This is a genomic window from Paenibacillus xylanexedens, assembly GCF_017874615.1.
GTDB classification, from domain to species: Bacteria; Bacillota; Bacilli; order Paenibacillales; family Paenibacillaceae; genus Paenibacillus; species Paenibacillus xylanexedens.
Genome location: NZ_JAGIKV010000013.1, coordinates 115344 through 173014 on the forward strand (window position 1 = coordinate 115344; position 57671 = coordinate 173014).

Sequence of the window (57671 nt, forward strand, 5' to 3'; positions counted from 1 at the left end):
TGCACAGTGCAAGACATCACACATCGTGACTGTGCAGCAATACTCCTGCTGAATGCAAACCTGTTAGGTCTGCACCTCTCCTTCTCCCATCCAGACTATACTGTCGGTTCTGGAATTACACCAGATCAGCCATCTGCCAAGGGCAGACAGGTCACGGACTTTGCATCAAGTGCTGGACATATGTCCTTACACTTCCTGCATCACCGCCGGTAGGGAATTGCACCCTGCCCTGAAGGATTGCTTTCGTTATTACTTGGATGTTAGCACTTTAACGCCAAAAAATCAATTGTTTTTTGTTCCTTTTTGTCACATACTAACTTTTAATAAGCTAAGAAACAACAAAAAACCGCTTCCTCTCAAGGAGGCACGGTTTTGGTTTGGAGACACATTTCACATCCATCGTATCATTCTACATATCAGGAAAACACCAGCTCGCCATATGCTTTAATTCTTTGGCATTATGGAATGGAGTGCGGTCAGGTTCTTGCAGGGGCGAGGTTGGAAGCGGGAACTCTCTTGCCACCCTTCTGACCCAACTTGTGGAATCAATCGCAATAGCCGAGCATTTCCAGCGTCCATTCGCTCTCGGTCGAAACGTCCCATGCAAATCTGCTTTTCCCGGCATCTCTGGAAAGACACCATCCAGATATTCGACGATGACACGCTTGTCTCTGACTTCATGACAGTATACTGTCACCCATACACCTTCCCGGACCCGAACAGCATACACATCTCCAGACTGTACCTCCCCGGTACCTGCATCAGGAGATGCCTTTGGTACTTTTCCGCGAACACTTCTCTTCTTCTCCAATGCTCCTAAGATCGTGTCCTTTACAGCTGGATTCTCATCAGGCTTATCCGCAAGTGATATATTATTCAGATCAAAATCATGAAATATCTTTTTCAGGTTGTTCTCATTGATTCCGACAGATGAATCCCACCACGCCAGAGGGGCCTGCACTTCAACCCGCACATTGGGGCGTGCGTCACGTTGCATGTAAGTGGTGAATTCCGTGATCATTCCAGGATGTTCCGGCGTATCCAATATGCCAATCAGAGCTAACGTCTCAAGCAAATCACGGTAGGCATATTCCTTCTGTGTAGGCAAAAGACGTTCCTTCTTTAGCGCCACTGCTGCCTTGCTATAACGTGTTTTGGGAGGTAATTCACGCAGCACCGTTAACACCGCACGGAATGTCCAACGGTCGTAATCATTGGGTATTGGAAGCTCCTGCGCTGCAGCCAGCTCTCGAAGTGCCAGCACACATCCAAAAGGATCACCGTCCAACGGGGTACCATTGGTCATCCGCCAATACCATTGCAGCGTTGTGTCGGTTGCTTGATCTACACTTAATCCGCAGATCTTACAAGTGTTCGAAGATGGATATGGCGTATGTTCATGACTTGGCATACTGCTCGCAATAAGCTTGCCCGTAAGCAACGAGCGCCAGATCATGGGTGCTGACCACAAAGAGGATACAAAGGCCTGCGCTGCATCATTTAGCGTCCATTGATTCGCAACTTTTTTCAGCTCAGTAATCGTTTCATCATGTTGCGGACGTACAAATCGATTCGGTTCATGCCCGGCTGCCTCAAGCGCTTCTCGATCCTTTACGGATAGACTATCCGGAACGACATGGCGCGATGCCTGCAGTTCTTCATCCCACAACGTGCGCTCACTATAAATTTGTTTTAACAAGCTTAGCTGAGTAACCATATCCAAGGTTTTATTCATCCTTTCTAATTATCGATTTCAAGTATGTAAAAAAAAGAAAAAAAGTGCTTCTATAAAAGAAGCACTTCATGTTTGGATCCAGTTAAGGTGAAGGTATTAAGCTTCTACAACTTCAACAGTTTCCATTTTGTCTCTACCTTCTAAAGCGTCCACGAACTCCATACCTTTAGTTACTTTACCAAATACAGTATGTTGTCCATCCAAATGTGGTTGCGGTTGATAGCAGATGTAGAACTGGCTTCCACCTGTGTTACGGCCAGCATGTGCCATAGCAAGTGTTCCGCGCTCATGTTTGTTCGGGTTAATTTCACAGTTGATTGTGTAACCTGGGCCACCTGCACCGGAACCGTTAGGGCATCCGCCTTGAGCTACAAAGCCCGGGATAACGCGGTGGAATGTAAGACCATTGTAGAAACCGGAGTTAGCCAGTTTCTCAAAGTTTGCTACTGTGTTTGGAGCTTCTTGATCGAACAGATCGATCAGAACTTCTCCGCCGTTTGCCAATTTAATTTTCGCTTGTTTCGCCATATGTAAATGACTCCTTTCGTATTGACCATCGTTAATGGTGCCAGAACGCATGACCCTGGGCCAAGCATTACAGCACTTTTATTAGTGTACACCGAAAATGTCTGGATCGCAAAAAAAACGGCAACTTTTTTCATGATTTAGCTCAAATACGCAAAAAGCAGACGAAAAAGGAAGTTCCCTTTTCATCTGCTTCAACTGCAAAATCCCTATATCTTGAATAATGCAGAAACGCATTATCTTTTGACGAATTAGCGAGTTACTGGCTGTTTTCCAATGCGCGCAGGTACCAGGTCATTCTGGATGATATCTTGATACGTCTCACGGCGTACCACGACATCGCCTTGACCGTCTTTGACAAATACAACGGCCGGACGACGAATCCGGTTGTAGTTGCTCGCCATGGAGTAGTTATACGCGCCTGTGCAAGCTACAGCGAGCAGATCGCCACTTTCCACTTTTGGCAGGTCCAGATCCCAGATCAACATATCGCCACTCTCGCAGCATTTACCTGCAACAGATACTGTTTCCTGAGCAGCCTCATTCGCACGGTTGGCAAGCACAGCTTCATATTTGGATTCATACAAAGCAGGACGTGGGTTATCGGTCATACCACCATCCACGGCAACGTATTTACGCACGCCTGGAATGTCTTTGCTTGTTCCAACGGTATACAGCGTTGTTCCCGCTTCACCCACGATGCTACGGCCTGGCTCAACCCAGATCTCAGGTACGGCATAGCCGATTTGAGCAAAATGATTTTTAACGGCATCTGTAATAGCCTTCACGTATTGTGCAACTTCAAGTGGCGTATCTCCATCGATATAACGGATTCCGAATCCACCACCAAGGTTAACCACTTTGAAAGCAACATTAAGACGCTCATATACACTTGCTGCAAATTCAGCAACACGTTGAACAGCCATCTGGAAGCCTTCAACTTCGAAGATCTGGGAACCGATGTGGGAATGCACACCGAGCAATACCAGGTTAGACTGCTTGGAAGCCAAGTCAATCGCTTCAAATGCTGTACCATTGCCGATATCAAATCCAAATTTCGAATCTGTTTGACCTGTGGAAATATATTCATGCGTATGTGCCTCAACACCAGGCGTCACACGAAGCAAAATGTTTACTTTACGATTTTTGTCCGCTGCTACAGCCTGCAACAGATGCAATTCGTTGAAGTTATCAACAACAAAACATCCAATCTCCGCATCAAGAGCCATTTCGATCTCTTCCAGCGTTTTGTTGTTACCATGGAAGTGAATGCGCTCAGCCGGGAATCCTGCTTGCAGTGCAGTAAACAGTTCACCGTCAGATACGACATCCAGGGAAAGTCCTTCTTCAGCTGCAAGGGCACACATCGCCATTACACAGAATGCTTTACTTGCGTATGCAACTTGGAAGCCCAATCCGGAAGCACGGAATGCTTCCATGTACTCTCTGCAACGCTCGCGAACCAATTGCTCGTCCACAACGTACAGTGGAGTTCCAAATTGTTCTTTCAGATCTGTTGCATCAACTCCGCCAATCTCCAGATGTCCTTGCGCATTTATTTTACTTGTACCATGTAAATACATAATCTGCATTCCTCACTTTTTATATACTGGAACAATTGATATTCCAATGATTTTACACCAGTATATCAAATTAGGCAGCGAGATGAATGGATTTTTCGGAAGATCATTTGTGTTTTTTACTTTTTTGCAGTTCCCCGTCCGGATCATCGGACATTTTGGTGTTGTCACGGGTTTTATTGAATGATGGACGTTTTTTATTTTCCAGCAGCGGAAGCCGGAATAAAAAGTTGCCCAAGGCCTTTGCATTAAACGGTATAAAAGGCCAGAGATACGAAGAATTATACGACCGGTGAACGGTGAGCGCCAATATGAGTAATGTACAGCCCACGACCAACCCCGGAACCTTGAATATCGCAACAGCGACTAGCAGAACCAGCCTGACCAGCCTATTGGCGAGACCCAACTCGTAACTCGGCGTGGCAAACATACCGATGGCTGCGATGGCCATATAGAGCACAACCTCATTAACAAAGTATCCTGTTTTCACCGCGATATCCCCGACTAGAATGGCCGCGATTAAGCCCATGGCCGATGCCAGAGGTGTAGGCGTATGAACAGCTGCCATCCGTAATAAATCGACGCCTAGTTCGATCAGGAGAAACTGTAGAATCAGCGGTAACTTTACATTTTCCTGCGGACCAATGAAGTCAAGTCCCATCGGTTTAATCGAAGGGTCAATAACCATGAGAAGCCATAATGGTAGCAAAAACAATGAGATGAGAATCCCTGCAAAACGCACCCATCGTAAATACGTCCCCATCAATGCCGTCTGTCTGTTCTCCTCCGCATGTTCACACAGATCGAAGAAGGTCGTAGGCAAAATCATCACACTCGGGGAAGTATCTACAAAAATGACAACTCGTCCTTCCAGCAAATGGGAAGCTGTAACATCCGGTCGCTCGGAATATCGAACGAGTGGGAACGGATTCCATCCCTTGTTGATAATCGCTTCCTCCAACTGCTTGTCGGCGGCCGGAATACCATCGATATCCACTCGCTGAATTTTTTCCCGGACTGAATCCACCTGCACTTTATCCACAATATCATCAATGTATACTACGCAGACATCCGTTTGTGTTCTCCGACCCACCTGCATGATCTCAAACTTCAGGCCAGGGTCGCGTATTCTGCGACGCACTAATGTTACGTTGGTCAGGAGCGTTTCGGTAAAGCCGTCTCTGGAACCTCGGACTACCCTTTCCAATGAAGGTTCTTCCGGTGAACGTACCGGGTAACTCCGGGTATCCATAATTAGGACCGAGCGATCCCCTTCAACGAACATTGCACTCATACCAGTAAGAACCTTGTTGATGACCGCACTCATCTTGTCGACTTTTTCCACCTGAATATGTGGAATGTAACATTCGAAATAGGATTTGAGCGCGTGTCCGGATACGTCATCCGGCGTGAGATAGGTCAATCTTTTTAACACTTCCAGCAATATCTCATCCTTCGCAAAACCGGTGATCATTAGCAATCCAACGTGCTTGCCACCCAGGACCATTTCCCTCATATTAACATCGAACGATTCTCCAAGCCCCAGTACCTGTTGCAGTGTATATCTGTTCTCACTCATGCGTGGGGAGATATCATCGTTTTCCTGCCAATATTGTACGGATTCCTCAACGCTGTCGGACATCTCATTTTGTTTTTTCTTGTTGTACGCTTTCTCCTCTTCTTCCTTCTGAATCTCATAAGCAGACTTGTGTAACATCTCTTCCGTTATACCTTCACTATTTTCCTGGCCTGTGTGCTCCGTTCGTTCATCCATCTTCCATCCTCCTATGGCCACGAGTTACCGCTGATATATGAAAAAATCAAACAGGGAACCTGTCATTTTGCCCAAAATCATGGCGAGCAGTAATCCAAACAAATAAGGTTTCATGCCCAATCGTTTGGCTAGCACGGGCAGTACATTAAGCACCTCAGTGAGCGCCGCGGCGAGCAGACCGATGAACACGCCACAGAACAAACCAACAATCGGGCTGAGCAGCAGCACTCCATGCATTTTCCAGTGCCAGAAGTCCGCCACCGTCCCGAGCAGTGAACCACCAATTAGCGCCCCTTCGTACCAGTGAGTCTTGTCATACGATTGCGTAAGTTGAGCCAACCTGGGAATCATATCGAGCACCAGAATAAGCGCAATTACGCCGCTTCCTACGGCAATCCCCCCTGCAACACCCAATACAATGCTGATTGCTCCATTAAGAACGCTCATCCGCATTCATCTCCCTGCGTTCCTGCTCATGCATCCGTTCACTTTCTTCAATCACCACATATTTATCTACATTTTGCTGGTATAGGAACATCTCCACTTCCAGCGGGGTAGGCTCCTCATTCCACTTTTTCTTGAACAAATGATTAAAAAATACTGCCATTCCGAATCCAATGCCAATGGAATACGCCACTTGGAACAGATAGGGATGTTCGTCCCGATGCCCAGTAAGCATCTCCACAATTCGAATCTGTACTTCCTGCATGTTCACATCGGCATGAAAATTCATAATGGTTAAGGCTGATCCAAAGAACAGCAGCAGCCAAACCAATATGAACAGAGACTTGGAAGGTTGACTATTTCCCGCAATGACTTCAACCAACGTATGGCCTGATCCCATCAGTTCCACACTTACCTCGGGCAAGATGTTCCGAATCCGGGGAATAATCTGCAATATATCAATGAGGATCAGATTGCCATCCTCCGGTCCAGGGCGCAGCAGTTCAAGCTCCAGTAGCCTGCCCTCCTGGTCTTCAGAAGAGGTCAGTACATGTGCAATGTCTCCAAGCTTGACTGCTCTGCCCCTCTGGATGCGAATACGGCTGCGCAGACGAATATAGACCATTGGAGTGGGTGTCTGGGACATCCATAGCACTCCTTTACTGCGTAATTTAGGTTAGTATTTGAAGAATGTGCAAATTTATTACAAACGGGTTGGAAAAAGATCGGGAGGTGGGTGGGGGCGCTGCGGGATGGATCGGTCATTGGTCGCTGTTGCGGGGGGAGGATACACGCAGACACTCCGACGGCAGACCAACCTTCTGATCGCTGTTGTCTCCAAATTCTTTTGATTGATTTCTAAGTGTTAGAAATTTGGAGACAAAGGCGAACGCTTCGCTTCTTCAGGTCTAATCTGCCGCCTGCGTTGCTTATGTATCCTTAGATGAGCCCTCACGCTTCGCTCCTTTTGACCGATTCCATCCCTCCACTACCTACTGCCCTCCCGCTTCCAAACGTTTGAAATAAATATGCTGGGGAGTTGGCAGGAAGGGAATTGAAAGAAGAGGTTTTTGGGGTTATTTTATTCGCTCACCTTGTGACCGATTTGAGGTGTAAATAAGTGTGAAGCATTATTTTACATATCAAAAAAAGTCGCCGTATGGGCGACTCTTCGGTATTGGTAGATAGGTTCACGGATCATGAACAATAATTCAAGAATTATGTTCTTTTTCTCTTTTGTTCAATTCCCTTCTAAATCGTAAAGGGGTTGAATTCATTGTTTTGCGGAATTGGTTAATGTAATAACTCGTGCTGTTAAAACCGACCTCATAGGCAATTTCGGTGATGCTACGCTCGGAGAGTTGCAATAGTTCAATGCTTCTTTGGATGCGGTACTCTATCACATATTGCATGGGTGTAGTTTTCAGAATTTGCTTGAAATAACGGCATGTCTCCGATCGGCTTAACTGTCCGGACTTGGCAATATCTTCAAGCTTAATTGGATCGGCATAGTTGAGATGAATCCATTGCAACATGTCTTTCATTCGATTGTTTCTGCTCATCTCTGATGGATCATGTTCTAGAGAATATCCGTTCATAATCAGCAGTTTCCACATATTCAGCACCGCAGAAGCAACATTCACTTCGTAAAAAGGAACTTGGTGCACTAACTCCTTTCTAATCCGTACAATAGCATCCAGGATCTGTTCTCCCCAAGCGTTAGCTCTTTCGATATACAGAAAAGGCAAATTAGTTGCTGATACATATGGATGGATGTACGTACTTTATATACAAATCCGAAGGCATGATAACGTGTGGGGACAAATTCAGACATAAATAAATGCAGTTCTCGCTCACACCGTGATCTTCGGCCATATGCATTATTCCACTGTTGATAAAAATCCCGTCACCTTTGGACAAAATCATCTTTTGATCGTTGATATGAAACAACGCCGTACCCTGAAGAACGGCAACAAACTGCAATTCATCATGCCAGTGGAGAGGAATATGGCCGTGAACATTTTGGACAATGGTTGTCTCATAACAGGCTATAGATAAGGTATCAGTACGGTGTTGCGTCATTTCTTTCAAATGTTGATCAATGATAAATTCGATCTTCTTCATGGCCCTCATCTCAGTATATTTATATTTTTAAGTTCAATTTTGATATAAATGTACCGCATTTCTCCTTAATATAACACTATTCTTATATTTAAGGTGAGGCGAACAAGAATGACAACTTCTGCAAAATCCAAAATTTCAGGCATCATACTCGTTCTGACGGGAGCCATCTGTTGGGGCATTGGGGGGACGGTATCTCAAAAACTGTTTCAACTGGATGGCATTGAGGTCAATTGGTATGTCACTGTACGATTGTTGATTGCTGGGTTACTATTACTGGTTATTCAATCGTTTACTAATGGACGATTTCAGATTTTTGCTGTGTGGAGAAATAAAAAAACGGCTGGACAGCTGATCATTTTCGGATTGGTGGGCATGCTTGCCGTCCAGTATACGTACATGGCATCCATTAAACACGGCAATTCAGCGGTGGCTACACTCCTGCAGTACCTGTCCCCTGTCATGATCATGATTTACATCGCACTCCGTAAGCAGTCTGTCCTCACACGTAATGACCTTGCATGCGCCGTTCTGGCTCTCAGTGGGTGTTTTTTCCTGCTGACGAATGGCTCGCTTACGCAATTATCTGTCTCCTCGCTCGCAGTGATATGGGGGCTGTTATCTGGGGTTTCAGCTGCATTTTATACGCTGTATGCCGTGCAACTGATTAAAAAGTTCGATTCACTTGTTGTCGTCGGCTGGGCTATGATCATCGGTGGTTTGGGGATGAGTTTTATTCACCCGCCCTGGAAAATGAATTTTGCTAGTATCACGCTTGAAACCTACGGTTATTTGATATTTACGATCCTTTTTGGAACCATGATTGCTTTTTGGTTTTATATTGCGAGTCTCAAAAGTCTTACACCCAAGGAAACTAGCTTGCTCGGGAGCGCAGAGCCCCTTGCTGCTGTTGGAACAACCGTCATATGGCTCCATGAACCTTTTGGCTTCTATCAATGGATTGGTATGGCATGTATTCTTGGCATGATGCTGGTTATGCAGTCCAATCGTTCGGAATCTCCCCGTATTAACAACAAATAACCTCCCTCGCCATAATGCGCGATAGAAGGTTGTTAGTTGTCGTATATTGGTGCATATGCGCCAATATTGTTGTTGCAACCCACGAAATCACTGCGCGATCTGGTCGCGGATGGATTGCAGTATTTTTTTCTCCAGACGTGATACCTGTACCTGAGATATTCCCAGCCTGCTGGCAACCTCGGACTGGGTCTGATCCCGGTAATACCGAAGATAAACGATTAACCGCTCCCGCTCGCTGAGACCACCGATGGCTTCGTTTAGCGCCAGTTTGTCAAACCAACGTTCCTGAGACTCGTCGGCAATCTGATCCATTAACGTAATGGGATCACCGTCGTTCTCAAATACCGTCTCATGGATGGAGGTCGGTGGTTTGTTCGCTTCCTGGGCAAATACGACTTCCTCCGGGGTTACTCCCAGCTCTGCGGCAACTTCCTTAATCGTTGGTAAACGATCCAGATGTTTGGACAATTCGTCCTTTTTTTTGCGGACTTTATTCGCCATCTCTTTCAGTGAACGACTGACCTTCAGGGTACCGTCATCCCGCAGGAATCGCTGGATTTCTCCGATGATCATCGGTACCGCGTAGGTTGAGAACTTCACGTCATAACTGAGATCGAATTTGTCCACTGACTTGAGCAGACCGATACAACCAATCTGGAACAGATCTTCCGGATCATATCCCCTGTTCATAAAACGCTGTACGACGGACCAGACGAGTCTGATGTTGCAGTTCACCAGCGTATCCCGTGAGACATGGTCACCCGACTGACTGAGCGCAATCAGCCGTTTGACCTCGGCATCGTCCAAATAGGTCTGTGAAGATGGTTTCACTTCAGCATCCATAAGAACACCAACCCCTAATTATACAATGCTTTCTTGGATTCAATCCTTTTTTTCATCTTGATGGAGGTGCCTCTGCCGGGCTCACTGCTGACTTCGAATTCATCCATAAAGTTTTCCATAATGGTGAAGCCCATGCCCGACCGCTCAAGTTCGGGTTTGGACGTATATAGCGGCTGCTTGGCCAGTTCAAGATCTTCGATTCCTTCACCGCGGTCTTCCACGATGATAGTGATCATGTCTTCCCGAATCTCCGCCTGGATGGACACAACACCCTCGGAGTTGTTGTTGTATCCGTGGATGATGCTGTTGGTCACGGCTTCCGAAATGACCGTTTTCAGGTCACTGAGCTCGTCCATCGTTGGATCAAGCTGGGAGATAAACGCAGCAACGGTTACCCGTGCAAACGACTCATTCTCTGACTTGGCCGCGAATTGCAGATTCATGAAATTTGTCCCTGTTCCTTCATTCATGAGACGACCTCCAGACCTGAGAGAGCAGTTCCCTCATTTTCGTATATCGGCATAATCTTGAACAGACCCGACATTTCCAGCAAACGGTACACTGGCGAATTGACGTCACAGACCACCATCTTGCCACCTTTATTCTTAATGAGCTTGTATCTTCCCAAAATGACACCCAGACCTGAACTGTCCATAAATTGCAGATCTTTCAGGCTGAGTACGAGATGCTCGCTTTGTCTCCGCTGGATGGCTTCGTCCATTTGCATCCGTACCATGTCAGCTGTATGGTGATCCAGCTCCCCGGATAATCGTACAATCAGAATCCCGCGATGGTGTTCCATTTCCACATGCAAGTTCACGTTTGCTCACTCTCCTCCCTGTCTTAGAACAAGGATTTCTACGCTTCCGAAGGCTTTTCCTGCCCCCCGACAAAACTAGAAGAAAACCCCTATTTAACTACAAAATATGTTCGAAGGATACGTGCAACTCGCGGAAATCGCCGTTTAGTCAAACAGGTTGGACGTTGTCCGCTTGAACAGCTTCCACCAGCCAGCCTTATTCACATCCTGCGGAGCCTGAATGTCGAGCTCCTTAATGACGTCGTTGCCCTGGTAAACCACCAGTTTACCTATACTTTGCCCGGCTTTGATCGGAGCTTTCAATTCTTTGGCAACCAACAATTCATGGCGGATGTCATTGGATTTGGCTCCTTTGCGCATCAGCACACTATAATTTTGCGTGGCATTCAGAGGCAACTCGGCAACTTCACCTTTTTCGATCTTCAGACTGCCCAGCAGATCCCCTGCCTTGTAGAGCGCCTTCATCGTATATTGACTAAACGCATAGTCAAACATCGAAGATACTTCGCTATTCCGTGTTTTAGTATTTGGTTCACCGAGTACCACGGAAACGACACGCAGTCCATCCTTAGACGCTGTTGCAGACAAGCAGAATTTCGCTTCGGACGTGTAACCTGTTTTCAAACCATCTGCCCCTTCATAAAAACGAACCAGCTTGTTCGTGTTCACCAGCCAGAATGGCTTCTCCGAATCTTTGCGAAGGTAATCCTGATATGCACCGGTGTACTTCGTAATCCCGGAATGCTTCAGTAGTTCACGGCTCATGACGGCAATGTCATGGGCGGAAGAATAATGATTATCGACCGGCAGGCCGTTACAGTTGGCAAAATGAGTATCCTTCATGCCAAGCTCCTTCGCACGCTCATTCATCAGCTGTACAAAGGCTTCTTCCGAGCCAGCGATCTTCTCAGCCATCGCTACCGAGGCATCATTGCCCGAAGCCATCGCGATCCCTTTTAACATATCGTCTACCGTCATTTCTTCCCCAGGCTCCAGGAAGATCTGCGAACCGCCCATGGAAGCTGCGTATTCGCTCGTTCTTACCTTATCCGTCAGCTTCAGCTTGCCCGAGTCGATCGCTTCGATCGTAAGCAGCATGGTCATAATTTTCGTAATGCTCGCCGGAGGCAGCTGATCATGACTGTTTTTCTCATAAATGACCGTTCCCGTATCTGCATCCATTAAGATCGCAGAGCGCGCCGACGGGGCCAGGTCCGTTCCTCCCGCTGCCTTCGGTGTTTCTTCAGCTAATGCCGTTGATGCCAAAAGGGACAGCAGGATACAGAGGGTCATGAACGATGCCATTATTCTTTTCTTCACAAGGTTACCTCCTCAAATGACTTGCTTACTGCATGTTCCATGCATGTACTGCTAATCATTGTCGGCCCGTTTCCAGTAAATTATTCCATGTAAAGCATGATTTCCCGAACTTTTATTGAAAATGTGGTCATAGCCAAAAAAACGCACTGCACTAAAGGAATGATTAACCGTACATTTAACACAACAAAAAAAAAAGTTACCCCCCCGATGATTTCTCATCCAAAGAGGTAACCTTATCTACTCAAATCTTGCTTACATTTGTGGAATAACCGCCACTACCAGCGCCAGGAACGACTCACGCACACGTTCCGTCGTCTCCATCACCTCATCATGTGACAGCGGCTGATCCAGAATTCCGGCAGCCATGTTGCTGATACAGGAAATACCGAGCACTTCCAGGCCTGCATGGCGTGCCACAATTACTTCAGATACAGTGGACATGCCCACTGCGTCTGAGCCCAATGTACGCAGCATTCTGATCTCTGCCGGTGTCTCGTAGTTCGGACCGAGCATACCTGCGTATACCCCTTCACGTACGTTAAAACCTTGTGATGCAGCCGTATCCTTCGCCAGTGCGCGCAAACGGCGGCTATATGCTTCGGACAGATCCGGGAAACGCACGCCCAGTGCAGCGTCATTTGGTCCGATCAGTGGATTTTTGCCTGTGAGATTCAAGTGATCAGAGATCAGCATCAAGTCTCCAGCTTCATACGACGTATTCACACCACCCGCAGCATTGGTTACAAGCAGGCTACTTACACCCAGTTCTTTCATAACCCGTACCGGGAAAGCTGTCAATTCCGGACCATATCCTTCGTACATGTGGAAACGGCCTTTCATCATCACGACTGGACGACCTTTAATGGTTCCGACCAATAGTTCACCTTCATGTCCTTCTACTGTGGACACTGGAAAATGCGGAATATCCTGATAAGCGATACTTACGCCATCTTCAATCAGCTCTGCCAGTACGCCAAGACCTGAACCCAAAATCAAACCGACTTCCGGCTTGATGGAGCTTTTGCTTTGAATATAAGATGCTGCTTCCGAAATCATTTGTTGGTTTAATGCTGTCATGCGATATATGTTCCTCCTTGAGTTGAAACGATCCGTCTTATGTATAACGGCGTTTTGATGTATTCAATTTATTTTATCCTAAATCGGCCCAATGTTCCGCATTTATTTGTGAAGGCCATGCGTCAAAATCTATCTTGCCCTCGGATGATGGGTTTCATAGATTTCTTTCATGGTTTTGCGACCATGATTGCCATATTGTTGTCCAGGCTGCTCCACGTGACCCAGCATGTCTTGAACCGCACGTGTATCCGCCCCGTTGGCAATCAGGTGTGCCGCAAACGAATGACGCAGCGTATGCGGCGTAATTTCTTCCGAAATCCCCGCATCCACCGCCGCTTTTTTGAGCAGCTTCCAGAAGCCCTGCCGGGTTAAACGTCTACCAGATACATTCACGAATAGTGCCTGCTCGTCCGAATCGGTTTTGAGCAACTTATTGCGGAATTCCTCCACATACACACTTGCCCAATGTGCTGCTGGTGCACCGATGGGAAGGATGCGTTCCTTGCCCGCCCCACCGCATCGTATAAAGCGCATGCCTGGCTGAACATCCCGAATGTCAAGGGCAATCAGTTCCGATACCCGAATACCTGTAGCATATAATAGTTCAAGCATCGCTCGATCTCTCACACCCTGCGGTGAACGAATATCAGGCGCTGTCAGCAGTTGTTCGATCTCTTGGATACTTAACACCTGTGGTGGCGTCTTGTCCGCCTTGGGAGCTTCCACATCAAACGTAGGGTCCTGTATAATATCACCCCGCCGCATCAAAAAATGAAAGTAGGAGCGCAGAGATACGATGCTGCGGGCAATGGTTGCATTGGCACGTCCTGCCTGTTTGAGCTGACCTGCAAACAGGACGACATGTGTGCGTCTGACCTGATCGGCTTCGCGTATGCCATATTCCTTATCAGCAAATTCAATGAACTTGTCCACGTCTCGGAGATACGATTCAAGCGTGCTGCTCGACATCCCTTTATCATCTTCCAAGTATAAGGCATAGGCATGTATCGTCTGTTTCATGTACAACGCTCCTCAACTGACAGACCTGCCGCTATGGCAGACTGCTCCCGTATTTGCATCCCTGGCTGTTCCAAGCTACTCCCCGTACCAATAGAACAAACGGAGACGCTCTGCCATCGTAGGACGTCCTTCTCCATTACCCGGCCAATCCGTTTCCTGAAATACTTTGATTGCATTGCCAGTCGGCATCTGATACTGATCCACAGGTGAGATCCAGCCATTAAACAGATCCAGAACATGATAGAACAGATAAACTAATGCAGCAAAAAATATAATAAATCGAATAAAACGGAGCCCTCTCCGCACTGATATAATCATGGGCGCGTCCCCTCCTGATTCGAATCCGGTATTGTCCTTGAATCAGGGTATGTCCATAAACACAGGTTTATGCCATTCGGGGGAAACTCCAGATCATGTCCGGTGCCAAAAAAGCTCTCCCGTCAAAACCGCCGGTGAGAGCTTGAAGATATGCTATGTTATTCTTCATCTTTGGGTTTCTGTTCATTTTTAGCTTTGCAACGATAACAAATTCCATGAAAGTCCAGTCGGTGATCTACTACCGAAAAGTTGAATTCCCGCTCCAAACGCTCTTCAAGCGGTCCAAGCCAGTCCTCACGTATTTCATCCATACTTCCGCATTGAACACAGATTAAGTGATGATGGTGATGCTTGGATGTATCTCCGCGCAGATCATAACGCGCTACACCGTCGCCGAAGTTGATTTTCTCTACAACATGCAGCTCACTCAGCAGTTCGAGGGTACGGTACACGGTTGCCAGACCGATTTCGGGAGCCTTTTCTTTAACGAGCATGAATACGTCTTCTGCGCTCAGATGATCTTCTTCATTCTCAAGAAGTACTCTTAAGGTGGCTTCCCGCTGGGGCGTTAATTTATATCCTTGGGACTGTAGTTGCTGCTTAATTTTATCAATCCGTGCTTCCATTTTCTCCCTCCCCCTAGGAAATCACTGCACACTGCAACTTAACCCACTCTTTTCATTATAGGGGGAGTGCGTAATTAAAGTCAACATTTTACACTATACGGTACACGTTAGGCCGGTAGTAGCATTGGCGTGACCCAACGCATCATCGCAGGTGTAACCCATGTTTCAAAAGACGCCACGCCGAGCAGCAGTACAGCCATAACCAAAGTTAACACTATATATGAAGCAAAAGGCCTTTGTCGACCCGGTGTTCGCTGCATCAAAACACGATTGCGAATGATGTATAACGAGAACGTCATCGCCGCCACACTGCAGATCAGGAGGATCGGAATGACAAATAGATTATGTGGTGCCACGGACACCAGTGCAAACAGCAGCCCTTTCCAGGAATACTGCCCAACAAGGTACCCCACTGTGAATCCAATGAGCACACCTTTCAGAAAATCCAGAACCAGTATACCGGGTAGTCCAACAACGGATAAACCCAGAATAAAGATCAGACCCACCCATTTCAGATGGAGCATGGCAATGTCCCAATATGCCCCGGTCTCTGTTACCTGTGCACTGTGCTGCACGGTCATGAAGAAATTGCCGAGATAACCCTCCAGATCCTGACGTTGCTCAAGAGACAATGCGTTGACCATGAGCGCGCCAAAAATGACGCCGACCAGAAACAAGACGGCCACGAATACATATAACGAAGTCTGACCTTTAAATGTAAAGTAGGAAGAGCGCATACAGGTACGAGTCCCCTTTCCGGTATCATGCTGCAAGGATTCTCAGTTACATCCTCATAGTCATTCTTATGAACCGGAATGCACCTGTATGACTTCTTGTCCAGATTGGACCTCTGTAAAGCGAAAGCTATATGAGTTGAACTACAGAATATTTACACGGGTCACTCCGAAGCTCTTTCCTGAACAGCAACCTTTCCGTACGTGCCTCCACCTCCCGAGGATAGCTCCAGTTGTCCGTTCCGTGCAGCCACAATCAGGCCTGCCAGCACAGGTCCAACAACCGCAGCAAGTTCTTCCTCCCGCGTACGATGAAGTACGTTCATTTCCGTACCAAAATGGTCCAGTAGCTGGCGCAGTTTGGCTTTTCCAAGTCCTGGAATGAACTCCAGTGGCACCTGATAATGATAGGCTGGTCTGTTTGCAGGAACATGAGGACTCTCTCGATCAGAGATCGCCAGGATGCGATCCAGCACCCCCTGCACCAGCTTCAGACTGCCACAGTGAGGACAGCGCTCTGCTGAGATCGCTTGCCCGTCCATAATGCTGCCACATGCTGCACAGTAAGTACGGTGGTATTTGCCCAGCCTTGGATTCAGTCCATAATTGGCCGCAATTTTCCTACCGGCTTCTCCTTGAAGTGCCATACGGAATTCGTCAAAAGAAGGGGCGGCAACTTGCAGTTCGTTATACTCCCGTCCAATCTTACCGAGTGAATGAGCATCCGAATTGGTCAGAAACGGTACATGATCCAATTCCCGAATATAACTGGCCATGGATGAATCCGAGCTTAACCCCAGCTCTACCGCATCCACGAGACTAGTATCCAGCACATCGCTCATACGGGGCGCAGTACTGCCATAGATGCCTTTATGCGGTGTAAACACATGTGCAGGCACAATAAGTCCACCACGGGCCTTAATCTCCGCCTGCATCTCAAGAGCGGGCACGTAGACCCGCTGAGAACTGAGGTTTACATTTTTCATATAACGTTTCATCCAGTCCGTGAAGGACTTCATCGTTTTCAGATCACGGAAGTACGCCAGCATATGGAACTCACGCATTCCAGGCTCGCGCAGCTCAATCTCTGTACCCAACAAAATGGTGGTGTCCTGGTAGGCAATACCGCCGCCCTCAATCTCGGACATCGTGCCACTCTCCAGCAATTGCTCAATATCCATCTGTACAACCGGAGAATGACAATCAATAACACCAAGCAAATGAATTCCTTTGCGATCCGATGCTTCCAGGGCAATATTCTCAAATGTCAGATCACGACTGCCACTGATTTTAACAGCCTCACCCCGAGAGGTTCGTCCGATGTGGATATGCAGGTCTGTATAACAGGGCTCCCACATCGTGGACGTTTCCAGTTGGTCTTGCATGCCTAGAACCGTCCTGTCGTTCTGTAGAGGTCCCACGCGTACACGGCCATCATCGTTTTGGCATCGCTAATCCGGTTCTCGTCCATAAGCGCATAGGCTTCCTCCAGAGTTATTTCGGCAACTTCAAGGAATTCATCTTCGTCCAGCGCCATGTCTCCTGCTTCCAGCTCTTCAGCGATGTAAAGATGAATGATCTCATCTGCGAACCCCGGTGACGTGTAGAACGAACGCAAATGACGCAGTGACTTGGCCACATATCCTGTCTCTTCTCGCAATTCACGTGCGGCAGCAACTTCCGGCTCTTCTCCCGGGTCCAGTTTCCCCGCAGGAATCTCAACCTCAGTGCGTCCCATTGCCTGACGATACTGATCCACAACAAGCATGCGATCCCCATTCAAAGCGAGTACAGCTACCGCTCCAGGGTGCCGGATTATCTCACGTGTAGCCGTCTGGCCATTCGGTAGTTTAACGGTATCGACTTGAAGTGAAATCACTTTACCCTCGAAGATTGGCTTGGTGGATACGGTCACTTCATCTAGTTTTGGATTGGCAGGTTGCGCCGCGTGGATGGATTGGGCAGATTGGTTTGGTTTCATTGGTTCTTCAACTCCATATCGTAGGATTATATATTCGGTTAATGTATATATCTCTGATTTTGGGCATATGGTGAGCGTATAGAACTCTCACAGCAAATATAAACGAATCAGGGGGACTTTCAATGAATAGTTATATGACGCCTCAATCCTTACACGTGGTAGGACAAGCCCGGCAAGTACAGCTCATACTCAAACAATGGTTACGCGAGTGGGGCCCTGATGCCAAGTTAATCGATCTGCTCGCTGGACGCAAATGAATGGGTAATCGATCCATTGTTTCATTTTTGACCCAAAATTAACGAGTCTTCTCCCTTGAAATATAACATGAATTCACAAAAAGTCCGAATCCGTACAAACCGGGTTCGGACTTTTGTCTAACAACATGTGAGGTAACATGTGCTCTATATTATTTCTTATCAGCTGCCGTTTCCTGAATAATAGCCACGACCACCTGAGACAACTTCACAATGTCTTCCGCACGAATACGTTCTTTGGTTGTATGAATATCCTCATACCCTACCGCCAAGTTCACTGTCGGAAGGTCGAATCCGTTAAAGATATTGGCATCACTGCCACCACCGGAAGCAAACGTACTTGTCTCCAGCCCAATACTGCGGATGGCACGCTGTGCAAGTTGTACAACTTCATGTTCATCATGGAAACCAAATGCAGGATACAGGATCTCACTTCTGAATTCAGCTGTTGCACCGTATTTGCGACATGTCGTTTCCAACGCGTCACGCATCTGTGCAACCTGCAATTCAACTTTCTCCTGCACAATACTGCGAGCTTCCGCTTCAAGCTGTACAAAGTCACACACCACGTTGAGTGCTGATCCACCTTGGAATTTACCGATGTTCGCTGTCGTCTCATCATCAATTCTGCCCAGTGTCATCGCTGCAATCGCTTTGGCTGCTACCTGAATGGCGCTGATCCCGTCTTCCGGGTTCACACCCGCATGTGCGGACTTCCCATAGATGCTCATTTGAATTTCAGCTCTCGCTGGTGCAGCAACACAGATCGTGCCTACAGCTCCATTAGAATCCAGCGCATAACCGAACTCGGCATCGATATCCTTCGGATTCATCGCACGTGCGCCCACCAGGCCAGACTCTTCGCCGACCGTAATGACAAATTGAATTTTACCATGTGGAATCTTGTTTTCCTGGATCACACGAATCGCTTCGAACAATGCCGCAATCCCTGCTTTGTCATCTGCTCCCAGGATCGTTGTTCCATCACTGCGAATCCAGCCATCTTCACCCAGTTCAGGCTTGATTCCCTGTCCCGGCGTCACGGTGTCCATATGACATGTGAAAAAGATCGGTGCAACCCCTTCAGTTCCTTCAGCTTCCCAGGTAATGACGAGGTTTCCGGCGCCATGTCCGGTTTGCTCCATGGTATCATCCTCATAGACATGAAGACCGAGATCTGCAAACTGTTCTTTTAACACCTTCGAGATGTTCTGTTCATTTTTCGTTTCACTATCAATCTGCACCAGTTCCATGAACTGATCGATAACACGTTGTTGTTTAATCATAGGACTTTCCTCCCTCTCGTGGATACGGTACAATACAATTACTATGGCTTGTTTACTTTATGTTGAAAGGAGTTCTCTCATCAATGCAAAAAAAGAAATGGTTCAAAATCATCATCTATCTCATGCTGATCGCCATGATTGGGTCCACCCTTTTCATAGCTCTCGAACCGTTGCTGTTCGGATAGCAACCTAAAGCCTTTCGACGAACTGTTTACAGACGTTGAAGGGCTTCTTTTTCGGTGACCCAATTAATCTCATATGGAAAAATACGATTAAAGTATGGAACAATCTCCTGCGCTACCTGTTCCACTGCATAGGACTTACCCGTTATATCCTCCAATGAGGTAACGCCATACTGCTCAATCCCACAAGGAACAATCCCCTGAAAACCAGCATGTTGAATGCCTGAGCTGATGTTAAATGCAAATCCGTGACTGGTCACGAAACCGCGGCGGTGTTTGCAACGATTAAACTTGATTCCGATCGCAGCAATCTTCATATCGCCAATCCACACACCCGTGTAACCCTCTTTGCGTCCGGCTTCGATGCCCTGGTCTGCGAGATAATCCATAAGCACCTGCTCAAGTTTCCGTAAATAGCCGTGTAAATCCAGGTCTTCATCCCGACCAAGAACCAATAAAGGGTAGCCTACCAACTGGCCCGGACCATGATAAGTAATATCACCGCCACGGTCAATTTGAAACAATGAGATTCCTTGCTCACGCAACTCTTCCGGACTGAGAAGCAGATGCTCCGGATGATTTTGTGAGCCGATCGTATACGTTGGCGGGTGCTGTAAGAGCAGCATCTGCTCCGCTCCCTCGCCCTCGTCCAATCGCTGCACAATCGCTTTCTGGCGGTTCCAAGCCTCTTCATAATCAAGCATCGGTATGTATGCAACATCCAACGGCTTGCTCATGATTCCCCACACCCTTCTGCTCCAGGTTCAATGTACAATTGAGCACATGTCCATAAACAGCAGGAAAAGTGCACGGCCTCCGGCACATACACTTTCCCGTCAACTATTTACTTAATACACCTTGCTCTCCATGGTATATCCTTCAAGGTTTTCTTTGACACGTTGCAAGAAACGTCCGCTGATTACACCATCCAGGATTCGGTGATCCAGCGACAGACACAGGTTAGCCATCGAGCGAACAGCGATCATATCATTAATAACCACTGGCTTCTTGACAATCGACTCAAATGTAAGAATTGCTGCCTGCGGGTAGTTAATGATTGGCTGGGACAGGATCGAACCAAATGAACCTGTGTTGTTCACCGTGAACGTACCACCTTGCATATGGTCCAGCTTTAACGTACCTTCACGTGTTTTGCGAGCCAGTTCATCCACTTCACGGGCCAGACCTGCAATATTTCGCTGATCAGCATGTTTGATTACGGGTGTAAGTACAGAATCTTCGGTTCCTACCGCCATGGACAAGTTAATGTCCCGTTTGACGATAATTTTGTCCACTGCCCATACCGAGTTCATGATTGGGTAGTCTTTAATCGCGTTAACGACTCCCTTCATCATGAAGGACAGATATGTCAGATTGATGCCTTCCTTACGCTTGAACTCATCCTTGAGTTTATTGCGCAGCATCACGAGATTTGTTACGTCCACTTCGATCATCGTCCATGCATGCGGGATTTCCGATACACTTTGACGCATATTCCGGGCAATGGCATTACGCACAGGGGTAACATCGATGAAATACTCCGATCTTCCCTGGCCGCCACCTTCCACTTCGATCTGGGGAATTTTCGGACTTTCGGTTAGATGAATGCCAGAATGCCTCACTGGAACACCTGCATCTCTTGCTGAGATCGCGTCTCTGGATGTTAAACCCATTTCTCCATTTCCACGATTCACTCCGCTGAATGGAGAAGCAGACGACAAGCCAGAAGGCGCATGCTGTAATGAAGCAGATGATGCTGGTGCAGACGATCCAGCCGCGTTACCTCCCTGTGCAACAAATGTCAGCACATCTTTACGGGTAATACGACCACCAGCCCCAGTGCCTTGGATGCTTTGCAAGTTCAAGCCATGCTCTGCTGCCAAGGATTGCACTGCCGGGGAATACCGATTACGCATCGGCTGGTTAGGATCATGTCCTGCTGTATTTGACGTGGCAAGAGGAGTGTGGCTCGCATGTTGCTGCACTTGCTCCTGTTGCTGCGATACTTGTGTTACTTGCTCAGCCGCTTCTTCGTCAGAAGCTGCGACCTGCATGCGGCAGATTGCTTCACCAACAGCAATCGTTGTGCCCTCTTCAACCAAAAGGTCACCCATAATTCCATCCACAGTGGATGGAATCTCGGCATTAACTTTATCAGTGATTACTTCACAGATCGGCTCGTACTGTTCCACACGGTCGCCCGGTTTTTTCAACCATTTGCCTATGGTAGCCGAGACCAGCGATTCCGCCAATTGCGGCATAATGACCTCGATCCATTTCATACGTTCAGCCATTTGATTATCACTCCAAACTTTACTTTTAAACGATACAAAAAACGAAATTAAAACTCGGCAAGTGTACGCATTGCTGCTTTGGCTTTGTCCTTGCTCAGCATGTAGAATTTCTCCAATGTTGGGCTAATTGGCATGGCCGGCACATCAGGTCCGCAGAGACGCTGAATCGGTGCATCCAGTTCAAATAGACATTCCTCACTAATAATCGCGGCAACTTCGGCACCTACACCACCCGTTTTGTTATCTTCGTGTACGATCAACACTTTGCCTGTCAGACGAGCGGAAGCAATAATCGCTTCACGATCCAACGGTTGCAATGTGCGCAGATCCAGAACGTGTGCTGTAATGCCTTCTTCACGCTCCAGCTCCTCAGCAGCCTGCATGACAAAATGCAGCGGCTGACTGTAACCGATCACCGTAATATCCGCACCCTCACGAAGTACGTTGGCTTTACCAATCGGAACGATGTAATCATCTTCAGGCACATCTTCCTTGATAAGTTTGTAGCATTTTTTATTTTCAAAAAAGAGTACCGGGTCCGGGTCGCGAATAGCGGCCTTGAGCAGTCCCTTAGCATCGTATGCCGAGTAGGGAGCTATAATTTTCAGACCAGGTGTACCAAAGAAAATCGATTCCGGACATTGGGAGTGATATAACCCACCGAAGATCCCGCCACCAATCGGCGCACGGATAACAATCGGACAACTCCAGTCATTGTTGGAACGATAGCGGATCTTCGCCGCTTCACTAATGATCTGGTTGGTTGCCGGCAACATGAAGTCCGAATATTGCATCTCGGCAATCGGCTTCATGCCATACATCGCTGCACCAATGGCAACACCTGCAATAGCAGATTCAGACAAAGGTGTGTCCATCACTCGCATTTCACCAAACTGATCTTGCAGCCCTTTAGTTGTGGTAAACACACCACCTTTGAGACCTACGTCTTCACCAAGGATAAAAACATTCTCATCCCGTTCCATCTCTTCTTTCATTGCGAGACGGATTGCATCAATATATTCCATCACTGCCATACTTACCGTCCCCCTTCTTCGCTGTCCGCATAAACGTGCGTCAGAGTGTCCTCAGGTTTAGGATATGGCGCGTTGTCTGCATATTCAGTTGCTTCTTTCATTTCCAGCGCAAGCTGGGAAGCCAGATCCGCATCCCGAGCTTCGTCCCAGATGCCACAATCGATCAAGTAGTTCTTCATGCGAGGAACGCCATCTTTCTTCCAGTTCTCCTCAACTTCCTCTTTGGTCCGGTAAGCCAGATCATTATCGGAGGTGGAGTGAGGTGACAACCGATACATCATCGCTTCAATCAATGTCGGGCCTTCCCCGGCTATGGCACGGCGACGCGCTTCCTTCACTGCAGCATATACTTCTAATGCATCGTTACCATCTACACGCAGTCCGGGGAACCCGTATCCTTGTGCTCGATCGGATATTTTGCCGCTCAACTGTTTGTGAATCGGTACCGAAATTGCATATTGATTGTTCTCACACATAATAATGACAGGCAATTTATGCACACCTGCAAAGTTGGCTCCCTCGTGGAAGTCACCCTGATTGCTTGATCCTTCGCCAAACGTAACAAAAGAAACAAATTCTTGCTTCTTCATTTTGGCAGCCAGTGCAAATCCAACAGCGTGCGGAACCTGTGTTGTAACCGGGCTGGAACCCGTCACAATCCGCAGCTTTTTGTGACCGAAGTGACCGGGCATTTGCCGACCGCCACTATTCGGATCTTCCGCCTTCGCAAAAGCAGACAACATCAACTCACGCGGAGTCATGCCTACCGCCAGTACAAAACCGTAATCGCGGTAATAAGGTAAATAATAATCGTGATCCCGATCCAGACCAAAAGCAGCGCCTACTTGCGCAGCTTCCTGTCCTACACCGGATACGTGAAAGTTAATTTTGCCAGCCCGTTGCAAGAGCAAGCAACGCTCGTCAAACTTGCGCGCGAGCAGCATGTATTTGTACATATCCAATACTTCACCATCGCTAAGTCCCAGCTGTTGATGCCGGTGGACCGCGTCTGCAGTACCTTGTGAACTCATATGAGGTACCTCCTTTTAATCAGAGCCTGTGCCATACTTACTACCCGATCTTATAACCTGGTACTAAGACTTGGCTTAACCTTATTATAATCCCTTTTACCCAAAAAAGGAAAGGACCTTTCTCATAAGCTTGTTTGACTTACATTCCAATGGCCTTTCCATCGACCGCCAACATGGCTTCACCCATAATTTCCGACAGAGAAGGGTGCGGATGAATGGTTTGTCCGACTTCCCAAGGTGTGGCATCCAGCATCTGAGCCAGAGAAGCCTCAGCGATTAATTCCGTCACATGGGTGCCAATCATATGTACCCCCAATATATCATTCGTCTTGGCATCTGCGATCACCTTCACGAATCCATCCCGACTTCCGTGAATGAGCGATTTGCCAATGGCCGAAAATGGGAACTTGCCTGTTTTAAGTTCATAGCCACGTTCTTTGGCTTCTCGCTCGGTGAATCCGATGCTTGCTGCTTCCGGACGTGTATACACACAGCGCGGGATACGGTGGGATTCTACGGCATGTACCGTTTCGCCCGCCAGATGATCGACAGCGAGAATGCCTTCATGACTTGCGGCATGTGCAAGCTGTAAACCGCCGATGCAGTCACCAATGGCGTAGATGTGACCTTCGCCGGTCTGTAACTGTTTGTTCACAGCGATGAATCCACGCTCCAGTTTGATATCTGTATTTTCGAGTCCGATATTTTCGACATTAGCCTGACGTCCAACCGACACGAGCATTTTCTCCGCTCTCAGCGTTTCCTGCTTATCTTCACCAAGCTGCACATCAATCTGGATGCCCTCTTGATCCGTGTTATATGTTTCGGTTAGAACGGTGGCACCTGTCAGGAAACGGACACCTCGTTTGCCGAGCAATCGCTGCATTTCTCTGGCAACATCCTCATCCTCGGCAGGCAACACGTGAGCAGCTGCTTCTACTACTGTGATGTCTACGCCAAAGTCATTCAGCATGGATGCCCACTCCAATCCAATCACACCCCCACCGACAATGATGAGTGATGCAGGAAGTTCATCCATACGCAGTGCTTCGTCGCTGCTCATTATGAATTTGCCGTCCGGTTCCAGGCCCGGCAACACACGTGGACGCGAACCAGTGGCAATGATGAGATTGGTTGGAACTACCGTATCCATCTCTCCATCTTCAAACTCCACAGCGACTGCTCCGCTCTGCGGTGAGAAAATGGATGGTCCGATGACGCGACCTTTCGCGTGTACAACCTGAATTTTATTTTTTTTCATCAAATATTGAACGCCCTGATGGAGCTGTTCGACAATTGCATCCTTGCGCGCCTGTACTTTGGGAAATACAAGTGTAGCTCCAGCTGTCTCGATACCATACGTCTCGCTCTCCTGGATTTCGGCGTATACTTCCGCGCTTTTCAGCAAAGCCTTACTCGGAATACAACCACGATGCAGACAGGTTCCACCAAGCTTGTCTTTCTCAATAATAACGACCTGTTTTCCCAGCTGTGCAGCCCGGATCGCGGCTACATATCCACCGGTTCCTCCTCCAAGAATTGCAACATCACATGTAATTGGCATCTCTCATGCTCTCCTCTATGAATCAAATTTCAATATAATTTATGATGGCTTAAATCATGGTTTGGCTTATACCCTCTATATGCCATTGTACTCTCCTTGAGCGGTCAACTCAAAGTTTGAAGCAATCACACATGGACAGCCTATGCATTCCAAGCTATGATGGAATCAGGTATGATCTGTAAGCGTAACCTTTATTTAATGTCGACTTTGGCAGAAAGGGTATAATGCTCATGAATACAAGATTGGTCTTTACGCGATTTTTGGCAATTGTTGTCCTGGTCATCCCCGGGTTAATGGCAATGAAGGGTTTTCTGATGATGAAAGATGCCCTGTTCCTATATTATGCCGAGCACGGTAACGAACTGATTTCACCAGGATTCCAGTGGCTTTCCTTTGGCGGTGGACTTGTCCTTTTTGCCGCAGGTATGAGTTTTCTGGGAGGCTGGATCCTGTTCCGTGACCGCAAGCGTAATTATGTAGGTCCCCGTTTCCGGTCCAAAAGTGTACCCGAAAAAGCAGAGACGCCCGGAAGGACTCCATGAGTCCGGGCTTTTTGTGTGTTCATACAACACACCGCCTACTTTACATAGACAGGATGGATCATCATGGTATCATTTCTAATCACGTTACAACGATTGCTCAAAGGCATTTTCCATGCGTTCAAAGACCCCAAGTTTCTGGCTCTGTTCGCGTTAACGGCAGCAACGTTGCTGTCAGGCACTTTATTTTACACTCGTGTTGAAGGTCTGCACTGGATCGATGCGTTATACTTCTGTGCGGTTACCCTGACTACGGTGGGACATCCTGAATTTGTGCCAACCACCGGATTCAGCAAAGCCTTTACCGTGATCTACATGTTTGCAGGCATTGGTCTCACCTTTGCCATGATTGCCCGAATTACAGCAGGTATTCTATTCCCTCGCAAATTAAAGACAGAAGAGGACCCGGAGTAATCTCCGGGTCATTCGTATAAGGCTTCCCGCAGTTTGGTAGACATACGTGATTCTTTGGAAGAAGACTTCAAGATCGTTCTACGCAAGGTAAGGTTACTTGCCTGCAGTCTCTCCGCTTCTGCGAACAGTACTGCAAATAATGCCTGCGCCGCTTCATCTAGAGATCCCTGTTCTTTCAGGCTTTCATATCGCTCTTGAAGTGATGTTAATGCTTCACTCATACTAAACACCTCTTTTCACAACTCCTGTTAACTAGCTGCCGTAACCAATACCTTAACAATCCATATAGTAACACAAAGCTGCGCAGATTAGTTCTGGCTCTTTCCAAAGATTTTGTGGTACTCTGTAAAGGTCGCTTTTTTTGTTGAATCCCGTATGTGAGAGGAGTAGCAGCACCGTGCAAACAGGACGTATTACCGTAATTACTGGACCCATGTTCAGTGAAAAATCCGGTGAACTCATTCGCCGTTGTCAGAAATTAATACAATTTGGCCGTAAAAAGGTTGTGGCCTACAAACCAGCCGAGGATAATCGGTTTGCCCAGGACGAGATCGTAAGCCGAATTGGTTATCGACTCCCTGCCCATTCCATTCCCCGGCAATTAACCCCGGAATCCGTAGAAATGATCTTGAACCAAACCATAGATGCTGATGTTGTTGCATTTGATGAAGTACAATTTTTCAGCAGTGCCATTATGGAACTTGTCTCGGAGTTAGCGTATTGCGGCAAACATGTCATTGTGGACGGACTTAATATGGATTACCGTGGTAAGGAATTCGGATATGTCGGTGGTTTGCTTGCCATGGCAGACGACATTGAGAAACTCTCGGCTTTCTGTGCGGTATGTGGCAGCCCGGATGCAGCCTTTACGCAACGTATCGTCAATGGGGAGCCTGTTACCTTGGGTCCGGTTGTCATGATTGGCGATTCAGAAGCTTACGAGCCACGCTGTCGTTGCTGCTTCATTCCTCCTCACAAAGTTGAATGCTCATCATAATTCCTAAAAGATCTTAGATATCTTCCAAAAAGGCCCCTTGGGGCTTTTTTTGTTGTTATAGAGCAAACATTCGCACAAAAAAGCACCGCTTCGCAGCGATGCTTCCAGAGTCACTTCCCGCTAGTCCCGGGAAACAAAATATTTGTTGGTCATGTAGTAAGCGTCACCACGCGACGTTTCCACCATTCCTTTTTTGGCATCCAAAAATACAATCTCTTTACACTTTGTACAGTACCATTTTGTGCGCTTGTATGGAGATTCCGTCACATAAGCCGTGCCACATTTACAATCAATCTTCATTAATAACTCGGTTGATTTATAAGCACTGGACAAGCGTTCCAGGTTATCCTGCTGCTGTGTGGGCATAATGGTCTGCTGATAATCCGATAAATGATTTTGAACCTTAAAGTCTGCTACCAATCCTGCATTCAATCCAAAAAACTCCTTGCCGATTTCGGTCACGAAGCGCTTCTCATTTCTGTAGCAATCCAGCCACTCAATAATCTGCTTATTAGACAGTGGAACCGTACCCTTGATACCGCTGTTTAAGGTGTAGGTCATGATGTATAAAGTATCGTCTTGTCTACCTGAGTACATTAGAATCCTCCTTCGAATACATTTGCTAATGTACTACAAAAACGCGCATAAATCAAAAAATTCTTATTTCCTGAGCGCATCTCTTCTTATTAAATGGGAAACATTCCACGTTCATCCGCCAAAGACTTACAAGAACTGCATACACCTGAAACATTTCCCTGTGGCGCCGCATAATGTACGACCGATTTAACGTTTTTCTTGCATATGGAACAGTAGTGCCTCCTTTCCTTTTTTGGGATATAGTCCGATAGCTTAACCACGTTTTTGTTCGGTCGGAATCGTTGTAAGAAACCCGGCCATTTCATCTCGCTTCACTCTTTCTTGTTCGTCTACTTCGTAGTCATTTTTGTACTCTGGGCTAAAAATCATCTCGACTTTTTTTATGTATACGATTCCAAGTTGTGCGTGCCTATCTCATAATCTATTCGACGTTTTGAGCGTTTTTCCTGTTTTTAATCTCTACACATACAAAAAAAACCGACAGAACCTGCTCTCCTTATTTTCGGAAGAACAGTATTTTAGTCGGTTCCAGCCTTATTTATAAAAAGTTCCCAGAACGTCCAGCTCTGATGAGCGCTCAATTCGAAATGGATAGATATAACCCTGATTCATTCGGGTAAATTTGCGGCTCCACAGATCCAGTCCCGATGTGAACTGATAGGCCTGATATATAAACTTAGAGCAATAATTGCGCTCAATACTGCGCAGATTGGTCTGCAAACGGTAGAATTTCACCTGCTTGTAATGGTCATGTACCCACCCGGCTGCTTTCATTCCTGCCTCATTCAATCTGGAACGGAATACAATGAAGCGATCTCCTTCATAAAACCGCGTGAGATACCACTCTAATGAATCAGCAAATACAGGCCCATAAGGGTGCACATGATACACCTTGCCGTCGAGACCAATAATGCCCATATGCCCGGCGTAATACGTCGATTCCGAGCTTGGCGTGTACACAATATCCCCTGGCTCTAGCTTCATTTCGCCCAACGCGTTAATAGGTAAGTCCTGACGCAACCGTTTGGCTGCTAAACGTTCACGCCGCCCTTCAACCAACAAGCGATGAAGTGCGCCAGCCAGTGCGAGATACAATTCAGACCATTTGATCTTTTTCATATCAGATCGTTTGAACCACCGCTGGATGAAGGTGAAACCTCGTTGTGGCTGTGATCCCTTTTTCATACGCTGCACTCCACTCTGACCTAGTTATTGTATCTATATAAGTTGAATTAAAGTTTATTTACACTGACACTACGATGACAGAACAATCTTCCAATCGCTGTTATCCCCAGATTTTTTCGATTCCCTTTTTCTTAAGGGAAAATCCGGTGATAAAGGCGACCGCTTCGCTTTTTCAGATTTTTTCTGTCCTCTCCGTTATCGTGTAAATGATTATTTCAACTTATATAGTGTCATTCTACAGTTTCTCAGCCTTATTATAGACATTTGGTGGTTCATGTTCAATTCTAAGCGTGTTCTATCTTGTGCCATTATGCCTTCTTATTACCCATTTTATGCAAAAAAGATGACTTCGGAATGAACCCGAAGTCATCTTAATATAACCGATCGAAGACTTTTATTCTTCTACAACACCTAGAGCTTTATTTTTCTCCTTAAAGCGGCTGTTATGGGAAGAAACATAAGCCACTTTTTCCGCTTCAGGGTCCATGTAAAGCTTCGCACTGTTTACCGCTAGCGCTGCATCTGTGAAAGTACCCGCAATCAGGTACAGTTTGCTACCATAATCTACAAAATCGCCTGCGCCAAACACGCCGGGAATATTGGTTTGCAATCTCTCTGTTGTAGTGACATGCCATTCGCCAAGATCAAGTCCCCAATCCCGGATTGGACCAAAGTCACTCTTCATGCCGTGGTTTACAATGACAGCATCGACTTCAAGCAGTTCAGTTTCACCTGTATCCACGTGTGAGATGGTCACCTGTTCAATCACATCACCACTCATACTATGCAGTGTCTCTACCGCATATGGTGTACGGACATCTACAGATGATTCTCTCATACGTAGTACATTACGCTCCAACCCGCCAAACCGGTCACGACGATGCACAACCGTAACTTGCTCTGCCAGTGCTTCCAGTTCATTCGCCCAGTCCACAGCAGAGTCGCCTCCACCCGAGATCAACACACGTTTACCACGGAATGGTTCTAGTTCCTGCACAGTATAGTGCAAATTGCTAACCTCATAGCGGTCTGCACCTTCAAGCTCCAGCTTGGCCATTTTATATATACCATATCCGATTGCCATAATGACGGTACGTGTCCAGTGTTGCTCACCTGTTGCAGAAGTTAACAGAATTGTGCCATCAGGTTGACGCTCGAATCCTTCGATCTGTTGTTCAAATACGAGGGTTGGCTCAAAAGTTCTGGCCTGTTCTTCCAATTGTTTAATCAGATCTTCACACAGAATTGGCGTCACACCCCCGACATCCCAGATCATTTTCTCCGGATAAAAGAGCATGCGACCTCCCAATCTGTCACGTGCCTCAATCAACTTGGTCTTCATATCTCGCATGCCGCTATAAAAGGCAGAGTACATGCCCGCAGGGCCACCGCCGATAATGGTTACATCATAAAGTTCCAACTGCTGATTCATATTAAAAATACCTCCGTTAATTCGATCCAGAACATCGAGTATTTGATATCGATTCTCATTATCACTTAAATCCTAGTGTAATGGTAATCTTATCAAAATACAATGGCTAAAAAACAAACATTTCTTGTACAAAAATTCTACGAACACATCTTCTCTTTACTATTGCGCTCTTGGAGCCGCCAACAGCTTTTCAACGACAAAATCAAGTTGTTTATTAATTGAATAGATATCCGAATAATAGAAGAAATCGAAATCAATCTCAATTAGACGACCTTCTTTGATCGCTGGGATACTGCTCCATATTGGATTATCCGTCAAGTTATCTGCCCCTTCATACACAGAGCGAAACACGTAGTCCCCGATATATTCAGGCAGTACTTCCATGGATAAATTAGAGCCTCCCGCTTCCGAAACTACATCAATTTTTTTCTGTACGACTTCAGGTGCTTTCATTCCCAAGTATTCATATACCGCCTGAGATCCACGGCCAAATTGTTTGCTCTCTACAATAACCATACCTTTCAAACCACCCTCCACAATGGAGATTGTTTTGTCCAGTATGCCTGCATCTGCAAGAGTTTTTTTACTCTCTTCGACTTTGTTGTTGAGATTGGTGATTAACGTCTCGGCTTCCTGTTCTTTGCCAAAGATACTTGCTATATCATGAAGTCTCTCTTCGGTAGTCAATTTCTCATACGGAATATATACCGTAGGTGCAATATCTTTTAATAACGTATACGTCTCTTCTGAAGGAACAATGATCAGATCCGGATCAAGATCAATGACAGCTTCAGGATTCGGTTCAAACCAGGTACCCAATGCGTTTACACCCTCTAGCTCACTCTTGTATGCAGCCCCGTCATATACATCTGAGGTAGCGATTGGCTTAACTCCAAGTGCAACGACATCCCCCTGGAGATACAATACAACAACCCGTTTTGGATTCGCTGGAACAACTACGTCACCCTTAACCGTTGAGACCGTGCGTGTTTCATTGTCTTTGTTCGTCTGGCTTCCTGTGTCTGATGATACTGCCGTACTGCTGTTATTGGAACTGGCACCCGTTCCTTCGCCAGCTGCTGGTGTTGTTGCTGTACCTGAAGAGCAGGCTGCGAGCAGCATCGTTATGCTCAATAATGCAACCATAATCATACTAGAACTTGTTTTTTTTCTTTTCATTGGTGTAGACCCTCCGTCTATATATTGATAATGATTCTCATAATCAATATATCCCGACTTCCATCTTCGGCCAATGGACGATTCAGAGATTACCAATGGACGATCCTCTGCTCTCGCTTCTTCTCTTATCTTTCGTTGATACTGAATCGGAGAGATCCCCACATGTTTTTTGAAGATACGACTAAAATAATACACATCCGAATATCCTACTTCTGCTGCAATTTCACTCAGCGTTGCATCAGATCGCAAAAGCAGATTGCGAGCCTTAGCGATTCGAGTCTGAATTAAATAATCAATGGGACTGTGACCCGTCTGTCGTTTGAATTGCATGGATAAATGTCGGGAGCTGTAGTTGAACTGTTCAGCCAGGAAATCAAGTGTGACCTGTTCCCTATAATGCTTCTGTATATAACGAAGTGTTTGTTTCACCGGGTCAGCAAGCTCTGTTTTGATCTCCTGCTCTGCCAATTGAACCATCATTTCATGAATGAACTGGTAAAACAAACTTTTTGTATGAAGCAGATCCAGACTGCCAGATTGTATCCACGCATCCTCAAGCTCATCAAGGTAACGTAACAGCCCCAGCGGACTACTCGGTGCAAATCCATATTGCAAAGAGAACGGTGCAACTTCCGGCTGTGCCAATAACCACTTTTTACGATAACTAGGGAAGGCAAGGAATGCTCTGTAATAGAGCAAAATATATTCGAAATCTTCGTTGGTTTGGATATCCAGTGAAGATCCTTTGGCCCCATGAAGCATGTAGAACCGCTCTGCCTTGTATGTTTGTCCATCCAATTGAAGCACAGCCGATCCTCGAATCGTATATATAAAACCATTTGCCGGAAGTGTATAGGCATCCAGTTGTGCTCCTGCCTCCATAACGATTCGGCGTATATCCAGAACCTTAACAGCGGCATGATTCCAGCATTTCATCTGTTCGTCTAATTGCATCGAATACTCTCCAATCCCAGCACACCCGTAACAAAGACTTTACAAGGTAAAGGTCATCATTCTGCCGCAAATCCTTATAACATATGCGTAGCAGAGGTTCACTAATATTCCTTTTATTATAGATGATAATAATTTTCATTATCAACTGAAATTTAGAGTGGAATTGGATTTCATCTCATTAAGCACAGGTTACATTTATTTTTGTCCAGATATCTTCGTAAACCACGCGGCCAATTCCTCAGTCTGATCCAATGTTGCAATCGGGTCAAAGTACCATGAACGATCCCGGCTCCAAATAAACACTCGATCATTCTTAACCGCATCCAGTGAACTCCAGACCGGTTTCGATTTCAACTCTTCCAGGGTCAGATTATCTGCTGTTAGAATAATGTAGTCTCCGGCAAATTCAGGAATCGCTTCCGATGAAACTTCAACCAGTTGATCCTTCATTAAGATCTCTTTTTTATCTGCAGGAGCATTCAAACCAAGCGCGCTATAGACTGCCTGACCTCCCCGACCAAAATTATCACCAAAGGCCAACGGTCCTTTATCATAAAACTGCATGACCGACACCTCGGCTGTTGGATCAATCGCCTCACCCACGCGCTTCTTGGCATCTGCAATTCTTGCGTCATAATCAGCTAACCATGCCTCGGATTCTTTTTCTTTATTCAGCACTTCTCCAAAGTAGGCAATCTCTTCATGGGTGTTTTTCAATTCGCCATATGGAACAACCAGGGTAGGTGCAATTTTGCTAAAGGAATCAAATAAATCAGGATTACCTGTCACAATGAGATCCGGTTCAAGTTCCAACACCTTTTCTAGAGAGATGGTTTCATATTCACCAATATTCTGCACGCCCTCAAGTGATTTGATAAAATAAGGATTTTTCAGGTTCATCTCGGGTGTACCCACAGGTTTGATCCCCAGGGCGATCAGACTTCCCAGATACAAGTCAACCACAATCCGTTTAGGTTCAGCAGGGATTGTAATGTCTCCCTTAACCGTTGAGACTGTGCGGGGTTCCGATGATTTGCTTTGATTCTCCGCTGTTACTGTGTTCGTGGAACTTGATGTACTTTTGCTTCCAGAAGCATCCCCGCTCGAATTACTGGCAACACCTGTTGAGCAGGCACTTAGCAGTAACGTAAGACTTAATAAAATGCTAAGCAGCATTCCCGTTCTTGTCTGTCTGTTCATATTTATTGACCCTCCGTGTTTATATTGATAATGATTATCACCATCAGTATAAACATACCTTCCACTTCCACCTCTGAAAATGTCATTTCGCGCCACACCTGATGTCAGATCAGGCCAATATAGGGGTGCTGAGGTCTTTTCTTTAAATTGCAAAGGAGAAAGACCTGTATGTTTCTTGAACATACGCCCCAAATAATATCCATCCGGATAACCGATTCCTACAGCGATCTCATCCAACGTGGCGTCCGTTTGCAGCAACATCTCCTTGGCTTTGAACAAACGAAACTGAATCAGATAATCGATGGGACTGGTTCCAGTCGACTGCTTGAACTTGCGTGACAAACTTCTTGGGCTGGTGCCAATCATTTCTGCCAAAACATGAAGTGTAAGTGGCTGGGTGTACGAAGACTCTACAATTTCAATGACTTTGCTGACCTGATCCAACATACTTGGATAACGAGTGGATACACGAGGAATCTGTGATGAGACCTGTTCCACAAATGCATAGAACAAACTCTTGGCCTGAAAGTGCTGAATAGGGTTCTTTTGATCCCACAAAAAGTGCATCTGTTTCAATTGCTCATATAGAATGGTTGGCATATCGGTGGTAAAGCCATAGTTCATTTGGAACGGATTGATACGCTCCATTAACCTTCCCAGATCGTTTCTCCCTCCACTAGGAAGGTTTGCTTTGTACATCAAGTAATATAGGCGCAATCCGGATTCGCCTGCTCGAATCATCAACTTACTCCCTTTTCCCCCATGAAAAATATAAAAGCGACTCACTTCATATGTTTGATTGTCAATCGTCACTCCAGCATCACCCTGAATGGTGAGTACAAAGGTACTTGTCGGAAATTTGTATTTCATCTCTTCATATGCCTCTAATTCCATGTAACGGATATCTGTTATACTCACCGCAGCATAGTTCCAGAGGATATAATAATCATTCCACATTTTGCTAACCCATCTCCGTCTACATAGATTGTGTCTGAACTTCCACTCGCTTATTGATAACCATTATCAATTATTATGATGAAGTACGCAATACAACCGGTTTAAATGAATCCATTGCGATGAAACAAGAGCTATTCAAATCCTTCTCTTAACATCCGATATATGTAAATAGAACCATGATAAAGCGGAGAAGGAGAACAGAGGATATGAATTCAATCTCATCTGCAACCAAAAGCAGTTTCACTCCCGGGAATCAAGTCTCCAATCGGGATAAAGAAATTCAGGGACTCATGCAGCAGAAGATCCGGCTCAATGAAGAAATGCAAGGTGTAAAAACCAATGACGAGTTGGATACCAAAACCAAAGCTCAGCGAATCAAATCCCTAACAAGCTCTATTTCCCAGATCGACAGCCAGATTGCCCAAATTAAAGCTGAAGAATTGCAAGAAAAGAACAAATTAAGACAGCCCGAAAAGGCTCAACAGCAACAACCCAAACCAACCGACGAGGTACAAGCCCCTTCACTCGATCATCTGATCAAGCATAGTCAGACTTATGATCAATTGGGTAAGCTCGTCGGTTTGCGTGATCGCATGCAGGGCTCCATTCAGACCACCGAAGGAGAAACCCGCTTTGACCGACTTGTTCTCGAGATCAATCCTCCCGCAAATGATCTCGATCTAGGCAAATCAATGATGCTGGAAAACTCAGAGCGCACTGTCTTTCAGGCAAAGCGAGAGGTTGTTCAGGACATCAACTCCCAGTTAAACAAGGTCAATCAGAAGATTGGGGAACTGGTGGAAGAGATCCATCAGCCCGCACCTAAAAAGGGAGTACAATCACCTATCTCTGCAACATCTGGAGAAGAAGATCAGGAAGTAAATGAAGGAAAGAAAACGGGAAGTAAGGAGCACCCATCAGATGGCGGAACCACAGATCAGGAATCAGGAAATGGTCCGCAAACTACGGCTTCTACCTCTCCTGCTGCTTCATATCCATCCGTCGATATTCGAATCTGAGTGCGCATTGATCAAACATAATTTTATGTATACATAATGAGCTTAAAGATTAAAGAGGCTCGTTTGCTACACAACCTTTGACTCGCATCCAATGATAGAACCGCTATTACAGGTGACTAACTCCTGATAAATAGCGGTTTTTCTGTATTTTAACGTTATGAGTATAGAGGCGAAGCCTCAGCTTCCGAAGAAGCTTTCTTACAGAAAGCTTTTAGACCCACATCTTCAGGTTCTCTCTGTCCTCTACGTTCTCGTAATTTTATTTCTAGCACGGAGTAGTAGCGGTATCATTTGCACAGATGATACTTCCAGCAATCGCTTTACAACCTTTTTTGATGCGTGTGGCCTCATCAATAATCTGATCTATGTTTTCATATTTCCGCTTGCTATTGGTTACAACGGCGATGGATACCGACACAAGAGGAATGGGCCGATTTAGCCCGGAACGTCCTTCCCCCAGAACATATTGATTATGCCAATCATGTTCGTTGTAGAATGTCTTTTTCATTTCCTCAAAACCTGAGATGACTTCCTCACTAATATATTTGTAATCATGGTGATTCAGGATTGTAATGAAATCATCACCACCGATATGTCCAAGAAAAGCTTCAGGGGGAACAAATAGCTTGCGAAGCAAGTTAGCTGTCGCCTGAATAAGCTGATCCCCCATTTTGAAGCCGTAGCTATCATTGTAGGATTTGAATTGATCGAGATCAACGTACAGTACGCTAAAATGGTCCATCTGAAGAGCCTGAGACAACCTTTCATCTATGATATGATTACCTGGAAGACCAGTCAGCGGGTTCATAAAAATCGCCATTTCAGCCCGTACATCAGCAACAGCGAGTAGCAAACGCCGAATACTCACAGCTCCAAAGAAACTTTCCCCTGACGTGACCAACACAAGATCATATATTTCCCCTTCATCTCGGTCCATGGCTAGAACACTGACATCTGTAATCTGTTCCGAATAATCCACGACCAGTGCCTGCGTGTTCATCACCAGTTCTACAGGACGTCCCATATACAGATTATAGCCATACTGGGTGCCAATCTGCTGAAAGAATCGGGGCCGCATCATCAATGACACCCCCTTCTCCCTCATAACAGCTATACCTTCCAGACTAGGATTGGACTTGAAAAGATGATAGACGATATCACATTTTGTATCAGATTGTACTACAGGAATTGGTTCAGCAATCTCCCCTATTTGCGTAAACATACTATTCTACTCCTCTGTTCGTTGCATCTTATCCGAACTTTTCAAATATATATGTAGGTCTTTGTCAATGGTCACATCGTACCACTTTCTACTTGAAAAAGCGTTAACTGAGGGTAAAAGTTTATGAAATATTTCTTTTCTGAATTTTGCTATAGGGAGCTTTCTTTATTACGTAATCTCAAATTTCAAAATCAATCATGCAAAACTAAATTCCATCATCATGATCTGTATTATTTCGTTATGCAAAAATACCGTCAATTACTGGATATCTAATCCAATAAATGACGGTATTCGTTGGCATATATTACAGAAGTTTATCGGCATGAAATGAACGAATTCAGATATAGGACCCAAAAATCCATTTGGCTAGAATCTAATCTGAATTCAAACTATACTTGCCAGCTCACTACTCCTGACCCTTTCAGCTTACCTTATGCTCAATTCTCAGCTTGTCAGCAACCATCGCGATGAACTCGCTATTTGTTGGTTTCGACTTGCTGATGTTGATCGTGTAGCCAAACAAGTGGCTGATGCTGTCGATGTTACCGCGAGTCCATGCCACTTCAATGGCATGGCGGATGGCACGTTCGACGCGGGACGGCGTGGTTTTGAATTTTTCGGCAATCGCTGGATACAGTGTTTTGGTGATGGCACCTAAAATTTCGATATTGTTATATACCATCGTAATCGCTTCGCGCAAATACTGATATCCTTTAATATGCGCAGGAACACCGATTTCATGTATGATGGACGTAATATTTGCATCCAGATTTTTGTGTTTGCCCATTGGCACAACATTGGATTTCATGAACATGGATGATCCGCTGCTTGTGGACATCGCTGTCTGTGTTCCCACCAGTTGGCGCACACGATTCGCAAGCACTTCCATGTCAAACGGCTTGAGAATATAATAAGAAGCTCCGAGTTGCACGGCACGCTGTGTGATATTCTCTTGTCCGAATGCCGTAAGCATAATGACTTTAGGCTGTGGAGACAGGTTCAGGTCGCGCAAGCGCTCAAGCACGCCCAGTCCGTCCAGGTGAGGCATGATAATATCCAGAATCAATACATCCGGCACATCCCGAGTTTGCTCCAGCAATTGCAGTACTTCTTCTCCATTGTATGCAATACCGGTTACTTCCATATCTTCCTGTTCAGATATATATTCGGCAAGCAAATTCGTAAATTCACGATTATCATCGGCCAGCAATACCTCAATTTTTTGCAAAACGGTATCCTCCTTTAAATTAAACATCGTTTCGTACATTTCCTTACACGTTTAATTTTCGACACAGCAAGTTAAATTCCTCCTGTCGAAAATTATTTTTCTTTATTTTTTTTTCTTGATCCTATATAATAAATAATTTATTTCATTATCCGATATATTATGTTTGCTTTCGACAAAAAAGAACCTCAGGGCTGTTTAACCAGCCTTGAGGTTCTTATCGTTTTCCTTTTTCATCATAACGCCAGCATCTTGTAACATCCATTCAATGAAGCAACCGTAACCCGATTTTGGATCATTCACGAATACATGAGTAACTGCACCGATCAACTTACCATTTTGTACAATGGGGCTGCCACTCATCCCTTGAACGATACCTCCGGTCTTATCCAGCAGTTTCGGGTCCGTGATTCGAAGCACCAGACCTTTTGTTGCTGGTTCAGTTTGATCTGCCACATGAACAATGTCAATGGAGAAGCGTTCAACTTGTTGACCGTCAACCACGGTAAGTATTTCGGCCGGTCCTTCTTTGACTTCATGAGAAAAAGCGACGGGAATACCTTTCGAATACAGACTGTGCTCAGGATTTCCGGACATTTTACCAAAGATACCAAAAGCCGTATTACGTTCAATATTGCCCAAAATTTTGCTTTCCTTGAGGAAATGAGCACGTTTTTCACCCGGATCACCGGTTTCACTTTTAGAAATGGACGTCACATTCGACTGAACAATCTGACCACTACCCACAACAATAGATGTTTGTGTGTTCATATCTGTAATGACATGACCCAGCGCGCCGTATACGCCCTGATCGGGAGCATAGAAGGTAAGTGTGCCAACACCGGCTGCAGAATCACGAATGTACAATCCAAGCCTCCACGCTTGATCCTCGGAGTCATACGCCGGAGTTAATCGTGTCTTCACCGTTTCCTTACCGCGTTTTAACACAACATCAATACCTTTTTTACTTTTCCCTGCAAGTTCAACGGCTTCAGAGACACCTGCTACGCCATCCAGACGTTTTCCATCCATATGCGTAATCAGATCTCCGAGCTTAATGCCCGCTGTTTCTCCGGGCGATACACGCTCATCCTGACCGGAACGGACCAGATGATGTCCAACCACCAGAATGCCTGCCGATTTAACTTTGACGCCAATCGTTTGTCCCCCGGGTACAACACGCAAATCCGGTATCACATTCACATGGACTGTTTTGACCGGAATTTTACCCCACAACTTTAACGTTAATTTCGCATGTCCCGTCTGTTGAGGGTGAAGATGCAAAGGTTGTTGCCTGGTAACATGCATCGCTGCCTGATCATCCAAACCAACAATATCTGGTCGATCTACAACGGCGCTTGAAACAGCAGGTACAGCGAGCCGGACATCCGCTTGCCTGCCAGCAAACACTTGCAATTCATCCGGCAGTGAAGCATAACTTTGCACAGGCTGAATGGCCTGGCTAATCACACAAAGAAAGAAGGCAAATAAAAGACCTAGCAATTTCTTCCTGAGGGGGGAATTCAATGGCTGTCACACTCCCTTTGCTTCTTTCGCTTGACGAAAGGTGGTCGCCAATTGCGTACCTATAAGATAACCTCGCCCCCAGGCTTTTATTACTGTCAATCATTACGCCAGCCGTCCGTTTCACCCTTTTTTGGCTTCCGCCAAATTCAGCATTTCCTGTGCGTGATGCAGCGTTTTTTCTGTAATTTCCACGCCGCCCAGCATACGTGCCAATTCCTTCACTCTGCCTTCGTCTGACAGCGATTCCACCTGCGTCATCGTCCGTCCATCGTAGACATGTTTCTCAATGAGATACTGATGATCTGCCATACAAGCTACTTGTGGTAAGTGAGTTATTGAGAAAACCTGACAAGTCGAAGACAAGCGGAACAGTTTTTCCGCAATGGATTGAGCTGCTCTACCGCTAACTCCAGTATCAACTTCATCAAAAATCAACACAGGTATCCGGTCATGTCGCGCAAAGATACTCTTCATCGCCAGCATCATTCTCGACAGCTCACCACCTGAAGCAATCTTGCCAAGTGGTCGTAATGGCTCGCCCGGATTCGGTGAGATCAGGAATTCCGCATTGTCCGCACCATGACGATTCAGACGAATACGACGTCCATTCCATTCAATGCCCTTTGGATCTTCGAAAGGAGTAATCTGAACACGCAATGTAGTCCGCTCCATTTGCAGATCCTTGAGCTCGCTTTCCACCTGTGCAGCTAGTTCCTCGGCGCATTGTTTACGAATCTTGCTGAGCTCTTCAGCAGACTCCATCACAAGGTTAAGCATTTTGTCACGTTCAGCTCGCAATTTCTCCAGCCGTTCGTCCTTGTTCTCCAGTTGGTCGGTTTCATGGCTAATCTGATCATAATAACTCAGAATAAGTTCAACACTGTCCCCGTATTTCCGTCTGAGGCCAGAAATCAGATTCAGCCTTTGCTCCACTTCTTCCAGCCTTGCCGGATTAAATTCAATCTTCTCCCGGTAATCCCTTAACTGAAATGTTGCATCTTCCAATTGATAAAATGCGGATTGCAGCTGTTCTACGATTGGTTGCAGTCCTTTACTATCATATCCAGAGATGTCTTCAATTCTTGAAAGAGCAATGCTCACAGCTTCAAGTCCGCGTTGACCACTGAGCAGATCATATGCACCAGCAACACTGTCCATCATTTTCTCACTATGGGATAGTTTGACCCGTTCTTCCCCGAGTAATTCATCCTCGCCTTGTGTAAGGCTTGCTGCTGCGATCTCCTCAAGCTGAAAGCGATACATGTCCAAGAGTTGATATGCCCGCTGACTGGACTCCTGAAGCGCACGCAGTTCCTTTTCCGCCGTGATAAACTTGCTGTAGCGCTCCTGGTACTTCGCTTTGATCGGTCCGATGACTTCCGAGCCATAAGTATCGAGAAGCCCCAGATGGCTCTCTGCACGCAGCAAACTCTGATGTTCATGTTGTCCATGAATATTGATCAGCTTCTCGCCTACTTCCCGCAGCATGGTCAGATTGACCAATTGCCCATTAATGCGGGACGTACTTTTCCCCTGTGTGTTCAGTTCACGTCGAATGACCAGATGCTCTTCAGGCTCACAATGGATACCCAACTTCTCTAATGTCTGCCATACCGGATGACTCTGCTCCATCTCGAACAAGGCTTCCATCTCTGCCTTCTCACATCCGTAGCGGATCAGATCCGCTGAACTTCGTCCACCGGCAATTAAGCCAAGCGCATCTATAATAATCGACTTACCTGCACCCGTTTCCCCTGAAAGTACATGGAATCCCGGGTGGAATACAACATCCACTTCTTCCACCACAGCCAGATTACGAATCGATAACGTAACTAACATCTGCAAAAACACCTCCGGATGACTAACTCAGATATTATGTTTTTGAACCATTGATTCAAGAGGTTGTTCAAAAAATCCGCTTTTGATTACGAAGGATGCCTTGTGGCATCATCAGCATCGAAGATGGAATTCAGCCGAAATAAGTGGGATGCTTACGAAGTATGTTTCCTTCGGAAACATTGCAGTTGCTCACGTAGTTTCCCTACGCTCCGCTACTCCATTTCTAGCTTCATCCCATCTTCTCGGTACTGAAAACCAATCTTTTTGAACACGCACTTTAAGCAATGTAACCCATGATCCGCTCAATAACGGTCACACTGTTACCTTCTGTCCGGCAGATAATCAGAATGGTGTCATCTCCACAGATCGTGCCCATGACTTCATTCCACTCAATATTATCAAGCAAAGCTGCAATGGAGTTCGCTGTTCCCGGCAAACATTTCATTACAACCAGATTGTTTGTGTGATCAATGTGCAAGAAGTTGTCAACGAGTGCACGCTTCAACTTTTGAATCGGATTATATCGTTGATCTGTCGGTAAAGAGTACTTGTATCTCCCGTCATCCATCGGAATCTTGATTAACAGAAGTTCCTTGATATCCCGGGATACCGTCGCCTGAGTCACCTGAAAACCTGATTTGCGTAGTGCTTCAACCAGATCATCCTGGGTCTCAATTTCATTTTGACTAATGATTTCACGAATCTTGATGTGCCTTTGTCCTTTCATATATGCCTCCAGTTAGATGTATTGCAATAAAGCAGCATTTGTAATTCGCCGCAGACTTTGCCCTGCAATGTTCATTCTTTTATATTAGTCCAGATCATCCCCATCATACACATCTTCCTGATAGTCCATGAGCCTGATTAACTTAATATCGGAATCCTCCACGTCAACATACAGCAATCCTTCACAGCCAGGATATAACAACAGATAATTGAGGAAGCGATCCCTTAGCGCAGGGCCAGTCATTTCAATTGGCTGTCTGCGACGAGACGTTTTCACGAGGTATCTGAGATCCTCACGTTCTGCAACATAATCAATGAATAATCTGCTGTAATAAACGGATTCATTGGCCTCAAAAGCCAGAGGGACTTTCATTTTGCCACCGATGACTTCGTAACCCTGTGCTTCTAGCAAATCCAAGGCCGGCGAATCCTGAATCTTCACGTTCAGTTGCATTCCAGACAAGCTTACCGGCATCGGTCGGTTCACCCAATTACGCAAGCCAAAGAACAGCCACAAGATCAAACAGACAGCAAGTACAACTATAACGATTGTGTCATATTGACCATCCATTATCGCTCACCTCGAAGACATATTCGAGGTTCAGTAACGATTTCCCTTTACATCAATCACCTTTCCAGCGAAAAGAAACCCATCTTATGATGAGTTTCCCGTAAATGTATGAGCTGCTTCCTTCGCAACTTGCTCCGCAAGTGCATCAAGTGAAGCTGGATCGATCTCTGGTTGTGAGGCCTCTGGTGCTTCCAGACGCCAATGTGCGAGAAATTCTATATTACCTTCTCCACCCGTTATCGGTGAAAAAGTTAAACTCTGCAGATGCAAACCAAGTTGACTGGCAAAATGAAGCATCGTCTGCAATACATCCTTGTGTACCTTCGTATCACGTACCACACCGGACTTGCCTACTTTTTCACGCCCTGCCTCAAATTGAGGTTTAATCAATGCAACGATATCTGCAGGTTGATTCAAGAGAGCCAGAAGTGGCGGCAATATGATTCGCAATGAAATGAACGACACATCAATGCTTGCAAAGTTCGGCACGGGTCCCACCAGATCTTCAGGAGTCACATAGCGGAAATTAGTTCGTTCCATAACAGTAACCCGCTCATCATTACGCAAAGACCAGTCGAGCTGATTATAGCCCACATCAATAGCGTAGACGTGAGACGCACCATGCTGTAGTGCACAATCCGTAAAACCGCCGGTGGATGAACCGATGTCGAGCATGACAAGTCCATTCATATCAAGGCCGAAATGACGGATCGCTTTTTCGAGCTTCAATCCGCCTCTGCCGACATAGGGATGTACCGAGCCTTTAACTTTCAGCTCGGCTTCCCTTGGAATTTTCATGCCCGCCTTTTCGATCGGCTCATTATTGGCATATACCAGTCCAGCCATGATTGCAGCTTTTGCCTTCTCACGACTTTCATAATAGCCCTGCTCAACCAGCAGAACATCAATTCGTTCTTTCGGGAGTGACATGTCTGTCTCCTATCATGTAAATTTACGAAGGAAAACGTGTTTTGGGTATGCCGTAAGATGATTGAACAGCCATCTTGCGCAGTTCAGCACATACATTTTCGACGGTAAGACCCACTTCCTCACGTTGTTCCTTAATACTGCCATGCTCGATGAAGCGATCCGGAATTCCCATCAATTGTACATGAACATCATGCAGTCCCTGTTCTGCATAAAACTCCAGCACTGCACTACCCATGCTGCCTGCTTGGGATGTTTCTTCAAGTACAATCAATTTGGTGCCTCGAACAGCTAAATCACGCAACATTTGCTCGTCAAGAGGTTTCAAGAAGCGAGCGTTGATTACGCCTGCTGTTATACCTTCCCGCTTCACCATCTCTGCTGCTTCTTCTGCAAGCTGCACCATCGAACCTGAAGCGATGACAGCATATCCTTCCGATAAACGCAGTTGCTCCCATGATCCGATTGGAATCGGAACAAGTACATCATCCAAAGGTACACCGACCACATTGTTTCGTGGATAACGGTAAGCAATTGGACCTTCATTATAATCAAGCGCCGTTTTCATCATGTGGCGCAATTCATTTTCGTCTTTTGGCATCATCAGAACGATATTTGGAATATGGCGCATAAATGCCACATCATATACCCCTTGATGTGTTTCCCCATCCGGACCAACAAACCCGGCACGGTCAATAGCAAACATTACGTTAGCGTTATGACGGCAAATATCATGTACAATCTGATCATATGCACGTTGCATAAACGTAGAATACACGGCAAAGACCGGCTTCAAGCCTTCCATAGCCAGTGCAGCACACATGGTTGCCGCATGCTGTTCTGCGATTCCTACGTCAATCATGCGGTCAGGAAATTCCTTACTAAAAGGAATGAGACCTGATCCTGTAGGCATTGCTGGCGTTACAGCTACGACCCGCTTATCCTGCTTCGCAAGATCAATTAACGTTTGACCGAACACTTCCGTGTACATCGGTTTTCCGACTGCCTTCAACACTTGACCGGATTCAATTTTGTACGGAGAAATCCCGTGCCACTTGTGCGAATCGGCTTCTGCTGGCTGATAACCTTTGCCTTTGGTCGTGAGCACGTGAACGAGCACAGGACCATCAACGTTATCTGCCTGTTTGAAGGTTTCAATCAATTTTGGAATATCATGCCCATCAATCGGTCCCAAATACGTGAAGCCCAGTTCTTCGAAAAGAACACCTGGTACCATCATATATTTGACACTATCTTTGATCCAGCTTGCCGATTTGGCCAAACGATCCCCAATAGCAGGAATTTTTTTAAGCATTCCCTCGACATCATCTTTCGCTTTCAGATAATGACGATCCGAACGAATCTTGCTCAAATATTTATGCATGGCCCCAACATTTGGAGCAATGGACATTTCATTATCATTCAGAATAACCATCAGTTTTCTCTGCTCATGACCGATATGATTGAGGGCCTCAAAAGCCATACCACCTGTAAGCGCTCCATCACCAATCATCGCGATAACTTGGTTGTCCTCACCCTTGAGATCACGTGCAAGGGCCATCCCCATCGCAGCGGACAATGAAGTACTGCTGTGTCCAGCTTCCCATACATCATGTTCACTTTCGTTGCGTTTGACAAACCCGCACAGACCGTTATGTTGACGCAATGTATCAAAGCGATCCATACGCCCTGTCAGGACTTTATGCACATAAGCCTGATGCCCTACATCAAAAATCATTTTGTCAGCTGGACTGTTATAACAGTAATGCAGGGCTACCGTGAGCTCAACCACGCCTAAGTTGGGTGCGAGATGCCCACCTGTAACAGACAGTTTCTCAATCAGAAACTGCCGGATCTCTGCCGACAAAAGGGCAAGATCATCCTGAGACATCGACTTTAGATCACTGGGTTGTTTAATTTGTGGAAGCAGCACGAGAATCTCCCCGCTTTCCTAGATTGTTTAGTTATTGTTGTAAATCGATATATACATTATGAATCAAATGACATTAAATCATTATAACATAAAAGAACAAGAATCATAATTTACTGCACTATACTCCCGATAACGAGCATTCTCGCCAGCAAGTTATTTAAAATTCTTCTCCATATGTATTCCCGCATCCACTCGGGACAGCTCTTTCCATCTACTCGGAAAAGGACATTACATTCATTACACGGTTACATAGTTTTTGAAACAGATCGCTCCGTCAGATTCTAATGGTCACGACTCATCAGGTAATCTGCAATTTCTAGCAATCTGGATGCATCAGGTAACTCGGCTCTTTCAAGTGCATCTTTTGCAGATTGAGTAAGGGACTTCACTTCATCTACAGAAGCTTCCATACCAATAAAATAAGGATATGTTACCTTCTGCTGATTCACATCGCTCTGTGTTTTCTTGCCCATCTTCTGTTCGTCACCCGTCAGGTCGAGAATATCATCCTGAATCTGGAACGCCAGCCCCAGATCACGTCCAAACACACGTAAGGCTTCCAATTGTCCTTCCGATGCTCCACCAATTCGTGCTCCAGCAATGAGGGAGAAAACAATCAGGTCACCTGTTTTGTGCAAATGGATATATTGGAGCTGTGAAAGATCGGTCATGCCTTGCTCGCCTTCCATATCCGCGACTTGGCCGCCGACCATGCCTCTTGCTCCAGCAAGTTCGGACATGTCCTCTACGATGGACAGCAACGCATCTGCCGCCACACCACTACGGCGTCCAGCTTGAACAATGCTATAAAAAGCATGGGTTAACAGTGCATCGCCTGCCAATATGGCTGTTGCCTCACCATATACCTTATGATTCGTTAATTTTCCCCTGCGGTAATCATCATTATCCATAGCAGGCAGGTCATCGTGGATCAGTGAATACGTATGAACCATCTCCACGGCGCAGGCTACCGGCATTGCAGCTGTACGCTGTGCACCGAAGGCTTCCGCCGCAGCAACGACCAGAAGAGGACGAAGGCGTTTGCCTCCGGCCATGAGTGAGTACTGCATCGCATCCGTCAACGATTGGGGTACATCCCAGTGATCGGGAAGCGTGTGTTTCAACGCTTCTGTCACCGCAGCTGTGACCTCTTCGAGGTACACTTGAAACGAAGGACGATTACTCATGGACTTCACCGCTCTCATCGTCAGCAGTTCCGAAAGGCTTCTTGCGAAGCTCTCCATCTTCTTCTACGATCATCTCGATCTTGCGTTCCACTTGTTCCAGCTTCAGACCGCAAAGTTGCGAAAGTTTCATCCCGCGCTGAAACAGATCGATAGCCTGTTCCAACGGAACATCACCATGTTCCAGCTGACCTACGATGTCTTCCAATGCCGCCATTGCCTCTTCAAAATTCAATTCCGGTTCATTCGCCATGGGTATTGTCGTCCTCCTTCATTCCCCAAACCTGACAGTCCAGCTGTCCGTCTGTTAATTTAATCTTAATTGAATCTCCAGGCTGTACATCCTTTGTCGACTTGATCAATCGCTGTTCTTGCTCGTCATAGACAAGGCTGTATCCCCGTGACATGACTTTAAGCGGGCTAAGCGCATCCAGATGCCGCACAGATGATTTCCACTGATGCTGCTTCGATCTGGTTATAGACCTGATCGCAAGTTCCAGTTGTCTGCGTGCTGCCGCATTCTCACGGCGTGCTGCATTGACCTGCTCACGAGGATTGAATCGTTGCAGTGCTGCCCGCAGACGCTCCTGCTTCTCTCCTGTCCATTTCATACGCGTATCCACTGTTCTCAAAAGCCGTTGGTGCATCATATCCAGTCGTTCCGTGTGCTGCATCAAGGTACGTCTTGGATGCACCAGCACTGGCGAACGCTGCAATCTTGCGAGCCGTTCACGATTATGTACAGCACGTTGACGTAAGCTGTGCTGTAACTGGCGCTGACGTTGTGCAATCTGATCGAGCAACTCAGCTCGATTAGGTACAGCTAGCTCCGCAGCAGCTGTTGGCGTTGCCGCACGTAAATCAGCCGCAAAATCGGCAATGGTGAAGTCCGTTTCGTGCCCAACTGCAGAGATAACAGGTATATCCGAAGCGACTATTGCTCTTGCCACAATCTCCTCATTAAAGGCCCACAACTCCTCCAGTGAACCGCCTCCGCGTCCAACGATAAGTACATCGGCTTCTCCCATCCGGTTCAGGTTGCCAATCGCTTTGACAATGGAAGGTGCTGCACCCTTGCCTTGAACCAGAACAGGATATAAAACAACTTTGGCAGAAGGGTATCTGCGCTGGAGTGTGATCATGATGTCTCGCACCGCCGCTCCCGTCGGTGAAGTTACAACCCCGATGGTCTGTGGATAACGAGGGATTTGTCTTTTTCGCGAAGGTGAAAATAACCCTTCACCCTCGAGCTTTTTCTTCAGCTGTTCGTAAGCCAGATACAGACTTCCAATTCCGTCCGGCTGCATATGGGTAGCGTAGAATTGATACTGCCCATCCCGTTCATACACCGAGACATTACCACGAGCAATAACCCTTGCACCCTCCTTCGGTACAAAGGGTAATCGCTGGTTATGGGATGCGAACATAATCGACTTAATCCGGCTGTCCTTATCCTTCAATGTAAAATACATATGGCCGCTGGAGTGATGTGTGAAATTCGAAATCTCCCCGCGCAGCCAGACGTCCGACAGGACCTGATCCGATTCCAGTTTCATCCGGATGTATCGGTTCAGGTCTTTGATGGAGTAGATCTTTTGATCTGCCACAGACAAAACCCTAGGCCAATCCGTGAGCGCGCTTGGCAGCGATCAATGTATTTTGCATCAGCATTGTGATTGTCATCGGACCAACACCGCCAGGAACGGGTGTAATTGGACCAGAAACTTCTTTCACACTCTCGAAATCAACGTCTCCTGCCAGTTTGCCATTCTCCAAACGGTTCATGCCGACATCGATAACAACAGCACCCGGTTTCACAAAATCAGCATCCACAAAATTAGCACGGCCGATGGCTACAACTAAAATGTCCGCCTGACGTGTAATTTCTTTCATGTTGGCTGTGCGGGAATGACACATCGTTACCGTTGCATTCTCACGTTGCAGCAACAACGATACCGGTTTGCCAACGATGTTGCTTCTTCCGATAACCACTGCATGTTTACCGGACATTTCCAGTCCAGTACGTTTGATCAGTTCAATTACACCCGCTGGGGTACATGGAAGCAGACTATCGTCTCCAATTACGAGATTACCAACATTGACTGGATGGAATCCGTCTACGTCTTTATCCACGGCAATCGCATCAATAACCGCTTTCTCTTCGATGTGTTTCGGTAGTGGAAGTTGAACCAAAATTCCGTTAATGGATTGTTGATTGTTCAGCTTGTCCACCAGCGCAAGCAGATCTTCTTGGGACGTATCTGCATCCAAGCGATGCACTTCGGAGTAGAAACCGAGGTCGTGACATGCTTTTTCTTTATTACGCACATATACTTGGGATGCCGGATCTTCCCCGACGAGCACAACAGCCAGACCAGGTACTACCCCCTGTTCGCTAAGCTGTTTTACTTCTGTTGTCAGGCTTGCGCGGATCTCTTGGGATACTTCTTTACCGTTAATAATAGATGCTGTCATTGTACTCTCTCTCCCTTATGTGAATATAAATTTAGAGGTTGTTCAAAAAGCCCGCTTTTGATTACGAAGGATACTGAAAACCGGTCTTTTTGAACACACACTATAATTAATCATAACCTAAGATAATTTTGCTTTAATGGCGTCAACTTCCTGAATCATGCGTCCAAGTACACCATTGACGAATTTTCCAGATTCTTCTGTACCAAAATATTTGGACAGTTCAATTGCTTCATTGACAGATACCTTAGCCGGAATGTCATCACGGAACACCATTTCATACGTAGACAGTCGTAGAATCTGGCGATCTACACGTGACAGACGGCTGATCTGCCAACCTTTCAAATAATCCACAAGCAGCCCGTCAATGGCTTCCTTATTGTTCCAAGCTCCTTGTACAATCTCAGTAACATAAGTACGCATTACATCTGCATCGCGGATAACTACTTCAGTTTCATTATCTTCAGCAGCTTCATTGATCAACATGTTCACAGATTCTGCTGCACCTACCTCATTCATTTCCATCTGATACAGACTTTGTACTGCAATTTCCCTTGCCAAACGTCTTTTCATGTCCTGCCTCCTGCAGCGCTCCGTCTGGAGCGTCATCATGCTTATTTTATAATCCATGCATCCATCTCATCAAATCCTGTATCGGTTAGATCGATGGCTTACACGGTATTGTTATTGTTATCCCTTTTCACAAAAAAACCTGCAATACGTTTCCTCCAAAAAACGGGCAACCTAAACTACAGCTCTATTTTCGGAAGAAACATATTGCAGGGTTCAGGCAGGTCACTTAAACGGACGCCAGCGATCGCCAAGCCATTGTCCCCACTCCCTCCAGGGAATGGACGAACCCAGCTTCGAATCGCTTCGTCTGCCTAACGTATAACCGATGAACACCAAGAGTGCAAAGAACAACATATCCCAAAAACCGATCCATACATAAAGAAATCCAAAAAAGATGCCGCCGATAATTCCGGTAATTCGGCCTCTGTGACTATCCCAAATCTCTTTCCACAGCATCAGTGAAACTCACCTCATTCCACTCGACTCTTGTAGTTAGGCGACTGGGTTACATTAGCGATATACACCGTGACAAAAGAAACCGGGATGCCCGTAATCTCTTGTACATGATCATGTATCGCCTTTTGCAGATCAGAAGTCAGCGCAGGAATAGGTGTCTCACCATCCACTACTGCACGGATCATAATCTCCAGTCCTGACTCAACCACACGTATGCGTGCCTTGACATCACGTACTCCCCGGAAACGGGAAGTTGCCTTCAAACAGAGATTCTCAATCGTCTCCATCGAAATCTGTACATCACCAAACTCAGTACGTTGATCTACAGACGGCAACGATGCACGCTCACGCCGAACCGAGATGTAGAAAAATCGCAAACTCAGGATAAACAAAATCGCTGCTGCAATAACCGACGCAACAATAACGTTTTGTTCCTGCTGGTAATTCAATTCGTAAGGCAGCACACCGCTAATCAGAAGAATGACGGCTGCCGATATTGCTCCAACGCTTATGCTGTATATAAACAACAGAAGCCGATCCAGTATTTTAGCCACGAACTGCACAGCCTCCCTTGCTCACTAACATGACTTAACCTGTTCACTAGCAAAAATCAGACCCTCATCTAGCTTTCGCTATAATGAAGACCTGTCCAAGACGGGATAACCCCCGGCAGATGATGCCGGGGGAATCTGTCTTCTTTTATTTTACGCGCTGACTGTTCAGGTCGATCTCTTCCACTTTCTCGGTGCTCTTGAACTGAACGTCATGAATGTGCACATTCACTTCATTTACATTCAATCCTGTCATGTTCTCGATGGAACGTTTCACGTTCTGTTGAATCTCCGTAGCCACCTGTGGCAGACGGTATCCGTACTCGATAATTACGGAAACATCAACTGCAGCTTCACGTTGGCCCACTTCAACTTTAACGCCTTTGGAAAGGTTTTTGCGACCAAGCAATTCAGCAAATCCGCCTGCGAATCCGCCACTCATGCCTGCAACACCTTTCACTTCAAGGGTCGCCAATCCAGCAATCACTTCAATAACTTCAGGTGCGATCTGGATTTCACCGATATCCGTTCGTTCAAATTCAGTCGGTAGTGTACTCATAACTGTTCAACACACCTTTCGCGAGATAAGTTTGCGGCCATCCGTCAGGGCGCTGGACTCAGGTCAATCAACCTTCAGAACCCTTCCGGTCCGGCTTTACCGGAACTCCTGCAAACATCCGCGAGGTGCGGGCTTATCCTTTGCAGGAGACATGCGCTCTTATTATTCATACTATATCATTTGGGCTACATTATGACAAACAAGCCCAATATACCTTTTAAATCTCGTTTTCCTCAAGAAATTTGATATCAAAGTCACCACGAATGAACGTTGGGTGCTCCAGCAATTTCTGATGGAAAGGAATGGTTGTGGATATGCCTTCAATCGCAAATTCCCCAAGCGCACGCTTCATCTTGGCAATCGCCTCTTCACGATTCGCTCCCCACACAATCAATTTTGCGATCATGGAGTCATAGAAAGGTGAAATGGTATAACCCGGATAAGCAGCACTATCTACACGAACGCCAGGTCCTCCCGGTGCAAGGTAGAATCCGATTTTGCCTGGTGATGGCATAAAGTTACGATCCGGATCTTCTGCATTGATACGACATTCAATGGACCAGCCATTGATAACCACGTCTTCCTGACGGAATGAAAGTGGGTTGCCTTCAGCTACCGAGATCATCTCACGGATCAGATCCACGCCAGTAACCATCTCAGTTACCGGGTGCTCTACCTGAATACGTGTATTCATCTCCATGAAATAGAACTCGCCATTCGGGCTGAGCAGGAACTCCAATGTACCCGCTCCCGAGTAGTCCACAGCAAGGGCAGCCCGTACCGCAGCTTCACCCATCAATGTGCGCACATCTTCGGAGAGAATCGGACACGGAGCTTCCTCTACCAATTTCTGGCGACGACGCTGAACCGAGCAATCACGCTCTCCCAAATGTGCTGCATTTCCGTGTTTATCAGCAATGATCTGAATTTCCACGTGTTTCATACCTGTCAGGAATTTCTCCAGATATACACCTGCATTGCCAAATGCCTTTTGTGCTTCCTGCTGAGCAGCGGTAATCTGCTTAATCAGCGTTTCTTCATCTTCGGCAATACGAATTCCCTTACCTCCGCCACCAGCAGTAGCTTTGATAATGATAGGATATCCGATATCTCTAGCAATCATGATGGCTTCATCCATATTTTCAACAAGGCCGTCTGATCCAGGAATAACAGGTACTCCTGCATCTTTCATCGTCTGTTTGGCAACAGCCTTGTCACCCATTTTGGTGATGGCTTCAGGAGAAGGTCCAATAAACGTAATATTGCAAGACTCACAAATTTCCGCAAAATCAGCATTCTCCGCCAAAAAACCGTATCCAGGGTGGATTGCATCACATTCCGTCAGCGTAGCTACACTCATCAGGTTGGTGAAGTTCAGATAACTGTCCTTGGACAGTGTCGGTCCGATACAGTAAGCCTCATCTGCAAGACGAACATGCAGAGAATCCTTGTCCGCTTCCGAATAGACGGCTACCGTTGAGATGCCGATTTCGCGGCAGGCACGAATAATACGTACCGCAATCTCTCCACGGTTCGCAATCAGTATTTTTTGAAATTTCATTTCGTTTTGTCCTCCTTCGAAGCTCATGCGGTTAGCTGTTTACCAGCTATAACGGTTATTCCGGTTTCACCAGGAAAAGGGGCTGCCCATACTCGACCAGCTGTCCGTTCTCAACCAGCACTTCAACGATTTCTCCCTTGATGTCAGCATCAAGCTCGTTCATCAGCTTCATCGCTTCGATGATACATACCGTTGTTTTCTCAACAACTTTATCACCAGCGCTTACAAAAGGACCCGTTTCCGGCGAAGAAGCTCTGTAAAAAGTACCTACCATCGGAGATACAATTTTATGTAAATGACTTGTAGTATCGACCTGCGGAGCAGCTTCACTTACCACTGCTGCCGACTGTACTTGCGGAGCAGCAATCATTTGCGGTTGCACAGCAGCTGCTTGAACATACTCCGTTTTGCCCGGTTTGCGGATCGATAACCGTGATCCTTCATTTTCAATTTCCAACTCTTGAACGGAACTTTCATCTACCAGTTTAATCAGTTCTTTGATTTCACTCAATTTAAACATTTCCATTATTCACTCCTTCGGCATCATGCCAGTCTCACTAGGACGGTCATATGGCTTTATGTATTATATCATAATCATTAAAAATGGAAAGAGCCCGAGAGTACAACCAGCTCCCGGGACTGTATTTCCATGATTTGGATTATTGTTCTGTGACGTATTGCACGCTGATTTTGTTCTGTGAAACCGCCAATTCTTTCATGACCAGATCCACAATGGATACCGCCTGTTTTACATCCAGTTTCTCACTGAGGACCACAACTTTATACTTGTCGGCATCTTCTTGAACGATCGCATTAGCGAACTGTTGAGAGAGCGTCTCCTCAATGCCAGTGATTTTAGCTTCTTTTTCTTCCAGTGTACGGAGTTGCTCTGTTGCTTTGGCATTCTCCTCTGGTGTTTTGCTCAGATCACCTGCCACGGTCATCAGTTCCTCATACTTACGATTGTTGCTTTCCTCACGTTGCCACTGGTAGTTCTGGAACTGGCTGCTCGCAGATGCTGTCGTATTCTGCTCTTCCATTTCCTTGAGGACTTCCTCATCTGTCTTGGTTGCCTTGCCGCCTGCCTGACCGTCTGTCTCCGGTGTAGTTGTTGCGCCTTTGTCGGTCTCTTTGTTAGTTTCTTTGCCTGCCTCACCCTTATTCTGGCCTGGTTCGACAGCAGGTGTTTTCTCTGTATTTCCAGCTTCTTTACCTTCCGTAGCCGCAGGTTCTTCCACAGCGCCAGCCACACTTGGATCACTTTCAACTTCGCCGCTATTCACCACTTCATTCACAACCAGACCTTCTGTAGGATCAAGAATGCCTGCCGTCTCCTTTGCTTCCCCCTGCTTGATTCCATCCACTTGCTGACTGTCAGCCACCGGCGCGTTGACTGGACCGGAATCCTCAGTGAACAGATAATACGCGGACAAAATGACCATCAGACTCAGCATGGAAACGAGCCATACCGTTTGACGTTTGTTATTCATTAGAACTTCCTCCTCAAATTGGCTTCAATCTTATGAGAATTGAATCTTGTGATTCAACACATCAGATTAGTCTTGTTTGCGCGGTACAACCGAGATCCGGTAGGCTGCCACATTCAGTCCTTTTTCCACAGCATCGGTTATCAGGTCCTTCACAACCTTGTTCTCTGCACCCCTCGCAACCACAAGCACCCCACGGATCTGCGGTTTGAGCTTTTTGGTCACTATAGGTGTCTGATCCCCTGATATTTCGTACGTAATAATCTCGCCATCACGGGTATATTGCGTCATATGTCGCTTGCCCCCGCTAGCATCGGTTTCTTCGGTAAGTTGCTGAGAATCCTTCACGTTCCGCTGAACGACCAGTTCTTCTGTGGAATCCACGGTAACCATCACATCAACCGTACCCACACCAACAATGTTTTCGAGCACACCTTTGATTTTGTCTTCAAATGCAATTTCGATCGCCTGAAAAGGATTCTGTTCTGACGGATCACTCTGTATGGATGCCATGGATGTTGCCGGGTCCGGTGGTTCCCGACCGATATTTTCGGAATCAATTTTTTTGACATTAACGAAGGAATTGAACAGCATGATTCCCACCCCGATCAAACCCAAGATAATCAGCCAGCGGAAGGTTTGACTTCGCCTTGCCCCACCCTCTCCGCCACCCATCCAGGTTTCCATCTTTTTGAACCATTGTTTCATCGGACACCCTCCTTCTCAGAGCACTTCAGCACTTTTTGGTTCTGTCACTTGAACGTTGTTCGCATCAACATCCCACTTTTCAGTCAACAATGTAATAATCTGCACTGCATGTTCGGACCTTGTGGATGTCTCTCCTTGCTGCTTCGTCTCATCTGCCTGATCACCTATAACAGGCTCGGAAGACGCTTCATTCACATCACGTTGCCCTTTACTCACATCAATCTGTACATCAGGCACTTCAATCTGACCGATCTGGATGGGCTGCTGGATTTGATGTGATTCATCCTTCTCGGATTCTGTGTCTGTTCCAAATATGGGTTGTGTATTTGCAGCGACTTCTTGCTGCCCTGCCTTCACTTCTCCTTCTGCACCCTTTCCGGCCATCTCGACCAGCACACGCTGGATCACAGGCAGTTCGACTGATGAGGCAGCCTCCATCTCGGTTTCATATTTACTCATGGTCAGCTGTACCTCTACGGACCGCACCCTCGCTCCTGTTGTTTCTTCAATCTGACCTTTCATGACATTAGCCAATTCTTTGGCTGTCCATTGTAAGGATTGTTCCTGTTCATTGGATTGCAGCCGCTTGCCCTGAGCTAATATCTGTTCGAGTGTCGCATTCTCATCCGATGGAGCATCCATTGCCGACATTGCCCGTTTCAGTTCGCCAACCGGATCACTTTTGAGCAGCTTGGTTATGGGTGATAAAAGGGTCAGCAGGATGAGAAGGCTCAGCACAAGCTTGACATAACGTTCCATGGATCGATTGGGCAACAGCATATCCACAAAGGTCGCCAGCAGAACGATCATAATCAATTCCCGGAGCCAGTTGCTCAGCCACCCCATCCTTTCCATCCCCTTTCTTGCCAGCATACATTCAGCGCATCATAACAGTCAGATTGCCCGCGGTCAGCAGGATGGTAATTGCCAGGAAAAACATCAGCCCGACGGCTGCGAGCGCCGCAAATACGTAGATCATGCTCTTGCCGATGGCCTGCAGGCATCCTACAATCGGGGTGTCTCCTAGTGGTTGCATAATGGCACCAGTTACGTTGTATATCAAGGCAAGAGCCAAGATCTTGAGTGCCGGAAAGGCACATAGAAACAAAATGATGATCACTCCGGTGAGTCCAATTGCATTTTTGACAAGTAAAGAAGCTGTAATTACCGTATCCGTCGCATCCGCAAATGTTCTGCCCACGACAGGAACAAAGTTGCCTGCGATGTATTTAGCTGCCTTCAGGCTGACTCCGTCCGCTACCGATCCCGATGCTCCCTGAACCGAGATTACACCCAAAAACATCGTCAGCAGGATACCCAGCAGTGCCACACTTATATTGCGCAGGAGGTCTGCCAGCTGTGTCAGCTTGTACTTGTCAGACAATGAACTGACGAGATGCAGAACAGCTGAGAAGAAGAGTAACGGGAATACCAGCAAGTGAATCAACGTACTCACCAGATGGATCATGAAAATGATGAGTGGATGAGTCACGGAGACAGTGATGACATTACCCATGGACGCAAGCAGTGTGAATAACAAGGGAACCATGGCCATCATGAAGTTGATCATGCCGGTTATGGCATCCTTGGCGTATCCAATCGCCACACTGAAGCTGTTGATTGCAATGATGATGATGACCATATAACAGATGGAATAGGCGATTTTGCTAATATTATTTTTCTCAAATGCGGTCTGAAGCGTCTCCAGAATCATGCTGAGTACGCTTAGCATCACAATCGTGACCAGAAGTTTGCCATTATATAAAATTTCATGCAGCATGAAGGTTCCTATGGCTACAAACACCGATTTCAGGCTGAATCCTTCATTGCCGGGGATTAACATATCCATGAAGGAAGGGGTCTTCCCCTCCGGGAAGAAACCACCGTATTGTTGCATCAGTTGATCCCAGTATTTCTCCACCTGATCCTTGGGAAGCTGATTGGCCTGCTGCTCCATCCACTCACCGGAAGGCGAGGTTGCAGTAACCTGTCCCAGGATACCAAACAGAAAACAGAGCATCAGCACAACCGTAAGGCGCCACTGCGGCTTAAGATGCATTGATTTCATATGAA

The 57671-nt window shown here is 46.3% G+C and carries 58 protein-coding genes, 1 pseudogene and 1 riboswitch; of the genes and pseudogenes, 7 read left to right on the forward strand and 52 right to left on the reverse strand.

Translation table 11 applies throughout. The features are described 5' to 3' along the window. Positions 1-74 precede the first annotated feature (74 nt). Positions 75-241: riboswitch (FMN riboswitch) on the reverse strand. Positions 242-409: 168 nt separating this feature from the next. The 7 genes and pseudogenes from J2Z28_RS17840 to J2Z28_RS17870 form a co-directional block, all read right to left on the reverse strand. Then, positions 410-1717, reverse strand: a complete 1308-nt coding sequence (locus tag J2Z28_RS17840) for a hypothetical protein (protein ID WP_244988378.1) — start codon at positions 1715-1717, stop codon at positions 410-412. Between the two features lie 114 nt (positions 1718-1831). Next, on the reverse strand, positions 1832-2263 hold the full coding sequence (locus J2Z28_RS17845) for a peptidylprolyl isomerase (RefSeq protein ID WP_211083508.1): 432 nt from the start codon (positions 2261-2263) through the stop codon (positions 1832-1834). 248 nt (positions 2264-2511) lie between these two features. Beyond that, complete coding sequence (gene lysA, locus J2Z28_RS17850; protein WP_017687645.1) at positions 2512-3843, reverse strand: diaminopimelate decarboxylase; 1332 nt, start codon at positions 3841-3843, stop codon at positions 2512-2514. A gap of 103 nt (positions 3844-3946) precedes the next feature. Next, positions 3947-5614 (reverse strand): spore germination protein, encoded by a 1668-nt coding sequence (locus J2Z28_RS17855; protein WP_211083509.1) that lies wholly within the window; start codon positions 5612-5614, stop codon positions 3947-3949. 24 nt (positions 5615-5638) lie between these two features. Next, positions 5639-6067 (reverse strand): stage V sporulation protein AB, encoded by a 429-nt coding sequence (locus J2Z28_RS17860; RefSeq protein WP_211083510.1) that lies wholly within the window; start codon positions 6065-6067, stop codon positions 5639-5641. Then, positions 6048-6704 (reverse strand): stage V sporulation protein AA, encoded by a 657-nt coding sequence (locus tag J2Z28_RS17865; protein ID WP_211083511.1) that lies wholly within the window; start codon positions 6702-6704, stop codon positions 6048-6050. Before J2Z28_RS17865 ends, J2Z28_RS17860 begins: the two co-directional genes overlap by 20 nt. A 565-nt stretch (positions 6705-7269) precedes the next feature. Further along, positions 7270-8182, reverse strand: a pseudogene (locus J2Z28_RS17870) (AraC family transcriptional regulator). Between the two features lie 108 nt (positions 8183-8290). Between J2Z28_RS17870 and J2Z28_RS17875 the strand changes: the two are divergent. After that, on the forward strand, positions 8291-9220 hold the full coding sequence (locus tag J2Z28_RS17875) for a DMT family transporter (protein WP_211083512.1): 930 nt from the start codon (positions 8291-8293) through the stop codon (positions 9218-9220). 87 nt (positions 9221-9307) lie between these two features. Here the strand turns inward: J2Z28_RS17875 and sigF are convergent, their stop codons facing one another. The 11 genes from sigF to J2Z28_RS17930 all read right to left on the reverse strand — a co-directional run bounded on the left by sigF (position 9308) and on the right by J2Z28_RS17930 (position 17959). Beyond that, entirely contained in the window at positions 9308-10063 is a 756-nt protein-coding gene (gene sigF, locus J2Z28_RS17880; RefSeq protein WP_105409173.1) for an RNA polymerase sporulation sigma factor SigF, read from the reverse strand. 14 nt (positions 10064-10077) lie between these two features. Continuing rightward, the gene (spoIIAB, locus tag J2Z28_RS17885) at positions 10078-10533 is read right to left on the reverse strand and encodes an anti-sigma F factor (RefSeq protein ID WP_036672324.1); all 456 of its coding nucleotides are present in this window, start codon (positions 10531-10533) and stop codon (positions 10078-10080) included. Beyond that, complete coding sequence (gene spoIIAA, locus J2Z28_RS17890) at positions 10530-10883, reverse strand: anti-sigma F factor antagonist (RefSeq protein WP_017687636.1); 354 nt, start codon at positions 10881-10883, stop codon at positions 10530-10532. Before spoIIAA ends, spoIIAB begins: the two co-directional genes overlap by 4 nt. A gap of 144 nt (positions 10884-11027) precedes the next feature. After that, a complete protein-coding gene (locus tag J2Z28_RS17895; protein WP_342357515.1) occupies positions 11028-12203 on the reverse strand; it encodes a D-alanyl-D-alanine carboxypeptidase family protein in 1176 nt (391 codons plus the stop codon). A gap of 252 nt (positions 12204-12455) precedes the next feature. Then, complete coding sequence (locus J2Z28_RS17900) at positions 12456-13280, reverse strand: purine-nucleoside phosphorylase (RefSeq protein WP_017687634.1); 825 nt, start codon at positions 13278-13280, stop codon at positions 12456-12458. Positions 13281-13409: 129 nt separating this feature from the next. Then, the gene (locus J2Z28_RS17905; RefSeq protein ID WP_105599514.1) at positions 13410-14300 is read right to left on the reverse strand and encodes a tyrosine recombinase; all 891 of its coding nucleotides are present in this window, start codon (positions 14298-14300) and stop codon (positions 13410-13412) included. 75 nt (positions 14301-14375) lie between these two features. Beyond that, positions 14376-14618 carry a DUF4227 family protein gene (locus J2Z28_RS17910; RefSeq protein ID WP_017687632.1) on the reverse strand — a complete coding sequence of 81 codons (243 nt, stop codon included), beginning with the start codon at positions 14616-14618 and terminating at the stop codon, positions 14376-14378. A 158-nt stretch (positions 14619-14776) separates the two neighbouring features. Next, on the reverse strand, positions 14777-15244 hold the full coding sequence (gene fur / locus J2Z28_RS17915; protein WP_036607866.1) for a ferric iron uptake transcriptional regulator: 468 nt from the start codon (positions 15242-15244) through the stop codon (positions 14777-14779). Positions 15245-15351: 107 nt separating this feature from the next. Beyond that, positions 15352-15981: a stage II sporulation protein M gene (spoIIM, locus tag J2Z28_RS17920; protein ID WP_211083513.1), complete on the reverse strand. Its 630-nt coding sequence runs from the start codon at positions 15979-15981 to the stop codon at positions 15352-15354. A gap of 161 nt (positions 15982-16142) precedes the next feature. Continuing rightward, entirely contained in the window at positions 16143-17363 is a 1221-nt protein-coding gene (locus tag J2Z28_RS17925) for an endonuclease Q family protein (RefSeq protein WP_211083514.1), read from the reverse strand. Positions 17364-17365: 2 nt separating this feature from the next. Continuing rightward, positions 17366-17959, reverse strand: a complete 594-nt coding sequence (locus J2Z28_RS17930; protein WP_051447058.1) for an NUDIX domain-containing protein — start codon at positions 17957-17959, stop codon at positions 17366-17368. Positions 17960-18081: 122 nt separating this feature from the next. On the opposite strand from J2Z28_RS17930, the gene J2Z28_RS17935 reads away from it, so the two are divergent. Continuing rightward, a complete protein-coding gene (locus J2Z28_RS17935; RefSeq protein ID WP_100527202.1) occupies positions 18082-18216 on the forward strand; it encodes a Z-ring formation inhibitor MciZ in 135 nt (44 codons plus the stop codon). A gap of 149 nt (positions 18217-18365) precedes the next feature. Here J2Z28_RS17935 and J2Z28_RS17940 read toward each other — a convergent pair whose 3' ends face one another. Beyond that, positions 18366-19499: a M20/M25/M40 family metallo-hydrolase gene (locus J2Z28_RS17940; protein ID WP_211083515.1), complete on the reverse strand. Its 1134-nt coding sequence runs from the start codon at positions 19497-19499 to the stop codon at positions 18366-18368. A gap of 83 nt (positions 19500-19582) precedes the next feature. Here J2Z28_RS17940 and prli42 point away from each other — a divergent pair, with 83 nt between their 5' ends. Continuing rightward, complete coding sequence (prli42, locus tag J2Z28_RS17945) at positions 19583-19684, forward strand: stressosome-associated protein Prli42 (protein WP_017687624.1); 102 nt, start codon at positions 19583-19585, stop codon at positions 19682-19684. A 26-nt stretch (positions 19685-19710) separates the two neighbouring features. On the opposite strand, the gene lipB is transcribed toward prli42, so the two are convergent. The 5 genes from lipB to lpdA all read right to left on the reverse strand — a co-directional run bounded on the left by lipB (position 19711) and on the right by lpdA (position 25604). Next, positions 19711-20418: a lipoyl(octanoyl) transferase LipB gene (gene lipB / locus J2Z28_RS17950; protein ID WP_017687623.1), complete on the reverse strand. Its 708-nt coding sequence runs from the start codon at positions 20416-20418 to the stop codon at positions 19711-19713. A gap of 111 nt (positions 20419-20529) precedes the next feature. After that, on the reverse strand, positions 20530-21975 hold the full coding sequence (locus J2Z28_RS17955; RefSeq protein WP_211083516.1) for a dihydrolipoamide acetyltransferase family protein: 1446 nt from the start codon (positions 21973-21975) through the stop codon (positions 20530-20532). Between the two features lie 47 nt (positions 21976-22022). Then, complete coding sequence (locus J2Z28_RS17960) at positions 22023-23009, reverse strand: alpha-ketoacid dehydrogenase subunit beta (protein ID WP_017687621.1); 987 nt, start codon at positions 23007-23009, stop codon at positions 22023-22025. A gap of 2 nt (positions 23010-23011) precedes the next feature. Next, positions 23012-24040, reverse strand: a complete 1029-nt coding sequence (locus tag J2Z28_RS17965) for a thiamine pyrophosphate-dependent dehydrogenase E1 component subunit alpha (protein WP_017687620.1) — start codon at positions 24038-24040, stop codon at positions 23012-23014. A 139-nt stretch (positions 24041-24179) separates the two neighbouring features. Further along, positions 24180-25604, reverse strand: a complete 1425-nt coding sequence (gene lpdA, locus J2Z28_RS17970; RefSeq protein ID WP_211083517.1) for a dihydrolipoyl dehydrogenase — start codon at positions 25602-25604, stop codon at positions 24180-24182. A 224-nt stretch (positions 25605-25828) separates the two neighbouring features. Between lpdA and J2Z28_RS17975 the strand changes: the two genes are divergently transcribed. Beyond that, positions 25829-26146 (forward strand): DUF2627 domain-containing protein, encoded by a 318-nt coding sequence (locus J2Z28_RS17975; RefSeq protein WP_211083518.1) that lies wholly within the window; start codon positions 25829-25831, stop codon positions 26144-26146. Between the two features lie 63 nt (positions 26147-26209). Next, entirely contained in the window at positions 26210-26557 is a 348-nt protein-coding gene (locus J2Z28_RS17980; protein ID WP_036607883.1) for a potassium channel family protein, read from the forward strand. Between the two features lie 8 nt (positions 26558-26565). Here J2Z28_RS17980 and J2Z28_RS17985 read toward each other — a convergent pair whose 3' ends face one another. Further along, positions 26566-26778 (reverse strand): hypothetical protein, encoded by a 213-nt coding sequence (locus tag J2Z28_RS17985; RefSeq protein WP_211083519.1) that lies wholly within the window; start codon positions 26776-26778, stop codon positions 26566-26568. A gap of 176 nt (positions 26779-26954) precedes the next feature. On the opposite strand from J2Z28_RS17985, the gene J2Z28_RS17990 reads away from it, so the two are divergent. After that, a complete protein-coding gene (locus J2Z28_RS17990; protein ID WP_017687615.1) occupies positions 26955-27554 on the forward strand; it encodes a thymidine kinase in 600 nt (199 codons plus the stop codon). A 120-nt stretch (positions 27555-27674) separates the two neighbouring features. Here J2Z28_RS17990 and J2Z28_RS17995 read toward each other — a convergent pair whose 3' ends face one another. The 5 genes from J2Z28_RS17995 to J2Z28_RS18015 form a co-directional block, all read right to left on the reverse strand. Then, positions 27675-28151 carry a hypothetical protein gene (locus J2Z28_RS17995; RefSeq protein ID WP_017687614.1) on the reverse strand — a complete coding sequence of 159 codons (477 nt, stop codon included), beginning with the start codon at positions 28149-28151 and terminating at the stop codon, positions 27675-27677. Positions 28152-28685: 534 nt separating this feature from the next. After that, positions 28686-29336, reverse strand: coding sequence for a hypothetical protein (locus J2Z28_RS18000; protein ID WP_211083520.1), 651 nt, complete (start codon positions 29334-29336; stop codon positions 28686-28688). Positions 29337-29730: 394 nt separating this feature from the next. Then, complete coding sequence (locus J2Z28_RS18005; protein ID WP_047843595.1) at positions 29731-30768, reverse strand: NAD(P)/FAD-dependent oxidoreductase; 1038 nt, start codon at positions 30766-30768, stop codon at positions 29731-29733. Positions 30769-30927: 159 nt separating this feature from the next. After that, entirely contained in the window at positions 30928-32901 is a 1974-nt protein-coding gene (locus J2Z28_RS18010) for an AraC family transcriptional regulator (RefSeq protein WP_211083521.1), read from the reverse strand. 195 nt (positions 32902-33096) lie between these two features. Further along, positions 33097-35058 carry an AraC family transcriptional regulator gene (locus J2Z28_RS18015; RefSeq protein WP_211083522.1) on the reverse strand — a complete coding sequence of 654 codons (1962 nt, stop codon included), beginning with the start codon at positions 35056-35058 and terminating at the stop codon, positions 33097-33099. A gap of 206 nt (positions 35059-35264) precedes the next feature. Between J2Z28_RS18015 and J2Z28_RS18020 the strand changes: the two genes are divergently transcribed. Further along, entirely contained in the window at positions 35265-36077 is an 813-nt protein-coding gene (locus tag J2Z28_RS18020; protein ID WP_211083523.1) for a FlxA-like family protein, read from the forward strand. 265 nt (positions 36078-36342) lie between these two features. Here J2Z28_RS18020 and J2Z28_RS18025 read toward each other — a convergent pair whose 3' ends face one another. From J2Z28_RS18025 to spoIIIAE, 22 genes are all read right to left on the reverse strand, one after another. Further along, on the reverse strand, positions 36343-37299 hold the full coding sequence (locus tag J2Z28_RS18025; RefSeq protein WP_211083524.1) for a GGDEF domain-containing protein: 957 nt from the start codon (positions 37297-37299) through the stop codon (positions 36343-36345). A gap of 421 nt (positions 37300-37720) precedes the next feature. Then, a complete protein-coding gene (gene spo0A / locus J2Z28_RS18030) occupies positions 37721-38527 on the reverse strand; it encodes a sporulation transcription factor Spo0A (protein ID WP_017687607.1) in 807 nt (268 codons plus the stop codon). A 195-nt stretch (positions 38528-38722) separates the two neighbouring features. After that, complete coding sequence (gene spoIVB / locus J2Z28_RS18035; protein ID WP_036675010.1) at positions 38723-40051, reverse strand: SpoIVB peptidase; 1329 nt, start codon at positions 40049-40051, stop codon at positions 38723-38725. Positions 40052-40171: 120 nt separating this feature from the next. After that, the gene (gene recN / locus J2Z28_RS18040; RefSeq protein ID WP_211083525.1) at positions 40172-41890 is read right to left on the reverse strand and encodes a DNA repair protein RecN; all 1719 of its coding nucleotides are present in this window, start codon (positions 41888-41890) and stop codon (positions 40172-40174) included. A 277-nt stretch (positions 41891-42167) separates the two neighbouring features. Next, a complete protein-coding gene (gene ahrC / locus J2Z28_RS18045; protein ID WP_017687604.1) occupies positions 42168-42617 on the reverse strand; it encodes a transcriptional regulator AhrC/ArgR in 450 nt (149 codons plus the stop codon). A gap of 84 nt (positions 42618-42701) precedes the next feature. Beyond that, positions 42702-43187, reverse strand: coding sequence for a hypothetical protein (locus J2Z28_RS18050; protein WP_211083526.1), 486 nt, complete (start codon positions 43185-43187; stop codon positions 42702-42704). Positions 43188-43271: 84 nt separating this feature from the next. After that, the gene (locus J2Z28_RS18055) at positions 43272-44117 is read right to left on the reverse strand and encodes a TlyA family RNA methyltransferase (RefSeq protein ID WP_211083527.1); all 846 of its coding nucleotides are present in this window, start codon (positions 44115-44117) and stop codon (positions 43272-43274) included. A gap of 22 nt (positions 44118-44139) precedes the next feature. After that, positions 44140-46047, reverse strand: a complete 1908-nt coding sequence (gene dxs, locus J2Z28_RS18060; protein WP_211083528.1) for a 1-deoxy-D-xylulose-5-phosphate synthase — start codon at positions 46045-46047, stop codon at positions 44140-44142. Positions 46048-46328: 281 nt separating this feature from the next. Then, the gene (locus J2Z28_RS18065; protein WP_211083529.1) at positions 46329-47252 is read right to left on the reverse strand and encodes a polyprenyl synthetase family protein; all 924 of its coding nucleotides are present in this window, start codon (positions 47250-47252) and stop codon (positions 46329-46331) included. After that, on the reverse strand, positions 47227-47484 hold the full coding sequence (gene xseB / locus J2Z28_RS18070; RefSeq protein WP_017687599.1) for an exodeoxyribonuclease VII small subunit: 258 nt from the start codon (positions 47482-47484) through the stop codon (positions 47227-47229). Before xseB ends, J2Z28_RS18065 begins: the two co-directional genes overlap by 26 nt. After that, complete coding sequence (gene xseA, locus J2Z28_RS18075) at positions 47474-48838, reverse strand: exodeoxyribonuclease VII large subunit (protein ID WP_211083530.1); 1365 nt, start codon at positions 48836-48838, stop codon at positions 47474-47476. The genes xseB and xseA overlap by 11 nt, the downstream gene beginning before the upstream one ends. 10 nt (positions 48839-48848) lie before the next feature. After that, complete coding sequence (gene folD, locus J2Z28_RS18080; protein WP_211083531.1) at positions 48849-49706, reverse strand: bifunctional methylenetetrahydrofolate dehydrogenase/methenyltetrahydrofolate cyclohydrolase FolD; 858 nt, start codon at positions 49704-49706, stop codon at positions 48849-48851. Positions 49707-49823: 117 nt separating this feature from the next. Then, positions 49824-50276, reverse strand: coding sequence for a transcription antitermination factor NusB (nusB, locus tag J2Z28_RS18085; protein ID WP_211083532.1), 453 nt, complete (start codon positions 50274-50276; stop codon positions 49824-49826). A 222-nt stretch (positions 50277-50498) separates the two neighbouring features. Further along, positions 50499-50732 carry a DUF2273 domain-containing protein gene (locus J2Z28_RS18090; RefSeq protein WP_017687595.1) on the reverse strand — a complete coding sequence of 78 codons (234 nt, stop codon included), beginning with the start codon at positions 50730-50732 and terminating at the stop codon, positions 50499-50501. Positions 50733-50746: 14 nt separating this feature from the next. Beyond that, on the reverse strand, positions 50747-51286 hold the full coding sequence (amaP, locus tag J2Z28_RS18095; protein ID WP_017687594.1) for an alkaline shock response membrane anchor protein AmaP: 540 nt from the start codon (positions 51284-51286) through the stop codon (positions 50747-50749). Between the two features lie 145 nt (positions 51287-51431). Beyond that, complete coding sequence (locus tag J2Z28_RS18100) at positions 51432-51842, reverse strand: Asp23/Gls24 family envelope stress response protein (RefSeq protein WP_017687593.1); 411 nt, start codon at positions 51840-51842, stop codon at positions 51432-51434. Positions 51843-52059: 217 nt separating this feature from the next. After that, positions 52060-53403: an acetyl-CoA carboxylase biotin carboxylase subunit gene (gene accC, locus J2Z28_RS18105; protein ID WP_036614375.1), complete on the reverse strand. Its 1344-nt coding sequence runs from the start codon at positions 53401-53403 to the stop codon at positions 52060-52062. Between the two features lie 55 nt (positions 53404-53458). Continuing rightward, positions 53459-53923 carry an acetyl-CoA carboxylase biotin carboxyl carrier protein gene (gene accB / locus J2Z28_RS18110; protein WP_211083551.1) on the reverse strand — a complete coding sequence of 155 codons (465 nt, stop codon included), beginning with the start codon at positions 53921-53923 and terminating at the stop codon, positions 53459-53461. Positions 53924-54062: 139 nt separating this feature from the next. Then, positions 54063-54893 carry a SpoIIIAH-like family protein gene (locus J2Z28_RS18115; RefSeq protein WP_211083533.1) on the reverse strand — a complete coding sequence of 277 codons (831 nt, stop codon included), beginning with the start codon at positions 54891-54893 and terminating at the stop codon, positions 54063-54065. A gap of 66 nt (positions 54894-54959) precedes the next feature. After that, positions 54960-55598: a stage III sporulation protein AG gene (gene spoIIIAG, locus J2Z28_RS18120; protein ID WP_017687589.1), complete on the reverse strand. Its 639-nt coding sequence runs from the start codon at positions 55596-55598 to the stop codon at positions 54960-54962. A gap of 15 nt (positions 55599-55613) precedes the next feature. Then, the gene (gene spoIIIAF, locus J2Z28_RS18125) at positions 55614-56444 is read right to left on the reverse strand and encodes a stage III sporulation protein AF (protein WP_211083534.1); all 831 of its coding nucleotides are present in this window, start codon (positions 56442-56444) and stop codon (positions 55614-55616) included. A gap of 31 nt (positions 56445-56475) precedes the next feature. After that, entirely contained in the window at positions 56476-57618 is a 1143-nt protein-coding gene (spoIIIAE, locus tag J2Z28_RS18130) for a stage III sporulation protein AE (protein ID WP_415841458.1), read from the reverse strand. Between the last annotated feature and the right edge of the window lie 53 nt (positions 57619-57671).

Bases quoted from the DNA above. Each gene is read 5' to 3' on its own strand.
- J2Z28_RS17840 (WP_244988378.1), bottom strand. From the start codon at position 1,717: ATGGTTACTCAGCTAAGCTTGTTAAAACAAATTTATAGTGAGCGCACG.
- J2Z28_RS17845 (WP_211083508.1), bottom strand. From the start codon at position 2,263: ATGGCGAAACAAGCGAAAATTAAATTGGCAAACGGCGGAGAAGTTCTG.
- lysA (WP_017687645.1), bottom strand. From the start codon at position 3,843: ATGTATTTACATGGTACAAGTAAAATAAATGCGCAAGGACATCTGGAG.
- J2Z28_RS17855 (WP_211083509.1), bottom strand. From the start codon at position 5,614: ATGGATGAACGAACGGAGCACACAGGCCAGGAAAATAGTGAAGGTATA.
- J2Z28_RS17860 (WP_211083510.1), bottom strand. From the start codon at position 6,067: ATGCGGATGAGCGTTCTTAATGGAGCAATCAGCATTGTATTGGGTGTT.
- J2Z28_RS17865 (WP_211083511.1), bottom strand. From the start codon at position 6,704: ATGTCCCAGACACCCACTCCAATGGTCTATATTCGTCTGCGCAGCCGT.
- J2Z28_RS17875 (WP_211083512.1), top strand. From the start codon at position 8,291: ATGACAACTTCTGCAAAATCCAAAATTTCAGGCATCATACTCGTTCTG.
- sigF (WP_105409173.1), bottom strand. From the start codon at position 10,063: ATGGATGCTGAAGTGAAACCATCTTCACAGACCTATTTGGACGATGCC.
- spoIIAB (WP_036672324.1), bottom strand. From the start codon at position 10,533: ATGAATGAAGGAACAGGGACAAATTTCATGAATCTGCAATTCGCGGCC.
- J2Z28_RS17900 (WP_017687634.1), bottom strand. From the start codon at position 13,280: ATGACAGCATTAAACCAACAAATGATTTCGGAAGCAGCATCTTATATT.
- J2Z28_RS17905 (WP_105599514.1), bottom strand. From the start codon at position 14,300: ATGAAACAGACGATACATGCCTATGCCTTATACTTGGAAGATGATAAA.
- J2Z28_RS17910 (WP_017687632.1), bottom strand. From the start codon at position 14,618: ATGATTATATCAGTGCGGAGAGGGCTCCGTTTTATTCGATTTATTATA.
- fur (WP_036607866.1), bottom strand. From the start codon at position 15,244: ATGGAAGCACGGATTGATAAAATTAAGCAGCAACTACAGTCCCAAGGA.
- spoIIM (WP_211083513.1), bottom strand. From the start codon at position 15,981: ATGCGCTCTTCCTACTTTACATTTAAAGGTCAGACTTCGTTATATGTA.
- J2Z28_RS17925 (WP_211083514.1), bottom strand. From the start codon at position 17,363: ATGCAAGACCAACTGGAAACGTCCACGATGTGGGAGCCCTGTTATACA.
- J2Z28_RS17930 (WP_051447058.1), bottom strand. From the start codon at position 17,959: ATGAAACCAAACCAATCTGCCCAATCCATCCACGCGGCGCAACCTGCC.
- J2Z28_RS17935 (WP_100527202.1), top strand. From the start codon at position 18,082: ATGAATAGTTATATGACGCCTCAATCCTTACACGTGGTAGGACAAGCC.
- J2Z28_RS17940 (WP_211083515.1), bottom strand. From the start codon at position 19,499: ATGATTAAACAACAACGTGTTATCGATCAGTTCATGGAACTGGTGCAG.
- prli42 (WP_017687624.1), top strand. From the start codon at position 19,583: ATGCAAAAAAAGAAATGGTTCAAAATCATCATCTATCTCATGCTGATC.
- lipB (WP_017687623.1), bottom strand. From the start codon at position 20,418: ATGAGCAAGCCGTTGGATGTTGCATACATACCGATGCTTGATTATGAA.
- J2Z28_RS17955 (WP_211083516.1), bottom strand. From the start codon at position 21,975: ATGGCTGAACGTATGAAATGGATCGAGGTCATTATGCCGCAATTGGCG.
- J2Z28_RS17960 (WP_017687621.1), bottom strand. From the start codon at position 23,009: ATGGCAGTGATGGAATATATTGATGCAATCCGTCTCGCAATGAAAGAA.
- J2Z28_RS17965 (WP_017687620.1), bottom strand. From the start codon at position 24,040: ATGAGTTCACAAGGTACTGCAGACGCGGTCCACCGGCATCAACAGCTG.
- lpdA (WP_211083517.1), bottom strand. From the start codon at position 25,604: ATGCCAATTACATGTGATGTTGCAATTCTTGGAGGAGGAACCGGTGGA.
- J2Z28_RS17975 (WP_211083518.1), top strand. From the start codon at position 25,829: ATGCTCATGAATACAAGATTGGTCTTTACGCGATTTTTGGCAATTGTT.
- J2Z28_RS17980 (WP_036607883.1), top strand. From the start codon at position 26,210: ATGGTATCATTTCTAATCACGTTACAACGATTGCTCAAAGGCATTTTC.
- J2Z28_RS17985 (WP_211083519.1), bottom strand. From the start codon at position 26,778: ATGAGTGAAGCATTAACATCACTTCAAGAGCGATATGAAAGCCTGAAA.
- J2Z28_RS17995 (WP_017687614.1), bottom strand. From the start codon at position 28,151: ATGTACTCAGGTAGACAAGACGATACTTTATACATCATGACCTACACC.
- J2Z28_RS18000 (WP_211083520.1), bottom strand. From the start codon at position 29,336: ATGAAAAAGGGATCACAGCCACAACGAGGTTTCACCTTCATCCAGCGG.
- J2Z28_RS18005 (WP_047843595.1), bottom strand. From the start codon at position 30,768: ATGAATCAGCAGTTGGAACTTTATGATGTAACCATTATCGGCGGTGGC.
- J2Z28_RS18010 (WP_211083521.1), bottom strand. From the start codon at position 32,901: ATGCAATTAGACGAACAGATGAAATGCTGGAATCATGCCGCTGTTAAG.
- J2Z28_RS18015 (WP_211083522.1), bottom strand. From the start codon at position 35,058: ATGTGGAATGATTATTATATCCTCTGGAACTATGCTGCGGTGAGTATA.
- J2Z28_RS18020 (WP_211083523.1), top strand. From the start codon at position 35,265: ATGAATTCAATCTCATCTGCAACCAAAAGCAGTTTCACTCCCGGGAAT.
- J2Z28_RS18025 (WP_211083524.1), bottom strand. From the start codon at position 37,299: ATGTTTACGCAAATAGGGGAGATTGCTGAACCAATTCCTGTAGTACAA.
- recN (WP_211083525.1), bottom strand. From the start codon at position 41,890: ATGTTAGTTACGTTATCGATTCGTAATCTGGCTGTGGTGGAAGAAGTG.
- ahrC (WP_017687604.1), bottom strand. From the start codon at position 42,617: ATGAAAGGACAAAGGCACATCAAGATTCGTGAAATCATTAGTCAAAAT.
- J2Z28_RS18050 (WP_211083526.1), bottom strand. From the start codon at position 43,187: ATGGATGGTCAATATGACACAATCGTTATAGTTGTACTTGCTGTCTGT.
- J2Z28_RS18055 (WP_211083527.1), bottom strand. From the start codon at position 44,117: ATGTCACTCCCGAAAGAACGAATTGATGTTCTGCTGGTTGAGCAGGGC.
- J2Z28_RS18065 (WP_211083529.1), bottom strand. From the start codon at position 47,252: ATGAGAGCGGTGAAGTCCATGAGTAATCGTCCTTCGTTTCAAGTGTAC.
- xseB (WP_017687599.1), bottom strand. From the start codon at position 47,484: ATGGCGAATGAACCGGAATTGAATTTTGAAGAGGCAATGGCGGCATTG.
- folD (WP_211083531.1), bottom strand. From the start codon at position 49,706: ATGACAGCATCTATTATTAACGGTAAAGAAGTATCCCAAGAGATCCGC.
- nusB (WP_211083532.1), bottom strand. From the start codon at position 50,276: ATGAAAAGACGTTTGGCAAGGGAAATTGCAGTACAAAGTCTGTATCAG.
- J2Z28_RS18090 (WP_017687595.1), bottom strand. From the start codon at position 50,732: ATGCTGTGGAAAGAGATTTGGGATAGTCACAGAGGCCGAATTACCGGA.
- J2Z28_RS18100 (WP_017687593.1), bottom strand. From the start codon at position 51,842: ATGAGTACACTACCGACTGAATTTGAACGAACGGATATCGGTGAAATC.
- accC (WP_036614375.1), bottom strand. From the start codon at position 53,403: ATGAAATTTCAAAAAATACTGATTGCGAACCGTGGAGAGATTGCGGTA.
- accB (WP_211083551.1), bottom strand. From the start codon at position 53,923: ATGTTTAAATTGAGTGAAATCAAAGAACTGATTAAACTGGTAGATGAA.
- J2Z28_RS18115 (WP_211083533.1), bottom strand. From the start codon at position 54,893: ATGAATAACAAACGTCAAACGGTATGGCTCGTTTCCATGCTGAGTCTG.
- spoIIIAG (WP_017687589.1), bottom strand. From the start codon at position 55,598: ATGAAACAATGGTTCAAAAAGATGGAAACCTGGATGGGTGGCGGAGAG.
- spoIIIAF (WP_211083534.1), bottom strand. From the start codon at position 56,444: ATGGGGTGGCTGAGCAACTGGCTCCGGGAATTGATTATGATCGTTCTG.
- spoIIIAE (WP_415841458.1), bottom strand. From the start codon at position 57,618: ATGCTCTGTTTTCTGTTTGGTATCCTGGGACAGGTTACTGCAACCTCG.